This window comes from Streptomyces sp. E-08 (genome assembly GCF_049913095.1).
Lineage (GTDB): Bacteria > Actinomycetota > Actinomycetes > Streptomycetales > Streptomycetaceae > Streptomyces.
In genome coordinates this window covers 6,401,563-6,458,616 of record NZ_CP183971.1, presented here as the reverse complement: position 1 = coordinate 6,458,616, position 57,054 = coordinate 6,401,563, and the positions used below count along the sequence as shown (strand labels likewise).

44 protein-coding genes and 1 pseudogene (2 of these 45 cut by a window edge) are annotated in these 57,054 nt (G+C 74.6%); 15 read left to right on the top strand and 30 right to left on the bottom strand.

The features are described 5' to 3' along the window. Positions 1 to 700 carry the 3' portion of a PaaX family transcriptional regulator C-terminal domain-containing protein gene (locus ACN9MM_RS29710; protein ID WP_426366790.1) on the top strand. It extends 122 nt beyond the left edge of the window, so only the last 700 of its 822 coding nucleotides appear in the window; its start codon lies beyond the left edge, outside the window; it ends in the stop codon at positions 698 to 700. Here the strand turns inward: ACN9MM_RS29710 and ACN9MM_RS29705 are convergent. The 3 genes from ACN9MM_RS29705 to ACN9MM_RS29695 form a co-directional block, all read right to left on the bottom strand. Then, positions 697 to 1,188 (bottom strand): DUF1772 domain-containing protein, encoded by a 492-nt coding sequence (locus ACN9MM_RS29705; protein ID WP_426366789.1) that lies wholly within the window; start codon positions 1,186 to 1,188, stop codon positions 697 to 699. The genes ACN9MM_RS29710 and ACN9MM_RS29705 overlap by 4 nt on opposite strands. A 193-nt stretch (positions 1,189 to 1,381) precedes the next feature. Further along, positions 1,382 to 3,565, bottom strand: a complete 2,184-nt coding sequence (locus ACN9MM_RS29700) for a bifunctional salicylyl-CoA 5-hydroxylase/oxidoreductase (RefSeq protein ID WP_426368858.1) — start codon at positions 3,563 to 3,565, stop codon at positions 1,382 to 1,384. A 233-nt stretch (positions 3,566 to 3,798) separates the two neighbouring features. Then, the gene (locus ACN9MM_RS29695) at positions 3,799 to 4,626 is read right to left on the bottom strand and encodes an enoyl-CoA hydratase family protein (RefSeq protein WP_382863307.1); all 828 of its coding nucleotides are present in this window, start codon (positions 4,624 to 4,626) and stop codon (positions 3,799 to 3,801) included. A 246-nt stretch (positions 4,627 to 4,872) separates the two neighbouring features. On the opposite strand from ACN9MM_RS29695, the gene ACN9MM_RS29690 reads away from it, so the two are divergent. Next, positions 4,873 to 5,388 carry an ATP-binding protein gene (locus ACN9MM_RS29690; protein ID WP_426366788.1) on the top strand — a complete coding sequence of 172 codons (516 nt, stop codon included), beginning with the start codon at positions 4,873 to 4,875 and terminating at the stop codon, positions 5,386 to 5,388. A gap of 233 nt (positions 5,389 to 5,621) precedes the next feature. Here the strand turns inward: ACN9MM_RS29690 and argF are convergent, their stop codons facing one another. The 16 genes from argF to ACN9MM_RS29610 all read right to left on the bottom strand — a co-directional run bounded on the left by argF (position 5,622) and on the right by ACN9MM_RS29610 (position 34,482). Further along, positions 5,622 to 6,635 (bottom strand): ornithine carbamoyltransferase, encoded by a 1,014-nt coding sequence (gene argF, locus ACN9MM_RS29685; RefSeq protein WP_426366787.1) that lies wholly within the window; start codon positions 6,633 to 6,635, stop codon positions 5,622 to 5,624. 109 nt (positions 6,636 to 6,744) lie between these two features. Then, complete coding sequence (locus tag ACN9MM_RS29680) at positions 6,745 to 7,977, bottom strand: arginine deiminase (protein WP_426366786.1); 1,233 nt, start codon at positions 7,975 to 7,977, stop codon at positions 6,745 to 6,747. Between the two features lie 70 nt (positions 7,978 to 8,047). Then, positions 8,048 to 10,648, bottom strand: a complete 2,601-nt coding sequence (locus ACN9MM_RS29675; RefSeq protein WP_426366785.1) for a hypothetical protein — start codon at positions 10,646 to 10,648, stop codon at positions 8,048 to 8,050. Further along, positions 10,645 to 12,915, bottom strand: coding sequence for a hypothetical protein (locus ACN9MM_RS29670; protein ID WP_426366784.1), 2,271 nt, complete (start codon positions 12,913 to 12,915; stop codon positions 10,645 to 10,647). Before ACN9MM_RS29670 ends, ACN9MM_RS29675 begins: the two co-directional genes overlap by 4 nt. After that, entirely contained in the window at positions 12,912 to 15,488 is a 2,577-nt protein-coding gene (locus ACN9MM_RS29665; RefSeq protein ID WP_426366783.1) for a hypothetical protein, read from the bottom strand. Before ACN9MM_RS29665 ends, ACN9MM_RS29670 begins: the two co-directional genes overlap by 4 nt. Continuing rightward, positions 15,485 to 19,303 carry a tubulin-like doman-containing protein gene (locus tag ACN9MM_RS29660; RefSeq protein WP_426366782.1) on the bottom strand — a complete coding sequence of 1,273 codons (3,819 nt, stop codon included), beginning with the start codon at positions 19,301 to 19,303 and terminating at the stop codon, positions 15,485 to 15,487. The genes ACN9MM_RS29665 and ACN9MM_RS29660 overlap by 4 nt, the downstream gene beginning before the upstream one ends. A gap of 22 nt (positions 19,304 to 19,325) precedes the next feature. Continuing rightward, entirely contained in the window at positions 19,326 to 21,809 is a 2,484-nt protein-coding gene (locus ACN9MM_RS29655) for a VWA domain-containing protein (RefSeq protein ID WP_426366781.1), read from the bottom strand. An 8-nt stretch (positions 21,810 to 21,817) separates the two neighbouring features. Continuing rightward, positions 21,818 to 22,372 carry a Pycsar system effector family protein gene (locus ACN9MM_RS29650; protein WP_426366780.1) on the bottom strand — a complete coding sequence of 185 codons (555 nt, stop codon included), beginning with the start codon at positions 22,370 to 22,372 and terminating at the stop codon, positions 21,818 to 21,820. After that, complete coding sequence (locus tag ACN9MM_RS29645) at positions 22,369 to 24,090, bottom strand: hypothetical protein (protein WP_426366779.1); 1,722 nt, start codon at positions 24,088 to 24,090, stop codon at positions 22,369 to 22,371. The genes ACN9MM_RS29650 and ACN9MM_RS29645 overlap by 4 nt, the downstream gene beginning before the upstream one ends. Next, the gene (locus ACN9MM_RS29640; RefSeq protein ID WP_426366778.1) at positions 24,087 to 26,552 is read right to left on the bottom strand and encodes a hypothetical protein; all 2,466 of its coding nucleotides are present in this window, start codon (positions 26,550 to 26,552) and stop codon (positions 24,087 to 24,089) included. Before ACN9MM_RS29640 ends, ACN9MM_RS29645 begins: the two co-directional genes overlap by 4 nt. Continuing rightward, positions 26,539 to 27,372, bottom strand: coding sequence for a hypothetical protein (locus ACN9MM_RS29635; protein WP_426366777.1), 834 nt, complete (start codon positions 27,370 to 27,372; stop codon positions 26,539 to 26,541). Before ACN9MM_RS29635 ends, ACN9MM_RS29640 begins: the two co-directional genes overlap by 14 nt. Before the next feature lie 78 nt (positions 27,373 to 27,450). Further along, a complete protein-coding gene (locus tag ACN9MM_RS29630; RefSeq protein WP_426366776.1) occupies positions 27,451 to 28,179 on the bottom strand; it encodes a Crp/Fnr family transcriptional regulator in 729 nt (242 codons plus the stop codon). Between the two features lie 331 nt (positions 28,180 to 28,510). Continuing rightward, complete coding sequence (locus tag ACN9MM_RS29625) at positions 28,511 to 31,039, bottom strand: polynucleotide kinase-phosphatase (RefSeq protein ID WP_426366775.1); 2,529 nt, start codon at positions 31,037 to 31,039, stop codon at positions 28,511 to 28,513. Further along, complete coding sequence (locus ACN9MM_RS29620) at positions 31,036 to 32,550, bottom strand: 3' terminal RNA ribose 2'-O-methyltransferase Hen1 (protein ID WP_426366774.1); 1,515 nt, start codon at positions 32,548 to 32,550, stop codon at positions 31,036 to 31,038. Before ACN9MM_RS29620 ends, ACN9MM_RS29625 begins: the two co-directional genes overlap by 4 nt. 71 nt (positions 32,551 to 32,621) lie before the next feature. Continuing rightward, complete coding sequence (gene mmuM, locus ACN9MM_RS29615; protein ID WP_426366773.1) at positions 32,622 to 33,545, bottom strand: homocysteine S-methyltransferase; 924 nt, start codon at positions 33,543 to 33,545, stop codon at positions 32,622 to 32,624. Between the two features lie 13 nt (positions 33,546 to 33,558). Continuing rightward, on the bottom strand, positions 33,559 to 34,482 hold the full coding sequence (locus ACN9MM_RS29610; RefSeq protein ID WP_426366772.1) for an LLM class F420-dependent oxidoreductase: 924 nt from the start codon (positions 34,480 to 34,482) through the stop codon (positions 33,559 to 33,561). A 245-nt stretch (positions 34,483 to 34,727) separates the two neighbouring features. Here ACN9MM_RS29610 and ACN9MM_RS29605 point away from each other — a divergent pair, with 245 nt between their 5' ends. Continuing rightward, positions 34,728 to 35,096 (top strand): hypothetical protein, encoded by a 369-nt coding sequence (locus tag ACN9MM_RS29605; RefSeq protein ID WP_426366771.1) that lies wholly within the window; start codon positions 34,728 to 34,730, stop codon positions 35,094 to 35,096. Positions 35,097 to 35,143: 47 nt separating this feature from the next. Here ACN9MM_RS29605 and ACN9MM_RS29600 read toward each other — a convergent pair whose 3' ends face one another. From ACN9MM_RS29600 to ACN9MM_RS29575, 6 genes and pseudogenes are all read right to left on the bottom strand, one after another. Further along, positions 35,144 to 35,632, bottom strand: a complete 489-nt coding sequence (locus ACN9MM_RS29600) for a DUF6099 family protein (protein WP_426366770.1) — start codon at positions 35,630 to 35,632, stop codon at positions 35,144 to 35,146. Between the two features lie 285 nt (positions 35,633 to 35,917). After that, positions 35,918 to 36,238, bottom strand: a pseudogene (locus tag ACN9MM_RS29595) (nucleotide pyrophosphohydrolase); the annotation flags it as partial. Further along, entirely contained in the window at positions 36,235 to 37,635 is a 1,401-nt protein-coding gene (locus ACN9MM_RS29590; protein WP_426366769.1) for an ATP-binding protein, read from the bottom strand. The gene ACN9MM_RS29590 and the pseudogene ACN9MM_RS29595, both read right to left, overlap by 4 nt. A gap of 55 nt (positions 37,636 to 37,690) precedes the next feature. Further along, complete coding sequence (locus tag ACN9MM_RS29585; protein WP_426366768.1) at positions 37,691 to 38,122, bottom strand: cell division protein SepF; 432 nt, start codon at positions 38,120 to 38,122, stop codon at positions 37,691 to 37,693. Positions 38,123 to 38,206: 84 nt separating this feature from the next. Then, the gene (locus ACN9MM_RS29580; RefSeq protein WP_426366767.1) at positions 38,207 to 38,887 is read right to left on the bottom strand and encodes a hotdog domain-containing protein; all 681 of its coding nucleotides are present in this window, start codon (positions 38,885 to 38,887) and stop codon (positions 38,207 to 38,209) included. Then, complete coding sequence (locus ACN9MM_RS29575; RefSeq protein WP_426366766.1) at positions 38,884 to 40,113, bottom strand: PLP-dependent aminotransferase family protein; 1,230 nt, start codon at positions 40,111 to 40,113, stop codon at positions 38,884 to 38,886. Before ACN9MM_RS29575 ends, ACN9MM_RS29580 begins: the two co-directional genes overlap by 4 nt. Positions 40,114 to 40,578: 465 nt before the next feature. On the opposite strand from ACN9MM_RS29575, the gene ACN9MM_RS29570 reads away from it, so the two are divergent. The 8 genes from ACN9MM_RS29570 to ACN9MM_RS29535 all read left to right on the top strand — a co-directional run bounded on the left by ACN9MM_RS29570 (position 40,579) and on the right by ACN9MM_RS29535 (position 49,073). Next, the gene (locus ACN9MM_RS29570; RefSeq protein ID WP_426366765.1) at positions 40,579 to 41,298 is read left to right on the top strand and encodes a Phenylacetic acid catabolic protein; all 720 of its coding nucleotides are present in this window, start codon (positions 40,579 to 40,581) and stop codon (positions 41,296 to 41,298) included. Positions 41,299 to 41,541: 243 nt separating this feature from the next. Continuing rightward, complete coding sequence (locus ACN9MM_RS29565) at positions 41,542 to 42,654, top strand: radical SAM protein (protein ID WP_426366764.1); 1,113 nt, start codon at positions 41,542 to 41,544, stop codon at positions 42,652 to 42,654. Between the two features lie 49 nt (positions 42,655 to 42,703). After that, positions 42,704 to 42,958: an acyl carrier protein gene (locus ACN9MM_RS29560; protein ID WP_382863235.1), complete on the top strand. Its 255-nt coding sequence runs from the start codon at positions 42,704 to 42,706 to the stop codon at positions 42,956 to 42,958. Beyond that, complete coding sequence (locus ACN9MM_RS29555) at positions 42,951 to 44,225, top strand: beta-ketoacyl-[acyl-carrier-protein] synthase family protein (RefSeq protein WP_426366763.1); 1,275 nt, start codon at positions 42,951 to 42,953, stop codon at positions 44,223 to 44,225. Before ACN9MM_RS29560 ends, ACN9MM_RS29555 begins: the two co-directional genes overlap by 8 nt. Next, a complete protein-coding gene (gene fabI, locus ACN9MM_RS29550; protein ID WP_426366762.1) occupies positions 44,225 to 45,118 on the top strand; it encodes an enoyl-ACP reductase FabI in 894 nt (297 codons plus the stop codon). The genes ACN9MM_RS29555 and fabI overlap by 1 nt, the downstream gene beginning before the upstream one ends. Positions 45,119 to 45,214: 96 nt before the next feature. After that, positions 45,215 to 46,183: a beta-ketoacyl-ACP synthase III gene (locus ACN9MM_RS29545; RefSeq protein WP_426366761.1), complete on the top strand. Its 969-nt coding sequence runs from the start codon at positions 45,215 to 45,217 to the stop codon at positions 46,181 to 46,183. Then, on the top strand, positions 46,180 to 47,163 hold the full coding sequence (locus tag ACN9MM_RS29540; protein WP_426366760.1) for an alpha/beta fold hydrolase: 984 nt from the start codon (positions 46,180 to 46,182) through the stop codon (positions 47,161 to 47,163). The genes ACN9MM_RS29545 and ACN9MM_RS29540 overlap by 4 nt, the downstream gene beginning before the upstream one ends. Before the next feature lie 398 nt (positions 47,164 to 47,561). After that, positions 47,562 to 49,073 (top strand): long-chain-fatty-acid--CoA ligase, encoded by a 1,512-nt coding sequence (locus ACN9MM_RS29535; protein WP_426368857.1) that lies wholly within the window; start codon positions 47,562 to 47,564, stop codon positions 49,071 to 49,073. A 10-nt stretch (positions 49,074 to 49,083) separates the two neighbouring features. On the opposite strand, the gene ACN9MM_RS29530 is transcribed toward ACN9MM_RS29535, so the two are convergent. From ACN9MM_RS29530 to ACN9MM_RS29520, 3 genes are all read right to left on the bottom strand, one after another. Further along, positions 49,084 to 49,761 carry a GntR family transcriptional regulator gene (locus ACN9MM_RS29530; RefSeq protein ID WP_382863214.1) on the bottom strand — a complete coding sequence of 226 codons (678 nt, stop codon included), beginning with the start codon at positions 49,759 to 49,761 and terminating at the stop codon, positions 49,084 to 49,086. A gap of 74 nt (positions 49,762 to 49,835) precedes the next feature. Beyond that, the gene (locus tag ACN9MM_RS29525) at positions 49,836 to 50,840 is read right to left on the bottom strand and encodes a proline racemase family protein (RefSeq protein ID WP_426366759.1); all 1,005 of its coding nucleotides are present in this window, start codon (positions 50,838 to 50,840) and stop codon (positions 49,836 to 49,838) included. A 36-nt stretch (positions 50,841 to 50,876) separates the two neighbouring features. Then, entirely contained in the window at positions 50,877 to 51,800 is a 924-nt protein-coding gene (locus ACN9MM_RS29520) for a dihydrodipicolinate synthase family protein (RefSeq protein ID WP_426366758.1), read from the bottom strand. A 158-nt stretch (positions 51,801 to 51,958) separates the two neighbouring features. Here ACN9MM_RS29520 and ACN9MM_RS29515 point away from each other — a divergent pair, with 158 nt between their 5' ends. Next, positions 51,959 to 53,203, top strand: coding sequence for an SLC13 family permease (locus tag ACN9MM_RS29515; RefSeq protein ID WP_426366757.1), 1,245 nt, complete (start codon positions 51,959 to 51,961; stop codon positions 53,201 to 53,203). Between the two features lie 115 nt (positions 53,204 to 53,318). Further along, complete coding sequence (locus ACN9MM_RS29510) at positions 53,319 to 53,774, top strand: tellurite resistance TerB family protein (protein ID WP_426366756.1); 456 nt, start codon at positions 53,319 to 53,321, stop codon at positions 53,772 to 53,774. Positions 53,775 to 53,850: 76 nt separating this feature from the next. On the opposite strand, the gene ACN9MM_RS29505 is transcribed toward ACN9MM_RS29510, so the two are convergent. After that, positions 53,851 to 55,125, bottom strand: coding sequence for a cation:proton antiporter (locus ACN9MM_RS29505; protein ID WP_426366755.1), 1,275 nt, complete (start codon positions 55,123 to 55,125; stop codon positions 53,851 to 53,853). A gap of 6 nt (positions 55,126 to 55,131) precedes the next feature. Then, on the bottom strand, positions 55,132 to 55,602 hold the full coding sequence (locus tag ACN9MM_RS29500) for a cation:proton antiporter regulatory subunit (protein ID WP_382863196.1): 471 nt from the start codon (positions 55,600 to 55,602) through the stop codon (positions 55,132 to 55,134). Positions 55,603 to 55,813: 211 nt separating this feature from the next. Between ACN9MM_RS29500 and ACN9MM_RS29495 the strand changes: the two genes are divergently transcribed. Together ACN9MM_RS29495 and ACN9MM_RS29490 are read left to right on the top strand one after the other, a co-directional pair. Continuing rightward, on the top strand, positions 55,814 to 56,776 hold the full coding sequence (locus ACN9MM_RS29495; protein WP_426366754.1) for a HAMP domain-containing sensor histidine kinase: 963 nt from the start codon (positions 55,814 to 55,816) through the stop codon (positions 56,774 to 56,776). Beyond that, positions 56,773 to 57,054: the 5' portion of a response regulator gene (locus ACN9MM_RS29490; RefSeq protein WP_426366753.1), read on the top strand. It continues 384 nt past the right edge of the window; 282 of the gene's 666 nt are visible here — the first part of the coding sequence; its start codon is at positions 56,773 to 56,775; its stop codon lies beyond the right edge, outside the window. Before ACN9MM_RS29495 ends, ACN9MM_RS29490 begins: the two co-directional genes overlap by 4 nt.

The window sequence follows — 57,054 nt, the reverse complement described above, 5'->3', positions numbered from 1 at the left end:
GGACGCGCCCTCGGTGCGTTCCTCGGTGTCGCGGCTGAAGCGGCGCGGGCTGCTGCTGCCGGGCCGGTCCGCGGCCGGCGCCGCCGGGTACGCCCTCTCGGAGGACGCCCGCCGGCTCCTGGACGACGGCGACCGCCGGATCTACGCCCGTACGGAGCCGAAGCTGGCCGAGGGCTGGGTCCTGGCCGTGTTCTCGGTGCCCGAGGCCGAGCGGCACAAGCGGCACCTGCTGCGGTCCCGGCTCGCCCGGCTCGGCTTCGGCACGGCGGCGCCGGGCGTCTGGATCGCGCCCGCCCGGCTGTACGAGGAGACCCGGAACGCCCTGGAGCGCCTGGAGCTCTCCCCGTACGTGGACCTCTTCCGCGGCGACCACCTGGGCTACGCGGCGACGGCCGGGGCGGTGGCCCGCTGGTGGGACCTGCCGGCGATCGCCGGGCTCCACGAGGAGTTCCTCGCCGCCCACGAGCCGGTCCTGCGGGCCTGGCGGACGGCCCCGGCGGGCGCCGAGGACGCCTACCGGGACTATCTCCTCGCCCTGGACTCCTGGCGCCGGCTCCCCTACGCGGACCCGGTGCTCCCCGCGGAGCTCCTGCCGGACGACTGGCCGGGCCGCCGCTCCGCGGAGGTCTTCGCGGCCCTGCACGAGCTGCTGCGGGACCGGGGCGCGGAGTACGTCGCCCCGTTCCTCGCGGGCGACTAGTCCGCGGTCCGGTTCCGTACGGACAGGGCGCCGAGCAGGCAGACCAGGCCCGCCGTGCTCAGGACCGCGCGGACGATGTTCCACGCCACCCACGGGCCCTCGAACGCGGCCCGGGCGGCGGCGGGGTCCTTCGCCGCCGCGAGGGCGTCGTTGAGGGGGACGTTCACCGCCGAGGTGACCACGAGGACCGCCATGCCGAGGACGAACCCGGCGAGCGTCCAGAGCCGCGCCCGGCCGGCGCGGTGCTGCCAGGCGGCGACCGCGGTGAGGATCGGCACCCCGAAGAACGGGGTGAAGAACACCGGGTTCTGGATCACGTCGTTGATGTTCCGCATCACCTCGACGTAGACCCGGTCGTCGCTGCGCGCCAGCGCCGGCATCACCGAGCAGACGTACGCGAACCACACCCCCGCGAGCAGTCCCGTCGCCACCGTCGCCGCGCCGAGGACCAGCCCGGCACCCTTCTTTCCGCCCCTGTTTTCTGTCATGCCCTCATTCAAGAGCAGGAGGGGTGCGGGAGACATGGTTCCGCGTCGCATCCGCATACGCGAGCGTCCATGACCGTCGTACGTGCGCGTCCGGGACCGTCGTACGCCGGCGTCCGGACCGTCAGTCCCGCCGGCGTCCGGACCGTCAGTCCCGCCGGCGTCCGGACCGTCAGTCCCGCCGGCGTCCGGACCGTCAGTCCCGGCGGCCGGTGGGTGGGCGGCGGCTGCCCGCGCGGTACGGGGCGGGCCAGGGCGCGGCCGGTCCCGCGTACTCCTGCTCGGCCGCCGCGTGCAGGGTCCAGTGCGGGTCGTAGAGGTGCGGGCGGGCGAGGGCGCAGAGGTCGGCGCGGCCCGCGAGGAGCAGGGAGTTGACGTCGTCCCAGGAGGAGATCGCGCCGACGGCGATCACCGGGATCCCGAGCTCGTTGCGGATGCGGTCGGCGTAGGGGGTCTGGTACGAGCGGCCGTAGGCGGGCTGCTCGTCGGGGACGACCTGGCCGGTGGAGACGTCGATCGCGTCGGCGCCGTGGTCGGCGAAGGCGCGGGCGATCGCGACGGCGTCCCCGGCGGTCGTACCGCCCTCGGCCCAGTCGGTGGCGGAGACGCGGACGGTCATGGGCCGGTCGGCCGGCCAGGCCTCGCGGACCGCGTCGAAGACTTCGAGGGGGTAGCGCAGCCGGGCCGTGAGGTCGCCGCCGTAGGCGTCGGTGCGGTGGTTGGTGAGCGGGGAGAGGAAGCCGGAGAGGAGGTAGCCGTGGGCGCAGTGGAGTTCGAGCAGGTCGAAGCCGCTGCGGGCGGCGCGGCGGGCGGCGGCGGTGAACTGCTCGCGCACGGCGGCGAGTCCGGCCCGGTCGAGGGCGCCGGGTATCTGGTTGACGCCGGTCCGGTACGGCAGGGGCGAGGCGGCGACGAGCGGCCAGTTGCCCTCGGGGAGCGGCTGGTCGATGCCCTCCCACATGCGACGGGTGGAGCCCTTGCGGCCGGAGTGGCCGAGCTGGACGCCGAGCGCGGTGCCGGGGGCCGAGGTGTGGACGAAGTCGGCGATCCGGGTCCAGGCGGCGGCCTGCTCGTCGGTCCAGAGGCCGGTGCAGCCGGGGGTGATGCGGCCTTCGGGGCTCACGCAGACCATCTCGGTCATGACGAGTCCGGCGCCGCCGAGGGCGCGGGAGCCGAGGTGGACGAGGTGGAAGTCGCCGGGGACGCCGTCCTCGGCCACGTACAGGTCCATGGGTGAGACGACGACCCTGTTGCGGAGGGTCAGTCCGCGCAGCCGGAAGGGGGTGAACATCGGCGGGGTGCCGGGCGGGCAGCCGAAGTCCGCCTCGACTGCGGCGGTGAAGGCGGGGTCGCGCAGCCGCAGGTTGGCGTGGGTGACGCGGCGGCTGCGGGTGAGCAGGTCGAAGGCGAAGCGGCGGGGCGGCCGGTCGACGTGCCCGGCGAGCTCCTCGAACCAGCTCAGGCTGGCGCTCGCGGCGCGCTGGGTGGACTCGACGACGGGACGGCGCTCGGTCTCGTACGCGGTGAGGGCCTCGTCGAGGGTGGGGTGGGCGGCGACGGCGGCGGCGAGGGCGACGGCGTCCTCGACGGCGAGTTTGGTGCCGGAGCCGATGGAGAAGTGCGCGGTGTGGGCGGCGTCGCCGATGAGGACGGTGTTGCCGTGGGACCAGCGCGCGTTGGCGACGGTACGGAAGGCGGTCCAGGAGGAGTTGTTCGCGCGGAGCTCCCGGCCGCCGAGCGCCTCGGCGAAGATCTTGGCGCAGCGTGCGGTGGACTCGGCCTCGTCGAGCTCGTGGAAGCCGGCGGCCCGCCAGACCTCCTCGCGCATCTCGACGATGACCGTGGAGGAGTCCGCGGAGAAGGGGTAGGCGTGGAGCTGCATCACGCCGTGTTCGGTCTCGGCGATCTCGAAGCGGAAGGCCTCGAAGGGGAAGTCGGCGGCGAGCCAGATGTAGCGGCAGCGGTGGCTGCTGATCCGGGGGCGGAAGTGCGCGGCGTGGGTCTCGCGGGTGTGGCTGTGGACGCCGTCGGCGGCGACGACCAGGTCGTGGCCGGCGGCCAGGACGGCGGCGGGCGGGGCCTCGGTGCGGAAGCGGAGCCGTACGCCGAGCTCGGCGCAGCGGGCGTGCAGGATCTCCAGGAGCCGGCGGCGGCCGAGGGCGGCGAAGCCGTGGCCGGTGGAGGTGGTGCGGTGGCCGCGGTGGACGACGTCGATGTCGTCCCAGCGGACGAGCTCGCGGCGGAGCGCCTCGTACACGACGGGGTCGGCGTCCCGGATGCCGCCGAGGGTCTCGTCGGAGAGCACGACGCCGAAGCCGAAGGTGTCGGAGGGCGCGTTCCGCTCCCAGACGGTGATCTCGCGGGCCGGGTCCTGCCGCATCAGCAGCGCGGCGGCGTAGAGGCCACCGGGGCCGCCGCCGACGACGGCGACGCTCCGGGGGCCCGGGCCCGGGGCTTCCCGGACCTCGTGGCCCTGCCGGGCTTCCCGGACCTCGTGACCCAGCCGGACTTCCCGGACCTCGTGACCCTGCCGGACTTCCCGGACCTCGTGACCCTGCCGGACTTCCCGGACTTCCTGGGATTCCCGGGCGCGAGGCTCCGGGCCCGGGGTCATCAGCGGCCCTGCCACTTCGGGGCGCGTTTCTCGGTGAAGGCGGCGTGGAACTCGGCGTAGTCCTCGCCGTTCATGAGGAGCGCCTGGGTGGCCGCGTCGAGCTCCACGGCGGCGGCGAGGGGCATGTCGAGCTCGGCGGTGAGCAGCGCCTTGGTCTGGGCGAGGGCGAGGGCGGGCCCGTCGGCGAGGCGGCGGGCGAGGGCGGCGGCCCGCTCTCCCGCCGCGCCCTCCTCGGTGAGCTCGCTGAGGAGGCCGATGCGCTCGGCCTCGGCGGCGTGGACGGGCTCGCCGAGCATGAGCAGGCGGGTGGCGTGGCCGAGTCCGACGACCCGGGGCAGCAGATAGGCGGCTCCCATGTCGCCGCCGGAGAGGCCGACCCGGGTGAAGAGGAAGGAGAAGCGGGTGGTGGGGTCGGCGATCCGGAAGTCGGCGGCGAGCGCGAGGACGGCCCCGGCGCCGGCGGCGACCCCGTGGAGGGCGGCGACGACGGGGAAGGGGCATTCGCGCAGCGCGCGGACGACCTGGCCGGTCATCCGGTTGAAGTCGAGGAGCCGGGCGGTGTCGAGGGCGAGGGTGGCGCCGATGATCTCGTCGACGTCGCCGCCCGAGCAGAAGCCGCGTCCCTCGCCGCCGAGGACGAGGGCGCGGACGGCCCGCTCGCGGGAGAGCTCGGCGAGGAGGTCGCGCAGGTCGGCGTAGGCGCCGAAGGTGAGGGCGTTGAGTTTCGCGGGGCGGGCGAGGGTGACGGTGGCGACGCCCTGGTCGATCTCCAGGCGCAGGTGCTGCCAGCGTGACGTGCGGGGCGTGGAGCCGGTAAAGGGGCTCATCCGAGGGGCCTCCTTCCTCCGGATGGAGGGTATCACTCCCCTGTGACTGTCGTCACGAGTACGCGATAAGGGGATGCGTCCCGGCGCGCCCGGGGCCCTCGAGGCCCCGGACCTCCGGTGACTCGGGTCCCCTCCGCCAGGGCGGGGGTGCCCTGGGAAGTGGATTTTGCACCTCGTAAGGTTGAAACCAGGACATCTCGGGATGCCCCCACCCCACACGCCCCACGCGAAGGGAGTCCGACCCCCATGCCCGAAGACACCGGACCCGCGGCCGCCGGACCCGCGCTCTCCGGACCCCGGCCCGAAGCGACCGGACTCGCGGAGTCCTGGCGCGTCCGCCTGCCCCACACCACCGCCGCCGTACCTATCGCCCGCGCGCTGATCCGTACCGCGCTCACCGACCTCGACGCCGGGACCGTCGGCCTCCCCGACAGCGACACGGCGGAGCTCCTCACCGCGGAGCTCGTCGCCAACGCCGTCGAGCACACCGCCGGCGCGGGCCCCATAGAGCTGGTCGTCGAACTGCTCAAGGCGCCCGGGGGCTGCCAGATCGAGGTCCACGACTCCCAGCCCGCCGGCCCCGGCGAGCTCGCCTGCCCGGACCCGGGGGCCGAGGTCGACCCCTGGCAGGAGCACGGCCGCGGCCTCCTCCTGGTCCGCGCGCTCAGCGGCGACTGCGGTCACCGCCCCACCGCGCACGGCAAGGCGGTCTGGTTCACGCTCCCGGGGATACCGGCCCAGCGGCGCCGCCCGGCGCCCTGACGAGCCGCGAGCCGCGGCGCCCGTACGGCGGGCAGCAGGTCACCGACGACGAGGAAGACCGCGAACCGCACCCAGGTCCCAGCCCCCGCCCCAGATCAGGCGCAGGCAGAAGCATGCGGGGTTCCCCTCTCCGGTGGTGCATGCGCGAGGGGGTCCGGGCACGTACGCCCGGACCCCCTTGAATCGTGCGATCGGTGACCGCACTGCACATATTCGCCCCTTCAGGCGTAAAGCTATGCCTGCGCGCTTCCCGCCAAGGTGGCGACCAGGACCGCCTTGATGGTGTGCATCCGGTTCTCGGCCTCGTCGAAGACGACCGAGTGCGCCGACTCGAAGACCTCGTCCGAGACCTCCAGCTCGGTCAGGCCGTGCCGGGCGTGGATGTCGCGACCGACGGCCGTGCCGAGGTCGTGGAAGGCGGGCAGGCAGTGCAGGAACTTGACACCCGGGTTCCCGGTGGCGCGCAGCACGTCCATCGTCACGGAGTACGGGGCGAGGGCGGCGATCCGCTCGTCCCAGACCTCCTTGGGCTCCCCCATGGAGACCCAGACGTCGGTGACGACGAAGTCGGCACCGGCGACGCCCTCGGGCACGTCCTCGGTGAGGGTGATCGTGGCGCCGCTCGTCTCGGCGAGCGCGCGGGCCGCGGCGACGACGTCCTCGGCCGGCCAGTAGGCCTTCGGGGCGACGATCCGGACGTCCATGCCGAGCAGGGCGCCGGTGACCAGGTAGGAGTTGCCCATGTTGAAGCGGGCGTCGCCGAGGTAGGCGAAGGCGATCCCGTCCAGCGGCTTGTCCACGTGCTCGGTCATGGTGAGCACGTCGGCCAGCATCTGGGTGGGGTGCCAGTCGTCGGTGAGCCCGTTGAAGACGGGTACGCCCGCGAAGGCGGCGAGCTCCTCGACCGCGGCCTGGCTGTCGCCGCGGTACTCGATGCCGTCGAACATCCGGCCGAGGACACGGGCGGTGTCCTTGACCGACTCCTTGTGGCCGATCTGGGAGCCCGAGGGGTCCAGGTAGGTGGTGGAGGCGCCCTGGTCGGCGGCGGCGACCTCGAAGGCGCAGCGGGTGCGGGTCGAGGTCTTCTCGAAGATCAGGGCGATGTTCCGGCCGCGCAGGCGCTGCACCTCGGTGCCCGCCTTCTTGGCGGCCTTGAGCTCGGCGGCGAGCGCGATCAGGCCGCGGAACTCCTCGGCGGTGAAGTCCAGCTCCTTGAGGAAGTGGCGGCCGATGAGGTCTGTGGCCATGGGACGCGCTCCTGTGGGTACGGGTCGGGGGGACGACGGGGGCTCCGACGATCGAACTCTGGAAGTGTATACGCACTTCAACATTTCTATACAGCCCCCTTCTCGTCCGTCAGGCGGCGTCCCGCTCCACCGGACAGCTCATGCAGCGCGGGCCGCCCCTCCCCCGGCCCAGTTCGCTGCCGGGGATCTCGATCACCTCGATGCCCTGCTTCCGCAGATGCGTGTTCGTCGTGACGTTCCGCTCGTACGCCACGACCACCCCCGGCTCCACCGCCAGCACGTTGCACCCGTCGTCCCACTGCTCGCGCTCCGCCGCGTGCACGTCCTGGGTCGCCGTGAGCACCCGGATGTCCTGGAGCCCGAGGGCCGCCGCGATCGCGCTGTGCATCTGCTCCGGCGGATGGTCGGTCACCCGCAGGGACTGCCCCGCGTCACCCGGCTCGATCGTGTACGAGCGGAGCATGCCGAGCCCCGCGTACTGCGTGAACGTGTCCTGGTCGACCATCGTCATCACCGTGTCCAGGTGCATGAACGCGCGCCGCTTCGGCATGTCCAGAGCCACGATCGTGCGCGCCGAACCGGCCGCGAACATCCCCCGGGCCAGCATCTCCACCGCCTGCGGCGTCGTCCGCTCGCTCATCCCGATCAGCACGGCGCCGTTGCCGATGACGAGGACGTCGCCGCCCTCGATCGTCGACGGATAGTCCGCCTGCCCCTCCGACCAGTGGTGGAAGGGGCCCGCCTCCTCGCCCGTGAACAGCGGATGGTGCTTGTAGATCGCCTCGAAGTGCACCGTCTCCCGCTGCCGGGCCGGCCAGCGCATGGCGTTGATGGAGACGCCGTCGTAGATCCAGGCCGAGGTGTCCCGGGTGAAGAGGTGGTTCGGCAGCGGACCGAGGACGAAGTCGTCCAGGTCCAGGGCGTGGAAGCGGACCGAGGTCGGCTCCCGGTGCGCCGCCAGGAACTCCCGCTTCGTCATCCCGCCGACGAGCGCCTCGCCGAGCGCGGCGGCGTCCAGCGAGTCGAAGGCCGCGCGCAGGTGGTCGGTGGCGAGCGGCCCGTACTCCTTCTCGTCGAAGACCCGGCCGAGGACCAGCGCGCGGGCCGCCGGGACCTCCAGTGACTCGCGCAGCAGATCCCCGAACAGGTGCACCTCCACCCCCCGGTCGCGCAGCACGTCGGCGAAGCCGTCGTGCTCCTGCCGGGCCCGCCGCACCCACAGCACGTCGTCGAAGAGGAGGGCGTCCTTGTTGGACGGGGTGAGCCGCTTCAGCTCCAGATCGGGCCGGTGCAGGATGACGCGGCGCAGCCGCCCGGTCTCGGAATCGACATGGAATCCCATGCGCCCATCCTGACGGAGCCGGGCGGTCCTGGCCCGCCTTTCGACCGGGGTCCTCCGGCCCCCGTCGTGGTCAGGTGATCCGCTGGGCCACGGCGATCAGGACGATCAAGGCCACGAGACTCCCGATCAGCAGGGCGGCACGGCTCAGGAACCGGCGGGTGTACCCGTTGCCGGGGTCGTCCGGGTGCGACGGCGCCGGGCCCGGGGCCCCGGGGCGGTGCGCGGTGCGCGGCAGGCCGTACGCCTCCCTCAGGAGCGTGAGCCAGACCGCGTCCGGCAGCCCCGGACGCTCCCCCTCGACGATCAGCCAGAACGCCTCCCTGGCCGACGGCTCCGGGCTCGCCCGGAGCCGCGAGAGCAGTTCGGCGACCGTGCCGACCGGGGCATCGCCTCTGCCGAGCAGCGGGCGGACCGCCCAGCGGTGCAGCTCGGCGGCGTTCGCCGCGCGCTGCTCCTCGGCCGGCTCGGAGGGGTCGTCCCGCGCGGCCGGCGGGGCGACGGCCCACAGCTCCCGGCCGATGGCCACCTCGCAGAGCTCCCGGCGCAGCGGATGCTCCCAGGACGGCAGGCGGCGGGCGATCTCCCGCAGGAGGACGGTGACGACGGCGTACGCCTGGGGCCGGCGCAGCGCGTCGAGCAGCTCGCGGCTGCCGCCGCGCGTGACGAGCTCCCGGGCCTCCTCCACGCTGCGGACGGTCGGCAGCTTGTGCACGAGCGAGGTCTCCGCCTCCCGTTCCCGCCGCGCCCGCACCCGCCGCGAGCCCTTGGCGGGCCCGGTCCACTGCGGCCCGACGAGCGGCAGCACGGGCCGGGGGTAGGCACCCGCGACGGGCGGCTGCGGGGGTGGGGGCGGAGGCGGGGCCTCGGGAGTGGGCGGTACGGGCTCCGGGGCGGGGCCGGCGGCCGGATCGGAGGCGGGCCCGTGCGGGGTGACGGGCCGCTCGGGACCCCAGCGGTCCTCGGCCGCCGGGCCGGGCTGCTCCGTCGTGCCCGGCCCGTCGGCCCGGCCCGGCGCTCCCGGAGCCGGATCGGGCGCCGGCGCACCGGGCCACGGCCCCGGGGAACTCGGGTACGCCGCTCCCGACGGGTCGGACCGCGCACCACGCGACGACGACGCGGGATGCGGGCCGTCCTGGCCCGGGGCGTCTCGGTACCGGGGGTCCGGGTCGCCGTACCGGGGGTCCGGGGCGGGGGCCCCGGGGGCGGGGGCCCCGGGGGCGGGGGCCCCGGGGGCGGGGGTGTCGTACCCGGGTTCGGTGGCCTCGTACCCGGGGTCCGGGGCGTCGAGGCGGCCGGAGCCCGGGTCGCCCGGCTTCCGGGAACCCGGGCTGTCCCCGTACCGGGGATCCGGGTCGCCCTGACGGCCGTGGCCCGGAGTACCCGGCTTCCCGGAGGCCGGGCCCTCGTCGTACCAGGGGTCCGGGTCGTCCTGACGGCGGCCGGGGTCCTGAGGGGCTCGCCCCCGGTCGTCGCCCGAGGTGTCCTCGTACCAGGGATCCGGACCGTCCTGGTGCCGGATGCCCGGGGATTCCTCGTACCAGGGGTCCGAGTAGTCGTCCCGGTGCCGGGTGCCCGAGCTGTCCCCGTACCGAGGATCCCGGTGCCGAGGCACGGGGGGTCCCCCGTACCCGCGGTCCGGGTTCTCCCGGGGCTTCCTGTATCCCGAGTCCGGGGTGCCCCGGGGCGGACGGGAGTCGTGGGCCGGACGGGAGTCGTGGGTGGGCCGGGGCGGGCGGGGTGCCGGGGGCTCGTGGCGCGGTGGGGTGGACGGGCGGGGTGACGCGGACAGGGTGTCCACCGCCCGGGCCGCCGTCTCCAGGAGCGTGCCGCGGCGCGCGGACGCGGCGGCGTGGAGCGCGCTGCCGACCGCGTACTCGCCGCCCTCCGCCTCCGCGACCCCCCGCAGGTGGTGCCGGACGAGCCGGGCGGCGATGTCCTCCGCCCGGTCGCCGCACCGGTCGCGCGGGTCGACGCGGCGGCGCTCGGTGTTGCGGCTCGCCGCTCCGGACCAGCGGCCGACGAACGCGAAGCGGAGCGCGGGCAGTTCGACGGTGTCGTGGGTGGCGAAGGTCCAGCGCCGGTCGATGAGCGCCCCGAACATGCTGTGCAGCCCCCACAGCACGGGACAGGCGGTGTCGCCGCGTTCGTCCAGGACGGTGAACCGGTCGTCGGGGTGGCGCAGCAGTTCGGCGACGGTTCCGGTGAGTTCCTCCGTCACGTACGGGAGGGTCTCGTCGAGCTCCCCCTGTCCGCGGCCCGTCGCCGGGACGAGGAACTCCTCCGGCACCACGGGGAGGCGTCCGCGCGCCTCGGCGAGGTTCACGGCGTCGGCGCCCTCCCAGGTCCAGGCGTGGAGCCCGAGGCAGACGGCGGGGTCGAGGAGGGCGGGCGAGCCGACGAGGGCGTGGCAGAGCACGGACGTCCCGCCGCCGGCGTCCGTGAAGGGGAGGCGCCGGATCAGCATCACTCCGGCGCGCTGCTGGAGCCGTATCAGGGCCGGCCGGGTCTCGTCCCCGCTGGCCCGCAGGACGGGGCCGGAGACCCGGAAGAGGTTCTCGGCCTCGTCGCGGGGCCCGGACCAGGCGACGGGTCCGAAGCCGGTGTTCCCGGTGAGGTTCTCGCTGTCCCAGCGGAAGACGATCTGGTCGGCCTCGTTCTCCGTCCGCGTCATCGGACGATCCCCTCCGTAGGTTCCGCTCCGGGCAGCAGCCCGCACAGGGCGAAGAGCGACAGCAGCGGCGCGAGGACCCGGCGCGGCCGGGCCCCGTGCGGAAATCGGTCGCCGCGTGCCTGCCCGCCGGTCGCGGCGACGAAGTGCAGGGTGCAGTCGGCGCAGTCGTCGAAGGGCTTGAGCCAGGCGGCGCTGGCGTGTTGGGCGAGGAAGGCGTACGCGTCCCTGCTCTCGTCCCGGAGTGCGGCGGGGTCGTGGCGGCCGGGCAGCGCGCGGCCGAGCCAGCGGTCGACGACCGGCTCGAAGCGGACGAGGTCGCTCTTGTTGACGGCGAGCGCGGCGGGCGCGGCGACGAGTCCGCCGCGCTGCCGGGGGATCCGGTTGAGGACCGTGCTGAAGGCCTCGTCGCCGAGGTCGCGCCGTCGCAGTCCGCTCTGTTCGCGCACCGGGTCGAGGCCGGGCAGCCGCAGGGCGCGCAGCGGGTCCAGGACGAAGACGAAGGCGTCGACGCCCATGAGGAAGCGGCCGACCTCGCCGTCCTGCGCGAGGTCCTCGCCCGCCAGGTCGAAGAAGACGACGGGGCGGGGCTGGGCGGCGCCCGCCTGGACGAGCAGGCCGTCGGCGAACCGCGCGAAGGTCTGCTGTCCGGTACGGCCCAGCTGCCGCCCGTCCTTGAGGCTCTGGACCCTTTCCCGCAGATAGGCGCGGTGCGCTTCGGGGTTGAGCGGCCGGCATTTGAGTCCGTACGGTTCGAGGCCGCCGAGTTCGACCTCGCCGAGCATGGCGGCGAGGAGGTGGGTCTTGCCGACGGAGGAGCTGCCGACGAGGGCGACGGAGAGCGGTTCCCCGTTGGTGAGGTAGGGGACGGGCAGTTCGTGTTCCTCGTCGCCGTCCACGGTGTGCGGGCACAGGTGGTAGGCCTTGCGCAGGGCGTCCGCGACGTGGCCGGGGCGGCGTTCGGCGCTGAGGTCGAGCGGGATCCGGTTGCCCTTCGTGTCGATGGTGACGAGCAGCCGTTCGTCGTACTCGACGGGGAGCAGGCAGTGCGGGCACATCCGGCTCCGCGAGGGCGGGAGCGGCACCGGCTCGGGGGGCGCGGGCGCGACGGGCGCGACGGGGCCGAAGGGGTCGCCACCGCCGCCGAAGATCCGGTCGCGGAGGCTGGGGCGGGTCGGCCGCTGGGCGGGCGGGGGTGGTTCCTCCGCCTCCCGGTGGGGTGCGGCGCCGGGCGGGGCGCCGCCGGAGGCCGCGCGTTTCCTGGCGATCTGCTGGTCGTAGGCCGTGCGCCAGCGGTCGAGCGGGTCGGCCGCCCCGGCGCCGGTGGCGAGCGGGTCCGGGACGTGCAGGAGCCGCATGAGCTCGGCCGGGTGGGGCCGGTCCGCCGCGCGGGCGGCGAAGAGTCCGCTCTGCCCGAGGGCGGCGAGCCGGCGGTAGTCGGCCAGGTCGGCGGGGGGTCCCTCGCCCCGGTCGGGGCGGCCGGCGATCAGGTGGTAGGCGAGCTCGGCGACGGACCACAGGTCGTCGCGCGGGTCGGCCGCACCCTGGCCGGCGCGCTGTTCGGGCGAGGCCCAGGGGGCGCCGCCGAAGGGCTCGCGGGCCTCCCCGGCGCGCAGGACCGCGTACGGCTCGCAGAGCCGGACCCTGGCACCGTCCCACCGTACGGTGTCGGGTGCGATGGCCCGGTGCACGAGGCCGGCCTCGGCCAGGAGCCGCACGGCCATGGCGAGTTGGCCGGTGACGCGTTCCTGGTCCTCGGCGCCGAGTCGGCCCGCCCACTCGGACAGCGGGCGGCCCGTCGGCGGCCGGTACAGCACGAAGGGCTCGGCGGCGGTCAGGTCGAAGCCGACGATCCGGGCGAAGACCGCGCCGAACTTCGCTCCGCCGTAGCGCCGTTCGAGGGCGACGGCGGCCTCCACCTCCCGCTCCAGGAGGCCGTACGCGTGCGGGTCGCCCTGGGCGGACGTCACCAGCCGGTACTGGAGGACCTGCGAGCCCGTCCCCAGGATCGCCCGGCGCGCGAGCACGCCGGGGCGGCCCGGCGGCCGGTGGTCCTCGCCGTACCGGACGGCGAAACGGACCGGCACCTCCCGGTGCGTGAGGAACTCCAGCTCCTGGTAGTACGGATGGGACGGCGGGACCGGCTCGCGCAGGTGGTCGGGGTGGTCCGGTCCGATCGGTCGGTTCGGATCGCCCGGACGGTTCGGGTCGGCCGGGTCGGCCGGATCGCCCTGAGGGCTCGGGTCGGTCGGGTGGTTCGGGTCGGTCACGCTTCTCCCGCCTCCTCGGCGCGGACGGTGTGCACGACGTCCGCGCGCAGCGGTACGAGACGGAGGATGCCGGCGTGCCGGCCCGCGCCGGTCCACACCACGTCCTCGGCGGTGCCCCGCCAGATGTCGTCCCCGGCGGCCCCGCGCCGCATGGCCTCGGGCACGAACCGGACCTGCCGGGCGGCGAGCGGATCGTGGGAGAGCAGCCGCAGGTGTTCGGGGCCGCACAGGGCGACCGTCCGGCCGGGGTCGTCCTCCGCCAGGAGCAGCCGGGCGACCGCGTCGGCGGCGACCCCGGTGAGGCGGGCGGCGTCGGGCCGGACGGAGCGGTCGGTGAAGGCCGTGAGGGAGGTGAGCGCGTCGGGGTCGCCGAGGCCCTCGTAGCGGGGCGGCGGCGAGGCGGCCACGTCCCGCTCCAGCCGGAGCCGGGTCTCGTCGAGGAGCTCCGCGAGGCGCCGCTCGTGGCCGGCCCGGGCGAGGGCGCCGGGGTCGCGTTCGATGCCCGCCCAGCAGCGGTCGAGGATCAGGACGGTGCCGGCGACCAGGTCGCCGACGAGCGTGTCGACCAGGGCGGGGCCCCCGTCCCCGTACCGCCGCTCCAGCCAGCCGGGCGCGGGGAGGGACACGGGGGCGGACACGGGCGGCGGCCCGTCGGCGTACGACGGGGCCGGGGCCGGTTCCTGCGCGGCGGGCCCTGACGCCGGGGGGCTCCCGGCCGTGCCGGGCCAGGGGTCGTTCCCCGCGCCGTCCGCCCAGGCGTCCGCTTCTTCGCCCCAGGAGTCGGCACCGTCGCCCCAGTCGTCGGCGTCGTCCCTCCAGTCCTCCCAGCTCCAGGACGCCGCACCGGCGTCCGCGGCGGGTGGCGGCCCCGCCTCCGGCCGTTCGGCCTTACGCGCCGCCTGCGGCGTCCCGTGCGCGTCGGCGGTGTCCGCGAGGTCCCGGAGCAGCCCGGCCACGGCTCCCGCCCCGGCCGAGCAGTGGTGCCGCACCTCGGCGAAGAGCCAGTCGTGCACGGCGGTCGTGACCACCAGGTCCTGGATCTCCCCCAGGATCCGCCAGGCCTCCTCGGGGTCGGCGAGCGCCCACCAGTCGTCCACGGCCCGGCTCCAGTCGCGCAGCGCGAGCAGGACGATGCCCGCCACGGACACGGCCGCGGCCACCGCGCCCGCCCAGACGGGCAGGCCCAGGAACTGGCCGAGGCCCGCCCCGACGAGTCCGCCGAGCAGCCCGCCGAAGAGCCGGGGCGCGGCGCCCGTCGCCCCGCCGCCGTCGATGCGTCCGTCGGGCGAGCGGTTGGGCCTGCGGCGCAGCATCAGATGGGCGAGCCCGGCGGCGAGGACGCCGGCGGCCGGGCCGAGGGCCCAGCCGAGCAGCGGCCAGACGCCCGCGAGCAGCGCCAGGAGCCCGGTCACGGCGAAGGCCGCCGGACGGGAGCCGCCCGCGGTGAAGGGATACCGGGCGCCGAGCCTTCGCAGCCGCTCGGGCCCGCAGATCGCGTCGAGCCGGGCGAGCCGGGCCGCGCTGCCCACGGGCGCGGTGCGGGCGGACAGCGCGGACAGCCGCGCCGACACCGACCGCAGCGGCAGGCCCTTGCCTATCAGGTCGTGGGTCAGGTCGCGCAGCGCCGGGACGATCCCGGCCCGGGAGATCTCGCGCGGCAGCTCCGGCAGTTCGACCCCCCGGTCGCGCAGCATCCCCCGGTGCTCCGCGGTGGGCCGGGTGCCGCCCGCGGCGCCGAACGCGTCCGCGACGGCCGTACGGAACCGCTCCAGCTCCACCGTCACCCGCTCGATGTCCGCCGGCAGATCGACGTCCCGGCCCGCCCCGGTGAGCAGTCCGGACGGTCCCCGGACCCGGTGGTAGCCCTCGGCGGCCTCGCCGACCGCCTCGTCGCAGGCGGCGAGAGCGGCCCCCGCCCGGCCGTTCGGAGGCAGCCACCGGTGCCCGGACAGGGAGCGCGGGACCCTCTCGTCGAGGAGGAGCGCGAGCGCTCCCGGCACCTGGTCGGCGGAGACGTTCCCCGCCGGGACCTCGGGGCCCGCGAGGCCCTCCACGGCCTGCCGCCAGGCGCGCGCCCTGGCCTCGTCGGTGAGGTCGTGCTCCAGGACGCGTACGGCGGGCACGGCGACGCCGTGCACGACCTCTCCCAGCGCGCGCAGGACGGCGTCGAAGACCTCGGGTGTGGACAGGACGTCGACGAGCGGCCGCAGCACGGCCTCGCCCGGGACGCCGTCCTCCGTGGAGTCGAAGAGCCACAGGACGCCTGCGGCGGGCGGGCGGAGCGTGAGGGAGCGGCTCAGGGTCCGCCCGCCCCGGGCGCCGACCGCCAGGCAGACGACGTGCGCGGGCCCGTAGGAGGAGAGGCGCTCGTACAGCAGCTGGTGGGCCACGAGCCGGTCGGCCTCGTCGACGACGAGGAAGCGCCGCTCACCGCCGGGCTGCGGGACGTCCAGGGCGGCGCGGACGTCGGCGTCGAGGTCGTACGGCCCCTCGGCGGGCACGCGCAGGTCGATGCAGACGGCGTGGCCCGGCAGCGGCCGTTCGGGCAGGACGGGAAGGGCACGTGGGCTCACTCCGCCTCACCGGCCCGGTCGCGGCGGTGCGGTGCGTCCTCGTCGGGCCCGAAGTCCGGGCGGAGATCGGCTTCGTCGTCGGGCCCGTAGTCCGGCTCGGGCTCCAGCTCCCAGTCGCCCTCGTAGACGGAGTGCGCCGGGGAGGCGGGCCGGTTCGCGTACGCGGAACGCGGGTCGCGCGGGCCGCCGTCGTCCCGCCCGGGTCCGTCGTCGTACGGGGAGCGGGGCTCGTGGGCGGCGCCGTCGCCGCGCCGGGGGCGGGGCTCGTGGGCGACGTCCTCGTCGTGGCGCGGGCGGGGCCCGTACGCGACATCCTCGTCGTGGCGCGGGCGGGGCCCGGCACCGTTCTCGTATCTCGGGCGGGGCTCGTAGGGGGCACCGCCGTCGTACCGGGGCCGTGAGGCGTGCCCGGCGCCGTTCTCGTGCCGCGCACCGTCCTCGTACCGGCCACCGTCCTCGTACCGGCCGCCTTCACCGAACCGGCCGCCCTCGTCGTACCTGCCACGGTCCTCGTACCCGGCACCGTCCTCGTACCGGCCGCCGTCCTCGTACCGGCCACCGTCCCCGTACCGCGCGCCCTCCTCGTACCCGGTGCGCGGGCGGGGTTCCTGGCGGGGCCGGGGTACGGGGCCCGGTCCCTGGCCCCGGGGGCCTCCCGGCGCCCTGTCCACGCCGGGGCCCCGTTCCCGGCGCGGGGCGTGGCGGTCGTAGAGGGCGCGGAGGCTCGCGCGGGTCGCGCGGGCGGCGCTCGGGAAGCGCATGTCGAGGGCTCCCGGGTAGGTGACCTCCCAGAAGTGGCGGAGCGGCGCGAGCCATTCGCCGTCCGCCTCGCCGTACTCCGTGGCGATCTCGTCGATCAGGGCGAGCTGGCGCGGGGCGACGTCCTCGACGAAGCGGGTGAAGAGCTGCGAGGGCGGCGCCGGGACCTGGGCGAGGCCCTTGGGCAGCGCGCGCATGAGCCGTTCGCAGAACTGCTCGATGATCTGCCCCTCGTCGAGCAGCGCCCACCGTTCGTACGCGCGCAGCAGACCCGCCCAGCTGGAGAGCGAACCGTCGAAGCCCTCCAGGCGCAGCGACATCGTCGCGGACTCGCCCTCCTGGAGACGGATCCGGACGAGGTGCGGGGAGTCGGCCGGTCCCTCGGCGGCGATGTGGCCGTTCCACAGGGCGCAGAGCAGCCGGTGGAGGATGCGCTGCCGGTCGGCCTCGGTGGAGACGAGCCAGTCGTCCTGGTAGCCGAGCCGCTGGCGCCAGTGCAGGAAGTCGCCCTCGCCGCTGGAGTCGCGGGCCTCGGACCAGAGGCTGAGGACGTTGCGGACCTCGGAAATGTCGGTGAGGTTCATGCCGCTGCGGAAGAAGACGACGGTGATGGAGTCGGTGTCGACGGCCCGGCACTCGGGGACCACCCGCGAGGGCAGGTTGAGCTCCTGGGCGAGGAAGCCGGCGGCCCGGCCGTCGGACTCGCTCGCCGGGTGCACGATGAGGATCTTGAGCGGGCCGCTGCCGTCCGGGATGAAGCCCACCGGGAGGAGTCCGGCGAGCCGGGAGCGGAACTGGTCGAGCCAGCGTGGGTCGACCTTCGCCTCGGCGGTCTCGTCGCCCGCGGCGGCCCGCAGGAGCAGCTCCATGGAGGGCAGCAGGGGGCGGGCGAAGACGTCCTCGTTGGCCTCGCCGAAGAGCCGCTTGACCCGCCGCTCGACGACCTGCTTGATCTCCTTCACGGCCGCCCCGGAGGAGCGGCGGACGGCGTCGAGGGCGCGCCGCCAGTCGTCGGGCCCGACCAGCCGGTCGAGGAGCGTCGCGGCGTCGGTGGTCTCGGGGAGGCCCTCGCTCTGGGCGAGGCGGTCGACGACGTCGTCGTAGAAGGCGCGCAGGGTGTTCTGCGGGGGCAGGAGGTAGGCGATGCCCGCGCGGTCGTCCCGGTACAGCTCGCGGCGGCTGTCCGCGAAGGACTTCGCCTCGTCCTGCTCGTGGGCGCGGAGCACCTTGGCGAGTTCGGCGACCTCGGCGGTGACGCGGTTGAGGGAGCGCCGCCACTGGTTCTCGCCCGCCTGCCAGCCGCGGTGCCAGAGGACCCGGGCCCGCCACTGGTACCAGGCCTGCTGGGCGGCGAGCGTGTCCTGGACGTCGGGGTCGGTCCACCGGGCGGGCACGACTCCGCCGACGCTGCGCTTGATGTGGGGGATGTTCGGGGCGTTGGTCTGGACGTTCGGGGGCCGTTCGGGGTCGTTGCGCCGGTTGTCGAGCATGCCGGTGAAGCCTTCCCTGGCCACCCGGTCGGGGTGTCCCGGAAGGCCGCCGAGGACGGTCTCCAGCTGGAACGGGCCGATGAGGCCGAGGAGTTCGCGGACGCCCGAGCCCGGCTTGAAGTCCTCGGTGAGGCGCGGGATCTCGCGGGCGAGGTGGACGTCGAGCCGCTGGAGGGACTCCTCCATGTCGTTGAGTCGCTGCCGCAGTTCCTGGGTGATGTCCCGGCTCCCCCGGGGCAGTTGCTCGGGCAGCGGCACGTCCGGTGCCTCACGGCTCCACAGGCGGCCGATGCCGGAGCGGGTGAACAGGTCCCGGACCATGTCCTGGCCGTCCCGGGCGGGCCGCCGGGCGCGTTCGGACATGCCGCGGACGGCCTGGGCGAGGAGCCGGGCGGCGACGATCTCGGCGAGGTCGTCGATGGGCACGGTGAGGGAGGCGGCGAGGCTGGTGGACATGCCGCGGTAGCCGATGCCGGTACGGGCCGGGGTCGAGCGCTCCACGGCCTTGTTGATGAAGCTGGCGGCGAAGGACTGGTAGTCGTCCTCCGCGCGGTTCACCGAGTTGCTGTCCTCGCCGAGTTCGGTGCCGATCAGCGACATCACCATGGCGGTGATGGAGCGGCGGAGGTCCTCGGCGCCGATGACGGCCGGCTTGGAGAAGAGGAAGGCGGTCTGCATGGTGGCGGGGCGCAGCGCGACGACCCCGGCCCCGGGGTAGGTGACGCTGAGCCGGCCACGTTCCTCGACGTCGCCGACGGTGTCGAGGGCGTCGGGCACGTTCTGGTCGTCGACAAGCCGGGAGAGGTCCACGAGGGCGCGGGCGGCGTTGAGTTCGGCCTCGCGTCCGCCGCCCCCCTCGGGCGGGAAGGCGGAGGGCATGACGACGAGGGGGTAGATCTTCACGCCGGGCACGTTGGCGTTGCGGAACTCGTGCCCGATGAGGTGGATGAAGTCGTAGAAGATGCCGGCGCCGGTGCCGCCGGCGACGGAGAAGGCGACGAAGACGTCGCAGCCCCGGATGCGCCCGCCGCCGACCCGTTTGAGGTCGCCGGCCGCCTGGCCGATGGCGCCGATCGCCTCGCGGAGCTGCCGGAGGACGGGGTCGAGGCCGGAGCGCACGGTCGCGAAGAGCGCGGAGCGTCCGACGGTCGGCAGCTGCCCGGCGCCGCTGTTGAGGGGGGCGACGCGCGGCTGGCGGGCCTGCGGCGGCAGCCAGGACCGGGTCTCCTCGTGGAGGGAGACCCGCAGCATGCGGGCCACCTCGGGCGAGGAGTCGAAGTCGGTGGGCAGCAGGTCGCGGACGATGCGGGAGGTGCGGCCGAAGGCGGCGCCCTCGGCGCCCTTGGCCCGGAACTGGGGGTAGCCGAGCAGTTCGCCCTCGCTGAAGTCGGCGTACACGAACTGGAGGCAGTCGGGAAGCTGGAAGGGCAGCCGGCGGCCGCCGTCGACGAGGTCGGTACCGTCGGGTCCGCACAGCTCCCGGCGCAGCTGCCGTTCGAGTTCGCTGCCGATCTTTCCGCCGGTGCCACCGAGTCCGACGAAGAGCATGGGCTGGTAGATCTTCATTGCGTCTCTCCTCGGTGCCCGTTCAGAAGTTGCCGTCGTAGGTGTCGGCCCCGCCGGTCGTCCCGGTGGCGGTCCCGGTGCCGGTTCCCGTGCCGGGGGCCGTGCCGGTGCCGGTTCCGGTGTCCCTGCCCCGGCCGGTGCCCCACCCGGTGCCCCGGCGGACGCGACCGGTGCCGGTGGCCGTGGCGGCCCCGGTGGCCGTGCCGGTACCGGTGCCCGTGCCGGGCCGTCGGGGGGTGCCGGAGCGGCGGGACCACGGGAGCCCGCGGTTCCCCGTGGAGGACGTGCGTCCGCCGCGTACGACGAGTTCGTGTTCGCCCAGACCGATCGGTTCGCCCACCCTCACCGGCACCTGGCTGCCGCCCCGGGGCCGCAGCGACAGGTCCCCGGAGCCGGTGCGGCGCAGCACGTGGGCGGTGGTGGAGGCGGAGCCGCGGACGCTGCGGAGCATCGGCGTCCCGCCGTACGGCTCGTCGACGGTGAAGGCGAAGGTCCCGCCCTCGCTCTGCCCCTTGCGGACGGTCAGCGAGTACAGGGACCGTCCGTCGTCGCGCAGTTCGAGCGTGATGCCGGTGAGGTCGCGGCGGCGGCGCCGGGCGAGGAGCCGGATCCCGGTGAGGACGGCGAGGACGAGGACGGCGGCGGCGCCGCCGGTGACGACCTTCCACCAGCGGTCCCACCACGTGGGCGGCGCCACCACGAGGACGTCGAGGAACGCGGTGTCGAGGACCGTGTCACCGTCGCCGCTGTCCACGACCGCGATCTTGCCGCCCAGTTCGCCCAGGGGCGTGCCGGCCGCGAGGGTCACCGTGAAGGGGATGCTGGCCTTGCCGCCCGCGGGCGCGGTGACCGGTGTCGGGGCGACGGTGAGCTCCGTGCCGGGCGCCTGGTCCTGGAGGGCGAACCGCAGGGTGTGCGGCGCGGAGTCGTTGTTGGTGACGTCGAGGGTGCCGCGGACGGTGCCGCCCGGGTGCACGGTGACGCGGTCGACGGCGAGCCCCGCGGTCAGCACCGGCACGTCCGGGCCGCTCCGGGCGTGCACCGGGCGCCGGTCGGAGGTGATGCCGGGCGCGGCCATGCGCGTGACGAGCTCCAGGTCGCCGGTGGCCCCGGCGGGCAGGGTGAACGTGCCGGTGAACCGGACGTCCCCGGCCTTCGCGTCGGGTGCCCGCCCGTCGTCGGCGAGCTTGAACGTGAAGGGCCGGAAGCCCGCGCCGGAGACCTCGGCCGAGGCCGAGAGACCGGCCAGCTGCAGCGGATCGGTGATGACGACCCCGCGCCGGGTCTGCATCCGCACCTGCACGGTGACCTTCTCCCCGGCGCGCGGGGACGCCGGGTCGAGGGTGACGTCGGAGCGGAGGCGGCCCTGCCAGATGGCCCGGACGGCGACCTCGCGGTCGCCGTGGCCCTCCGGCGCCTCGATGTGCACGCGCCAGCGCCCGGGCAGCGGGTCCTTCACGCGCAGCGCCTCGACCGGCCCGTCCTGGCCGCTCACCTCGAAGGTCGAGCCGTCGAACTCGCCCCGCACGGGCACCTTGCGGCCCGCCGGGTCGTAGTAGGTGACCCGCACCTTCGGGTCGTGCTTGGCGACGGTGAGGGAGCCGTCGGTGGCGATGGGCGGGATGGTCACGTTCAGGTCGGCGGGCGGCTTCCCGACGGTGCCCTGGGCGATCCGGGCGCAGCGGGCGGCGGCGAAGGTCTCCTGGAGCGCCTTGTCGATCTCGGCGGAGGTGCCGACGACCCGCATGCGGGGGACGGAGCCGGGGATGTCGGAGCAGGAGCCCCGGTAGCCTCCCTCGGCCATCGCGGTGAGCGCGGAGCGGTCGATCTCGCTGCCGAAGCCGAGCGGCCAGATCTGGACGCCGGCCGCCCGGGCGCGGGCGAGCTCCTCGGTGAGGCGCCGCGCGCCGTTGGCCTGACGGATGTCCCGGTCGGTGCCGTACTCGGGGCTGTCGGCGACGTCCAGCCTGCCGTCGGTGAGCAGGAAGACGACCTTGGGGACGGCCGGCGTCTTCTTGTCCGTCGCGGCTCGCTCCGTCAGGCGGGTCACGGCCTGTCGTACGGCGGCGGGGAAGTCGGTGCCGGGTCCCATGCGGGCCGCGTCGCGGCGGCCCAGCTGCTGGACGCACTCGCTGAGCCGCTCGCGGCCCGCCGCGTCGGCGACGGTGGGCGGGCAGACCTCGCGCACGGGCGACTGGCCGGGCTTCTCGGAGCTGCCGAAGCCGATGATCGTGGCGCGTGAGCGCTCGGATATCTCGCCCTGGCTGAGCAGCGCGGCGGCCTCGGTCTCCCGCGCCAGGTCCTTCTCGGCGAGGCTCGCCGACTGGTCGACGACGACGGCGAAGTCGAGCGGGTCGGGACCCTCGGCGGGTTCGGCGGCGGTACGGGACAGGCCCGGCGCCCCGGCCGCGGGCACGCCCGCGGCGGCGGGCGTCCCGAGGGGGCCGGAGAGCCCGAGGAGCACTCCGGCGAGGAGCAGGGCGCTCCCCTTGTCGGTCCACTTCATGTTCTCTCTCACCACAGTTCGCTGAAGAGGGCCAGGAGGGCGCCGAGCACGAGCGCGAACACGCCCAGGCGCAGCCACCGGTACTTCGCCGCGAGCACGAGCCCGTGCACGCCGGCCTGTTCGAGGAGCCAGTCGGTGGCGTCCGTGCCGGACGCGCCCAGCCGTTCCCGCAGCGCGGACGCGGACGGGCCGGCCGTCAGCTCGCGCAGGAGGGTGCGGTCCGCGCCGATCCGGGTGCGCGGCAGGACCACCGAGACGAGCATCAGGACCCCGGCCGTCCACAGCACGCCCGCCGCGAGGAGGAACGCGAGCCCGCTGCCAGCCGTGGGCACCGGGACGCGGTCCCCGGAGAACACGACCGCGAGGAAGGCGAGGGCGCCGGAGAGCAGGATCGCGGCCTTGGTGTCGGCCCGGCCGATGTCCTCACGGACGGTGGCCAGGAGCCGCTCGGCCATGAACCTCAGCTCCTCGGACGGTACGGGGGCGGGCGCGGGTGCCGGCGCCGGCGTCCGGTCGGGCAGGGGTGCGCGCAGGGGAACGGGGGACGGATCCGGGGTGCTCATTCGTCGTCCCAGTCGTCGAAGTCGGAGCTGGGCCGGGCGGGTCGGGAGGGCCCGGAGGGCCGGCGGGGCCGCTCGCGGCCCGTGCGGTCGTAGGGGTCGTCGCGGTCGTACCGGTCGTTCCGCTCGTACGCGTCCGGCTCGTACCGGTCGCGGCCGTCGTCGAACCCGTCGTCACGACGGCCCCGTGACCGCCCCCGTTCGCGCTCGCGTTCCCTGTCGCGCTCCCGCTCCCTCTCGGAGCCGGACTCGACGCGGGTCGGTTCGTAGACCCGGGAGTCGTGGGGTGCCTCGCCGTGCTCCTCGTCCCAGGGCTCGCCGCGGGAGTCGCGGGTGTCTCGGGCGTCCCTCGCGTCGCGGGTGTCCCTGGCATCGCGGGCGTCCCGGGCATCGCGGGCGTCCCTGGCGTCCCGGCCGCCCCGGCTGTCCTCATGGTCCTCGTGGTCCTCGTCCCAGTCCGGGTCGCTCGGCTCCGGGGACCCCTCCTCCAGGGCACGGCGCCGCCGCGGGGTCTCGCCCGAGGGGTTGAGGACCCGGTCGGTGATGCCGCCGAGGACGCTGCCGGTCTGGGACCGCAGGTACATGAGCACCTGGTACATCTGCTCGCCGATGTCGTGCCGCTCCAGGACGCCGGTGTCGAGGAGCCGGCTGAAGACGCGCAGGTAGTCGTCCTGGCCCTCGCGCCGTTCCTGCTGGAGCTGGGTGCGGATCTCCCACTGCTTGTCGGGGTGCATCGCCATGTGGTGGGCGATCTGGGCGAGGTCGCCGCGCCGGAAGAGGGTCTCCAGTTCGCGGGCCCGCTCGGCGACCAGGGCGCGGTCCGCCGCCTCCCTGGCCCTGCGCGCCTGGGCGACGCGGTCGTCGGCCTCCATCGTGACGCTGACGATGTCCCGCCGGGAGACCTCGGCCTTGACGGAGTCGTCGAGGTCGATGAAGACGAGGACCCGGGTCCGGAGGCCGATGTCCCGGCCGAAGCTGAGGCGTCCGGCGGCGAGTTCCTCGCGCACGGCCTCGTCGGCGCGGTGCGCGTCGGTGATCCGGTAGCGCCGGGAGAGCCTGCGCAGGCCGTCGAGGAGTTCGTCGTGGAGCAGCTCCGCGACGTCCTCGACCTGTTCCTGGACGACGAGGTGCGGGTCGGTCACCACCCACTGCACCTTGGCGACGGCGTCGAAGAAGACGCCGTCCCCGGCGGCGGGCAGCTGGAGCCGGAACTCGGTGACGTTGCGGCCCAGCTGCACCTCGAAGACGGTGTACGGCGTGCCGAACATGGGCTTGTTGACGTCCTCGGTGCGGTCCGGCCAGACCACCCGGTGGCCGCCGTTGCGGTAGAGGAGCACGGCGGCGACCTTGCCGCTCCGGCGGCGGTACGGAGGCGCGTACTCGGCGATGAGGGGGCCGCGCGGGCGTCCGGAGGCCGCGGAGCCGCCGGTGGCCGCCGCGTGCGGCCGCCCCCGGCCGCGCGCCTGCTCCAGCTCCTCGTCCGCCGCGCGGTCGAGGTCGGGGTCGAGGTCCTCGTCCGCGTCGCGGGCACCGGGGTGCTGTCCGCCGTTCTGCCGCTCGTACGGCCGGCGTTCGTACCGGTCCTCGTACCGCTGACGCTCGCGCCCGTCCGGGCCCTGGTACCGCTGCCGCTCCCGGTCGCCCGGGCCCTCGTACCGCCGGCGGTCGTCCCGGTCCCGCTCGTCCGGCCGCGCGTTCCTGTCCTGCTCGGGCCCGGTCATCGGTTCGCTCCTTCCGTCACGGCGTCCCACATGCGGCGCGCCGCGCTCCTGTCCAGGGGCCGGTCACGGTCCCGGACCAGTTCGTTCAGCAGTCCCCTGAGCCGGTCGCGGTCGCGGCGGTCCACCGCGAGGCGCGGCAGGAAGGCGCGGACGTGTCCGAGTGCCTCGGGGTCCTTCGCGGCGCGCCGGAGCATGCCGCCGAGGGCTTCCAGGGCCGCCTCTCCGGAGCGGGCCGTGGCGAGCGTGTGCCGCAGCAGCCGCGCGAGTTCGGGGGCGAGGGCGGGCCGGGTGGCGAGCAGGGCGACGAGCAGGGGTCGGGCCGCGTGCTCGTCGAGTTCGGGCACCTCGCGCAGTCCCCACAGGTGGGTGGTCCGGGTGCTCAGGGCGCGGATGACGGCGAGGTGGACCAGGTTGGCGAGGTTGAGCCTGCCGTCGTCGAGCCACTGGTGGAGCCGGCGCAGGACGGGCTCCGGTTCGCCGGAGGCGAGCAGCCGGGCCACGCTGAAGGAGGCGGGCACGAGGACGTCGACGTCGGTCGCCTCGCGGGTCCTGACCACCCGGGCCAGGGCGTCGAGCGAGCCGGGGACGCTTCCGGCGGCCAGGACGTAGCCGTGGGCGAGCAGCGCCGTCCGGACGAGCGTGTCCTCGCCGGATCCGGCCCAGTCCTTGAGCACGGCGGCGACCGCGGGCCGGACGCGCGGGTCGCGGGCGGCCTCGGCGAGCGCGGTGGCGGCGGCCATCCGGGCCCGGGGCTCGTCCGTCACGGCCAGCGGCACGACCAGCTCGCGGAAGCCGTGGATCCAGTCCCAGGAGCAGAGCACCCCGGCGGCGACGGAGGCGCGCACCCACACCTCGGGGCGCGCGTCGTCGCACAGGGCGCGCAGCCACCGGGCCACCGGGCCGCGGACGTTGTGGTAGCCGTGCCAGATCTCGCCGAGGACGGCGCCGGCCAGCGCCTCGCCCTGGAAACGGACGGCCCGCACCGGCACCTTGGCGGGCCCGAGGTCCAGCTCGCCGTCCTCCAGGACGGCCCGGGCCTGCACGGGCCGGTGCTCGGCGTGGGTGCCGAACAGGCGTCGCCCGGGGGCGTGGTCGGGGTCGAGCGTGACGGCGAGTTCCCAGGCGAGGAGCTCGGCGGCCTCGGCGGCGAGGCTGTACGCGGAGCCGTCGAAGACGGCGACGGCGATGCGGAACGCGCCGGCGTTCAGGACGGGCAGCGCCTCCGGGAGCGCGCCGGGGCGGTCGGCTCCGGCGAACCACTCGCGGGCCTGGGAGCGGACGAAGCTGGCGCATTCGGCGAGGAGTTCCTCGTCGGTCATCTCGCCGCGCCAGTGCCGGGCCAGGTGGTCGGCGAGCCGGGCGGCCTCGCGGGGCCGCAGTTCCTCCAGGCCGAGGGCGCGGACGACGTCCGGGCGCCGGGCACGCGCGCGTGCGGCGCCGAGGGCCTCGTCGGGCTCGGCGCGCAGCCGGTGCCAGAGGTGGCGGTGGAGGACCTCGTCGGCGGGCGGGGGCGGGCAGTACATCCCGTACCGGCCGCGCAGCAGCCGGTCGGCGAGCTCCCCGTTCTCGACGAGGACGACCCCGTACGCCTCCCGGCCGCGCAGGAGTTCGCCGAAGCGGTCGAGGTGCAGCTCGGAGAGGCGGGTGGCGGGACGGCGGGCGCCGGAGGGGTGCTCGCCCCGGCCGGGGCGGGAGGGGCGCGGCTCGCTCTCGGTGCGGACGTCCTCGGTGAGCAGCTCCAGGAGGTGGCCGCCGCTCTCCTGGAGGACGTCCTCGGTGATCTCGTCGACGCCGTGGCGGGGGTCGAGGCGGAAGACCTTGCCGCCGGTGAGCTCGTCGAGGAGGGCGAGCGCGGTGGCCTTGCGTCCGCTGCCGGGTTCGCCGCACAGGACGAGGACCCGGTGGTCGCGGAGCCGCTCCCGCATCCGGGCGTACCCGGCGGTCGCGCAGTACACCCGGCCGAGGTGGTCGAGCGTCTCGGGCGGGACGGGCCCCTGGACGAAGAGGGAGCGGTCGGAGCCGTAGAGGGCGAAGATCTGGTTGCCCTCGAAGACGGTGCCGTCGCCGTGGATCGTGGTCAGGCGGTCGGCCGCGCCGCCCGCCCAGGTGCGGACGGCCCGGAGTGCGGTGGCGGCGCCGCCGGTGTCGCTCTCGCCGCCGAGGGGTCCCCGGTCGGCGGAGGCGAAGACACTCGGCTCGCGGGGCTGGTCGCTGGCACCGTCGGCCCGGTCGCCGTCACGGTCGGAGCGGTTTCCCCGGTCGCCCCGGTCGCCCCGGTCACCGCGATCGCCCCGGTCGCCCCGGTCCCCGCGATCGCCCCGGTCACCACTGCGGTCGTGCGCCTCCCCCGCTCGCCGCCCCGGCCGCCGTCGCCCCGGTCGGCCCGGTCGTCGCGGTCGTGGCCGGAGTCCGGTGTGTCGTTCCCCGCCGCCGGCTCGTCCTGGTCGCTCACCGCGGTTCACCCGCCCCCGTGCCGGGGCCCTTGCGTATGCCGGTGAAGTCCCCGTGGATCGTGTTGCCGTGGACGTCGAGCAGGTCTCCCCCGACGTGGTACGTACGGTTCCCGCCCCCGGTCCGGGGCGTTGGGCCGTCCCCCCGCGACGGCCCAACGCCGGTCCGTGAACCCCCCGTCGGCGCCCGCTCCCCCTCGGGCGCCGGCTGCTCCCCCTCCGCCCCGGTCAGCGGCGGGGCGGTGCTGCGCGGCACGTGGAACCACGCGGTCTCATCGGTCTCCTTCGACCGGATGCGGGCCGGGCGGTAGTGGGCCGGCTCGACGTACCGCCCGCCCTCGGCGACCACGTTCCCGTACAGCCAGTCGGAGACCACGACCAGCAGGTCGACCTCGGGGCTCTCCGCCATGATCCGTCTGGCGGGCGCGCTGTCGCAGAGCCGGGCGGCGAGGTCCACCGCACGTCCGACGAGCCCGTGCGCGTCCTGGGCGACGAGCCCCGCGTTCATGCCGATCCGCAGCCGCAGGCGGCGGCTCCGGCCCGTGTTGTGGGCGCGCAGGCTCTCGTAGAGGGTGTCGATCCACCGTCCGACCATGAGGGTCGGCGGCACGTCGGGGCGCAGGGCGGCGAGGATGCCGTCCCCCCGGTCCTCCTGGTGGAAGGTGCCGGGCTCGACGCCGACGGAGCCGTACGCCTCGTCGAACGCGGCGTACATCCCGGACCGGTGCAGTTCCTTCTCGGCCATGTCCAGGGTTCCGGAGCCGCAGATGTCGCCGAAGACGACGAACCGGTGGATCCCGCCCGCTACCCCGTTCACTCCCGCACTGCTCACTCTCGGACTCCCTGTGTGTGGTGCCGTGGTGGTGCGCGTTCCAGACTGGCCGCGTCGCGCGGCCGGCGATGTAGCCGTTTACACACCCGGCGGAGATTCGTCCGCCGGGTTTCCGCCGGGGCGCGCGCGCCCCCGTGCGAGCAGCACCAGGACCGGCATGTCGAGGACGACGACGGTGCGGTTCGCGGTGCGGACGACGTCCTGCTCCCGAAGCAGGCGCAGCGCCTTGGCCACGGCCTCCCGCGTGGCTCCGATGGCCGCCGCCAGGTCGTGCTGGGGCAGCGGGAGGTCCAGTACGGTCCCGCCGTCGGCCCCCCGCCGTCCGGCGCGCTCGGCCAGCTCGACGAGCCGGGCGGCGAGGCGCTGGAGGACGGTCTCGGAGGCGAGCGCGCGGCGTTCGACGTCGGCGCTGCGCAGCCGGGTGGCGAGCTGGCGCATGATCAGCGCGGTGGCGTGCGGCCGGGCGGCGAGGAAGCGCCGGAACCGGTCGCCGGAGACGGCGACGGCCTCGACGGTGCCGAGGGCGGTGACGCTGGCGCTGCGCGGGCCCCGGTCGACGGCGGCGAGGTCGCCGACGACCTCGCCCGCGCCGCGCAGGGCGAGGATGAGCCGGGATCCGCGCTCGGTGCCGACGGAGACGACGGACCAGCCGGAGAGGAGCGCGAGGACGTAGGCGCTGGTGTCGCGTTCGCGGATCATCACCTCCCCGGGTTCGTAGACGCGCCGAGCGCCTTCGGCGAGCAGCGACCGCCGGTCGGCCGCGGGCAGGGCGTGGAGGAAGGAGCGGTCCTGGCCGAAGAGACTCATCGCCGCTCACCCCCGTACCGTTCCGCGGGCCCTCCGGGGAAGACCGTCCGCCGGTGGCCTACCGGCGAATTCGCGTGTGTGTTCCCACCTCATGTGGCGTGCTGCGCCACACTATTGACGCTGTGTCACGTCATGGGGTGAAGAACGCTAGAGGGTGCGGAAGAAACGCGTCAACGAGCACGGGGGGCGCAGGAAAGCACCGCCTCCGGCACCCCTGCGCCCCCCGTGGGAGCGACCCGGCGGTGTTCGCGAAGGCTTCGTGAAGCCTTCGCGAACACCCACCGGAATCCATGCTTCTGCCCGGTCGCCGGAATCCCGGCGCCCTCCGGCCTCAGAGTCGCGGGTCGACCGGTTCCGACTCCAGGGCCAGCACCGCGAAGACGGCCTCGTGGACCCGCCAGAGCGGTTCACCCCCCGCGAGCCGGTCGAGCGCCTCCAGACCCAGCGCGTACTCGCGCAGCGCGAGCGACCGCTTGTGGCCGAGGAACCGCTGCCGCAGCCGCTCCAGGTTCTCCGGGCGGGTGTACTCGGGGCCGTAGATGATCCTCAGGTACTCCCGGCCGCGCACCTTCACGCCCGGCTGCCCGAGCCGACCCCCGGCGTCGCGGACGAGCGCCGCCAGCGGCTTGACGACCATGCCCTCGCCGCCCGCCCCGGTCAGCTCCAGCCACCAGTCGATGCCCGCGCGGACCGAGGCCTCGTCGCCGGTGTCGACGACGAGCCTGCGGGTGACCTGGAGCAGCCCGGCCGGGTCGTGCTCGACGAGCCGGTCGAGCCAGGCCAGCTGCGCGTCGTGCGGCACGTCCGCGAGCGAGCGGCCGCGCGCCGCGAGCAGCTGGAAGGGCGCGAACCGCACGCCCTCCAGGCCCTCGGTCGGCCAGCAGTACCTGCGGTACGCCTCGGTGAACGCCTCGGCGTCCACGGCCCGCTCCCGCTGCCGGGCGAGCAGTCCGTCGATCCCCTCGACCCCGCGGCCGACCGCCCGCTCCAGGGCGTCGATCGCCCCGGGCAGGACGGCACCGGAGGCCGCGCCGACCGCCGCGTACTGCGCGCGGAGCAGACCGGCCGACTTGAGCGACCACGGCATCAGCTCGCCGTCGAGCAGCAGCCAGTCCGTGTCGAGTTCGTCCCAGAGCCCCGCGGCGCCGATCGCGGTCCGCAGCCGGCCGAGGACCTCCTCGGTGACCTGGTGATCGTCGAAGAAGGGACGTCCGGTACGGGTGTGCAGCGCGCCCGTCACCCCGGTGACGCCGAAGCGCTCGCGGGCCACGTCCTCGTCGCGGCAGACGAGGGCCACGGCGCGGGAGCCCATGTGCTTCTCCTCGCACACGACCCGCTCGACGCCGTCCGCCCGGTACTGGGCGAAGGCCTCGGCCGGGTGCTCCAGGTAGCCCTCCTCCTTCGAGGTGGCCGTGGGCGCCATGGTGGGCGGCAGGTAGGCGAGCAGCCGCGGGTCGACGGCGAACCGGCTCATGACCTCCAGGGCCGCCGCGGCGTTCTCCTCGCGCACGGCGACGTTCCCGAGGTGGCGGGTCTCCACCGTCCGCCGTCCGTGCACGTCGGCCAGGTCCAGGGGGCGTCCCTGGTGCCCGCCGGGCGCATCGGTGGCGAGCGGCCTCGCCGGCTCGTACCAGACCCGCTCCGCCGGTACGTCGACGAGCTCACGTTCCGGCCAGCGCAGCGCGGTCATCTTCCCGCCGAAGACGGCCCCGGTGTCGAGGCAGAGGGTGTTGTTGATCCAGGAGGTGTTCGGCACGGGGGTGTGGCCGTACACGACGGTGGCACGGCCCCGGTACTCCTCGGCCCACGGGTAGCGCACCGGAAGCCCGAACTCGTCGGTCTCCCCCGTGGTGTCCCCGTACAGCGCGTGCGAACGCACCCGCCCGGAGGTCCGGCCGTGGTACTTCTCCGGCAGACCGGCGTGGCAGACGACGAGGTTCCCGCCGTCGAGCACGTAGTGGCTGACGAGCCCTTCGATGAACCGTCCGACCTCCGCCCGGAACTCCTCGCTCTCGCGCCCCAGCTGCTCGATGGTCTCGGCGAGGCCGTGCGTCTCCTGCACCTTCCGTCCCTTGAGCCAACGGCCGAGCTTGTTCTCGTGGTTGCCGGGGACGCACAGGGCGTCGCCCGCGGCGACCATCGCCATGACGCGGCGCAGGACGCCCGGCGAGTCCGGTCCCCGGTCGACGAGGTCGCCGACGAAGACGGCCGTCCTCCCCTCGGGGTGGCGCCCGTCGACGTAGCCGAGCTTCGCGAGCAGGGTCTCCAGCTCGGAACGGCAGCCGTGGATGTCGCCGATGATGTCGAACGGTCCTGTGAGGTGCCGCAGGTCGTTGAAACGCCGCTCCAGGACGACCTCGGCGTCCTCGACCTCCTCCACCGAGCGCAGCACGTGCACCTTGCGGAAGCCCTCGCGCTCCAGACCGCGCAGCGAACGGCGCAGCTCGCGCCGGTGGCGCTGGATGACGTGCGCGGGCATGTCCGCCCGGTCGGGCCGTGCCGCGTTGCGGGTGCGGCAGACCTCCTCGGGCAGGTCGAGGACGATCGCGATCGGCAGCACGTCGTGGGTCCTGGCCAGCTGGACGAGCTGGCGCCGGGCCTCCTGCTGCACGTTCGTCGCGTCGACGACGGTCAGCCGACCGGCCGCGAGGCGCTTGCCCGCGATGTAGTGGAGGACGTCGAAGGCGTCCCGGCTCGCGGACTGGTCGTTCTCGTCGTCGGCGACGAGCCCCCGGCAGAAGTCGGAGGACACGATCTCGGTCGGCTTGAAGTGGCGCCGGGCGAAGGTCGACTTGCCGGAACCGGTGGCGCCGACGAGCACCACGAGGGACAGATCGGTGACGGGCAGGGTGCGGGTCATGCTGCGACCTCCTTCGAGGTCTCGTCGGTACGGTTGTCGGTACGGCCTTCGGTACGACCCTCCGCACTGTTTTCGGTACGGGTGAAGACGGCCATCTGGGTGGGCGGTCCGACCTCCGGGTCGTCCGGTCCCACGGGGGCGAACCCGACCTCGTACCCGTACTGCCCGGCGACCCCCGCCGCCCAGGCCCGGAACTCCTCGCGGGTCCATTCGAAGCGGTGGTCGCCGTGCCGGACGTGCCCAGCCGGGAGCGACTCCCAGCGCACGTTGTACTCGACGTTCGGCGTGGTCACGAGGACCGTACGGGGCCGGGCCGAGCCGAACACCGCGAACTCCAGCGCCGGCAGCCTCGGCAGGTCCAGGTGCTCGATCACCTCGCTGAGCACGGCCGCGTCGTACCCGGCCAGCCGCTTGTCGGTGTACGCCAGGGAGCCCTGCGTCAGCTTCACCCGCGCGGCCTGCCGCTCCCCCATCCGGTCGAGCCGCAGCCGGCGCGCGGCGATGCCCAGGGCCCGCGCGGACACGTCGACGCCGACGATCTCGGTGAAGCGCGGGTCCTTGAGCAGGGCCTGCACCAACTGGCCCTGTCCGCAGCCCAGGTCGAGCACACGGGTCGCGCCGACCGCTGTGAGGACGCCGAGGATCGCCTCGCGCCGCTGCTCGGCGAGCGGCACCGGACGCTCCTCCGTGTCGGTCGTCTCGTCGACCGCGTTGTCGACGTCCTCCACGTCCAGGCCCTCGGCCTCGGCGAGCCGGACCAGTTCGAGCCGCTCCGTCGCCTCACGGGCCAGGCCCCAGCGACGCGAGAGGTAGCGGGCGGTGATCAGCTTCCGCTCGGGGTGACCGGCCAGCCAGCCGTCACCGGCGCGCAGCAGCTTGTCGACCTCGTCGGGCGCGACCCAGTAGTGCTTGGCGTCGTCGAGGACGGGCAGCAGGACGTACAGGTGGTTGAGGGCGTCCGCGAGCCGCAGCTCGCCCTCCAGGACCAGTCGCACGTACCGCGAGTCGCCCCACGCGGGGAACTCCCGGTCGAGCGCCACCGGTTCGGCGTCCACCGTGTCCCAGCCCAGCGGTCCGAACAGCGCCCGCACCAGATCCGCGCCGCCCCGGGCGGGGAGCGCGGGGACCTCGACGCGCAGCGGCAGCGGCGCGGCGGCCCGCTCGGGCATCGCCTTGCACTCGCCGTGCAGCGCGGTCTTGAAGACCTTGGCGAGCGCGACCGCGAGCAGCGAGGACGCCGCGTAGGGACGGTCGTTGACGTACTGCGCGAGCGCCGAGTCCGGGGCGCCGCCCCGGCCCTTGCCCTTGCCGCGGCGCACCAGCGCCACGGGGTCCACCTCCAGGAGGAGTGCCGCGGTGCACCGCTCGGCGCTCGCCTCGGGATAGAGGACGTGCGCCGTGCCGTGCGAGGTCGAGAACGTCTGCGCCCGCTCGGGATGCTTGTGCAGCAGGAAGCCGAGATCGGTCGCGGGTCGCTCCGGGTTGCCGGTCGTACTGATCGTCAGGAACACACCTTCGAGTATGGTTCGCTCCTCCCCTCCCCACCAGGCAATTTCCGCGCGGCAGGACCGGGGGCGCGGCCTCAACCGGTGCCGTCCCCCCGCTCCGCCGCCAGGGTGCCGGCGAGCGCGCCGATGGTCTCCGGACCGACACGGCAGCAGCCGCCGACCAGCCGGGCCCCCGCTCCGGCCCAGCCGAGGGCCCGCGCCGGGTCGAAGGCCATGTCCCCGCTCCAGCCCCGCGCACGGGCGTCCCACCGCTCCCCGCTGTTGGGGTAGACCACGGCCGGCTTCCCGGTCACGGCCACGGCGAGCTCCACGGCGTCCCCCGCTTCGGCGGGGTCGCAGCAGTTCACCCCGACGGCCACGACCTGCTCGTTCCCGGCGGCGACCGCGAAGGCCTCCGCCAGGTCCTGCCCGGCCCGGGTCCGCCCGCCCTCGACGGTGTACGAGAGCCACACCGGCACCCCGCACCCCTCTACCGCCCGCAGCAGCGCCTCGGCCTCCTCGGCGTCCGGCACCGTCTCCAGGGCCAGGACGTCCGGCTCCGCCTCCGCGAGCACCTCGATCCTGGGCCGGTGGAACCGCTCCAGGGCCCCCACGGTCAGCCCGTACCGTCCCCGGTACTCGCTGCCGTCCGCGAGCATCGCCCCGTACGGCCCGACGGACGCGGCGACCCACACCTCCTCTCCCACGGCCTCCCCCGCCGTCCTCGCCAGCTCCACGCTCCGGGCGAGCAGCCGCGCGGCCTCCTCCCGGCCCGCACCCCGCCGGGCGAAGCCCTCGAACGTGGCCTGGTAGCTGGAGGTGATCAGCACCCGCGCCCCGGCCCGCACGTACGCCGTGTGGGCCGCCTCGATCTGCTCGGGCCCGTCGGCGAGGAGCCGCGCGGACCAGAGCGCGTCCGAGAGGTCGCAGCCCTGTGCCTCCAGCTGGTTGGACAGCCCTCCGTCGAGGACGAGCACCCCCGCCCCGAGGGCCTCGGCGAGCGTTCGTTCCGGTCTCATCGCGTCACCCCGCTCATGCCAGCTGCGACTGGACCCGAGCGGAGATCAGCTCCAGGTGGTCGAGGTCCTCCAGGTCCAGGACCTGGAGGTAGACCCGGGAGGACCCGATCGCCGCGTACCGCCCGATCTTGTCGACGACCTCGGCGGGCGAGCCCGCGAGCCCGTTCGCCTTGAGCTCGTCCACGTCCCGGCCGATGGCGGCGGCCCGCCGGGCGACCTCGGCGTCGTCCTTGCCGACGCAGACCACCAGCGCGTTGGAGTACACCAGGTCACCGGCGGGCCGCCCGGCCGCCTCGGCGGCGGCCCGGACCCGGCCGAACTGCCGCTCACTGTCCTCGACGGAGGCGAACGGGATGTTGAACTCGTCCGCGTACCGCGCGGCGAGGCGAGGCGTCCGGCTCGCGCCGTGCCCGCCGATCAACACCGGGACCCTGGACTGGGCCGGCTTGGGCAGCGCGGGCGAGTCGGCGAGCCGGTAGTACTCCCCGTCGAAGCTGAAGGTCTTCCCGACCTCCGTCTCCCACAGACCGGTGACGATCGCCAGCTGCTCTTCCAGACGGCCGAACCTCTCCTTCGGGAAGGGGATGCCGTAGGCCTTGTGCTCCTCCTCGAACCAGCCGGCACCCAGCCCCAGTTCGACCCGCCCGCCGGACATCCGGTCCACCTGGGCGACCTGGATGGCGAGGACACCGGGGAGCCGGAAGGTCCCCGCGGTCATCAGCGTGCCGAGCCGGATCCGCTTGGTCTCCCGCGCCAGGCCGGCCAGGGTGATCCAGGCGTCCGTCGGTCCGGGCAGGCCGTCGGCCGACCCCATGCTCAGGTAGTGGTCGGAGCGGAAGAAGGCGTCGAATCCGAGCTCCTCGGTGGCCCGGGCGACGGTGAGGAGGGTGTCGTAGTCGGCCCCCTGCTGGGGTTCCGTGAAGATGCGAAGATCCATACCTCCATCCTGCACCGTCGGGTGCCTGTCAACCTCGTCGTCAGCTCCCCGCCCGCACCGGCTCGGTCGGGTGAATATCCGGCCCCCTGGCGGGCCGCGTCCGCCCTGGCCAGTGACCGGGGCCCGGGACCCGTCGTTGGCTCGGGCGGAGCCGGACCGCCCGGCCCGCGTGCCGGCGGCCGCTGCCGGTGCGTCTCCCTCACGGCCCCGTCTTCGGCGGCGGGGCCCGGGCCGAGGAGGCCGCCATGTCCCAGGAAGCCGCGCCGGAGCGGGCCGTGCCCGAACAGCCGGTGTCGCAGTCCGTGCCCGAGCAGAAGGGCCCCGGCGCCCCCAAGGGCCTGCTCCAGCAGATGGAGGAGCTGATGGCGGCGCTCTCCGCCGACCTCTCCCAGCTGGACGCCGACCTCCAGTCCACCTCGGACCGCCAGTCCACCTCGGACCGCCACGCCCCGGCGCCCCGGCGCGACCCGGGCACGGACCCCTGGCGGCACTCGGCCCCGGAGCCCCGGCAGGACCCCGAGCCCCGGCGGGACCCGGCGCCGGGACAGGAGCAGGGCCCACAGCACGAGCACTCCCCGCACCACGACACCGGCCCCGGCCCCGGCCGATACTGATCCGCACTCCGGGACCCCGGACCCCCTCGCCCCGGACACCGCTGCCCCTACCACGACGGGCTCCGTCCCGGGCCCGCTCGGCCTCGGGCGGGGTCGGGCGGGCGGGCGCGCTCCCCATCGCGCACGGCGAGCCGCCGCAGCATCCCGCGCACCCGGTCGCTCGACTCGTCGGCGGAGTCGATGGCCTCGATGCACTGCCAGTAGAGCGCCTCCTCGTCGGTGGCGCACGCCACCCCCACGAGCGCGATCCCCACCTCCCCCAGAAGCTCCCCGAGTGCGGTCAACGACCCCCACGGGTCCGCCACTTCTGTCAGCTGGGCCGCACGCGGCCCGCCGGATCCCCAGGTCGGGTACTCCCCGATCTCACTCAGCCCCCGCGCCTCGCCGCGCAGCTCCATGGGTCCGCAGAGCGCGAGGTGACTCCCTATCGCCTGGGCGAGCGCCTGGGCCTGCCAGGCCTCCGCCACGATGTCCTGTGCCGTCCCGCTCCCCGCCAGCGCCTGCCGGCCGAGCGTGATGAGTCGCTCCGCTTCCATCAACGCCGCCCCCGTTCGTACGACTTACTGCCCACTCATTCCATTACCCAGAGTGAAGCCGCCTGAGCCTCGACACCAGAGGAATTCGGAAATCTGTGGACAGGAAGCGGGAGGGGGAAAAGTCGATCACTCCGAAGAGTGACGATCTCCCTCCGCGCCCCCGCCTGTGGCCCCGTCCGCGCCCCCGTCCGCGCCCCCGTCCGTGGCTCCGTCGGTGACTCCGTCGGTGACTCCGTCCGTCGCCCCGTCCGTGACCCCGACCGCACCCCCTCCGCCCCGCCTCCGGGCCGGGAAGCGGAGCTCGTTCCGGTCGATCTTGGCGGCGAGGGCCGCGAGCGGATCGACCCCGAGCACCTGGCAGAACTGGAGGAGGTAGGCGAGCACGTCCGCCACCTCGTCGGCGACCCGGTGCGCCGACTCCGGGTCCTCCATCACCCGCCCCGCCTGCTCCGGCGTCAACCACTGGAAGATCTCCAGGAGTTCCGCCGCCTCCACGCTGAGGGCCGCCGCCAGGTTCTTGGGCGTGTGGAAGGGCTGCCAGTCGCGGGCCGCCGCGAACTCGGCCAGCCTGCGCTGCAACCCCGCCACATCGTTGTTCTCCGTCACCCGCCCAGGTCTACCACCGTCACCCCGGGCGTCCTGCGCGCCTCCCCCGCCGACCGCTCGCCGACCGTGCCCGCCACCCGGACGTGTCCGTCGGCGGCGATGTCCGTCGCGAGTCGCAGCAGTTCGCCCAGCTGACGCCCGTCGAGCCCCCGGTCCAGGCCGTCGGCGAGCAGCGTCAGGCTCTGCATGGCGTCCGGCACCTCGGCGATCCGGTCCATCTCCAGGACGCCGGGGCCCGTGAGCAGGGTGAGCGCAAGCGCCAGATAGCGGAGTTCGCCGTCGCCGAGGCGGCCGAGCGGGGTGGCGGGGCGGCCGCCGCGCTCCAGGACCGCGCGGACGGTGCCCTCCGGGAGTTCCTGCACGCCGAGACCGGTGACGGGTCCCGAGCAGCCCGCTCCGGCGACGGCCGCGAGGCGGTGGTGCCGGCGCGGGCAGTCCGTGTGGGTGCGGTGCAGGACCTCGGCGAGGTTCCCGCAGCCGCGCCGCAGCCGGCCCTCGCCCGGCGGCACGGGGGCCCGCATCCGCTCGGGCCGGGGGTCGCAGGCGAAGGCGGAGCGCAGCCCGACGACCACCTGCTCGGCCGCGGCCAGGACCTCCAGCTGTCCCCGGGTCTTGCCCGCGACCCGCAGCGGCAGCAGGGCCGTACCGAGCAGGTCGTCGGGGAGCGGGGCCCGCGTGACGGGGGTGGCGCCCGCCGTGTGCCACTCGGCCTGGACGGCGGGCCGGCCGGGGTCGCGGAGGGCCGTGGCGAGCAGGGTGCGGCCGTCCCGGCCGGTGAGCCGCTCGCCGACGATCCGGAGCCGGGGCTCGGCCTGGACGGCGACGTCGAGGTGGACGGGGCCCTCGGGTCCGTCGACCGTGCACCCGATCCGGAAGCCGCGCCTGCCCTGGGCGTCGGGCCGGGCGCGTTCGGGGACGCAGTCGGCGGCGTCGGGGAACACCTCGTCGAGCGTGTCGCCCGCACCGAGCCGGGCCAGGGCCTCGTACGCCCGCAGGGTGGTGGATTTGCCGCTGCCGCTGGGCCCGGCGAAGAGGGTGACCGGTCCGAGCGCGTGCACGGCGGAACGGTGACCGGCGAACGCGGAGAGCCGCAGCTCGGTGACGGCGGGCCGGGCGGCACGCGGCGCGACCCGGTCCGCGGCCGCGACCCGGCCCTCCGCGGCGACCGGGCCCCGCGCCTCGGGGACGGAGGCACGGGACCCGGATCCCCGAAGCCCGGAAGGCCCGGAAGGCCCGGAAGCGCGGGCAGCGGAAGCGGGCGCGACGGCGGAAGACCCGTCGGCGGAAGAGCCGTCAGCGGAGGAGTGAGCTGACGAAGAGCGAACTGAGGAAGGAACGACGTCGGAAGAGGGGGTGTCTGACGTGCGGGCGAGCGTGGAGCCGCCGGTGAGGTCCATGCCCGGACCGTACGCAGATCATTCCCTGGCGAACCGTTACGGCGAGATGACCTTCCTACGATCGGGGGACGCCGGCGCTCCGGCCGCCCACCATGCCTTCCTCGTCCGCGCCCTCCGCGCCCTCGACCTCCGTGCCGGCCGGGGCCAGCAGAAAGACGTTCCGGTCGACGCGGTGCATCCCGCTGCCGAGGCCGAAGACGACGCCGCTGCTGAAGTCGAGGATGCGCTTGGCGACCTCGGTGTCGGCGCTCGTCAGATCGAGGAGCACCGGGATCTGCGCGATCAGGTACTCGGCGACCTCGCGGGCGTCGGCGAAGACCTGCACGCGGAGCACGATCATGCGGCGCTGCTCGGCGGTTTCGTACTGCTCGGGGATCGTGCGGTGATCGACCCTGGACGGCCATTCGTCACGGCCGCGCAGGGGCAGGACCTGCGCGAGACCCTCCCACTGCTCGTCGGTGACGTCGTACCTCTCGTACCTACTCATGGACCCATCCTCCCGCTCCTCACCCGTTCGGCCCAACAACGACACGAGGTGATGACCTGGAGGGGGTCGGCGCGCGGCCCGTGGTCAGCCGGTCCCCGGGCCCGCGCCCGCGGGTGGGACGGAGTACGTCACGGTGGCGGAGGCCGCCAGATCGCCCGCCTCGTCGCTGAGTTCGGCGAGGACGACGCAGAGGCGCCGGCCGAACTTGGCCATGCGCGCGTGGGTGCGGAGCAGTCCGGGCCGGGGGCGGTTGAGGTAGCTGATCTGGAGCGAGGTGGTCAGCGCCATCGGAGTGGGGCGCCCGAGCCTGGCGTTGATCAGGAGGAACGCGGCGAGGTCGACGAGCCCGGCCTGTTCGGGGCCGGAGATCGTGCCGCCGGGCCGGGTGCGGAGCCGGGCCCCGTCCGCCTCCATGACGAGGTGCGTCCCGCTCGCGTCGGTGACCCGGCAGGCCGCGTAGTCCGGGAACTGCCGCTGGACGAGAGCGTTGAGCTCGTCGGCCGACAGGGTGGCGACCGCCCCAGCGGAAGCCGCGTCCGGAACGGCCGCCCGAGCGGAAGCCGCGTCCGGAACGGCCGCCCGAGCGGAAGCCGCGTCCGGAACGGCCGCCCGAGCGGAAGCCGCGTCCGGAACGGCCGCCCGAGCGGAAGCCGCGTCCGGAACGGCCGCCGAAGCGACGACCGCGTCCGGAACGGCCGCCGAAGCGACGACCGCGTCCGGACGACCGGCGTCCGCCTGCCGTATCGCGCTCCCCGCGTCCCTCATCGGACGAAGCTCTTCGCCAGGCGGCGGAGCCCCTCCCTGATCTCGTCGGCCGAGTGCGTCGTGAACGACAGCCGCATCGCGCCGGGGTCCGGTTCGCCGCAGAAGAACGGAGCCCCCGGCACGTACGCCACCTCGTGCCCGACGGCGGTCTTCAGGAGGGCCGTCGCGTCGTGGCCGGCGGGAAGGGTCGCCCAGATGAACATGCCGCCCTCCGGCCTGTTCCACCGGGAGCCCTCGGGCAGCGCGGCCGGCAGGCCTTCGAGCATCGCGTCCCGGCGCTCCTGGTAGGCGGCGCGCATCACCGCGACGTGCGCGTCGAGGTCGCTGTCGCGCAGGTAGCGCGCGGCGGCGGCCTGGTCGATGGTCGAGGTGTGCAGGTCCGCGGCCTGCTTGGCGATGACGCAGGCGCGGCGCAGTCCGGCGGGCGCGCGCAGGTAGCCGAGCCGGAGGCCGGGGGCCATCACCTTGGAGAAGGAGCCGAGCAGGACGGTGCGGTCGGCCGCCACGGGGTCGGCGGCGATGGAGGGGACGCGCTCGCCGTCGTAGCGCAGTTCGCCGTACGGGTCGTCCTCGATGATCCAGAACCCGTGCCGCGCGGCGGCCTCGGCGACGGCGTGGCGGCGCTCGGCGGGGAGGGTGCGGCCCGTGGGGTTCTGGAAGGTGGGGACGATGTAGAGCAGCGTGGCCTTCTCGCGGACCGCGATCTCCTCCAGGGCCTCCGGGAGGATGCCCTGGTCGTCGGTGGGCACGGGGACGACCCGGGCGCCCGCGAAGCCGAAGGTCTGCAGGGCGGCGAGGTAGCAGGGGTCCTCGACGAGGACCACGCTGCCGGGGTCGACGAGGGCGGTGGTGAGGAGCGTGAGCGCCTGCTGCGAGCCCGTGGTGACGAGCAGGTCGTCGGCGTCCGTGGGCAGTTCGCGCGCGGTGAGCCGGGCGGCGACGGCGGTCCGCAGCTCGGGGTCGCCCTCGGTGGTCGAGTACTGGAGGGCGTGCTGGGGGTTCTCCGCCAGGACGCGGTCGTACGCCGCCCGGATCCCGTCGATGTCGAACAGCTCGGGGGCGGGCAGGCCTCCGGCGAACGAGATCACCTCGGGCCGTGCCGTGAGCGCCAGGATCTCCCGTACCGGTGAGGAACCGACGTCGGCCAGTCGGGAGGCGGTGGCCGGCGCGGGCACGGAGGGGGTGGAGGGGGTGGCGTTCGTGGGCGCGGAGGCGGCAGAAAGCATGGCGCCAGCATATAGAGATTGGAGGCGGTGTCCAGGTCGTTCGATTCCCGCCGGGCGTGGCCGAGTTGACGCTCTTCGGACCCCCCGGAGAGGGGCGTTCCGGACCTCGCCGGGGATTCGACCAGTTCCGATCCGGCCACTCTGCGGGCCGTGGGAATCCGGCCGCCGGAAGGGAATTCGGAGGAATGTGTTCCCCCTTCCATTCCCGCTGGTCGACCCCGGGGAGGGAGAACGGAGTGATCTTCCCTCGTCGTGTCCGACGCGCCGCGATCGCTTCTCGGCGCGGTTCTCCGTAGGTCGCGGACGACTCGGGGAAATCGGCCATTCCGGTCCTTGGGCTCATTGATGGACGCGCTGCGCCGTGGATAGCGTTCGACCACGCCAACACCGCGATGGACGCGGTCTCCGCCGCATGGCCGGCGGTCTTTCGGGTCGAAGTCGAACGAGCGAGGCGAGTGGATCACCATGGCATCTTCCGTTCCCGTCGACGAGGTCGTCGTCGTCCGCACTCCCGAGGAATTCCTCGCCATGCCCGAGGACTACCGGGAGATCGCCGTCCGGGGAATGATCGTCAACACCGAGGGCGAACTGTCCGGCGCCGACGACTACATCCAGGTGTTCCTGCCGCTCGCGCCGAACGCCGAGGAACGCCAGGTGTGCGCCGAACGCGCCGTCGAGGAGTACGACCACTACAAGATCGGCAAAAGAATCCTGGCCGACATCGGCGTCGACACCGGCTACATGGAACAGCAGCGGCTCGCCGACCGTGATCTCTTCGCCGGTCACGAGTTCCACACCTGCACCACCTGGGCCGAGCGCGGCATCTTCTCGTACATCGGCGAGGAGACCGCGATGGTGATGATCTCGGAATTCGCGCAGAGCAGTTACAAGCCGTGGGCCGAGGCGGTGCGCACGATCATTCTCGACGAGAAGGTGCACATCGCGCACGGCGCGCGGGTCTGCCGGAATCTCGCCCGCACCGAGGAGGGCCGCGAGGAACTCCAGCGGGGTCTGGACCGGTTGTGGCCCGGATTCAACCGGATCTTCGGGAGCGCGCGTTCGGAGAGGTCGAAGCTCGCGGTCCGTTTCGGGCTGCGGCAGACCACGAACGGCGAGGCGCGCGACATCTGGCGGGCCAAGGTCACCCCGCGGATCGAGAACCTCGGCCTGAAGGTGCCCGAGTAGACCGAGCAGACCGAGCGGCCCGGCAGGGCCCGGCACGGCCCGGCACGGCAGGCCACGGCACAACGGGTACGGCGCAGCAGGCACGGCACAACATGTACGGCACACCAGGCCCGGCACAACAAGTACGGCACACCAGGTACGGCGCACCATGCACGGCACCACGGGTACGGCACGACAGCCACGGCGCACCCGCACGAGAGAGACACCGAGCAGCAGCAGTCCGACCGAGGAGTCCGCACCCCCATGGCCACCCCCCTCACCATCACCCCGCGCCCGCTCGGCCGCCGCGAGGCCAAGGAGCGGACCGCCGCGCTCCTCGCGGAACGCCCCGATCTCGCCGAGCGCCTGCACCGGCTGCGCCGTCTCGGCCGGGAGGTGCGCTCCTGCGAGGTCCATCTCACCAACACCTGCAACATCCGCTGCAAGGGCTGCTGGTACTTCGAGGGCGGCTTCGACACCGCCGTGCGCGAGCTCTCGGACCTCGACAGGATCCGGTCCTTCGCCCGCCGGCTGCGGGACGAGGGCGTCAACCAGGCCACCCTGATCGGCGGTGAGCCGACCCTGGTGCTGCGCCGGGTGGAGGCGTTCGTCGAGGAGCTGCCGTACATCACCATCTCGACCAACGGTCTGCGCCCGATGCCCGTGCAGGGATTCGAGCACATCGCGGTGGCGGTCAGCATCTTCGGCGGCGGGCCGCTCGACGACGACCTGCGGGCCATCCGGGTCAACGGCTCGAAGTTCACGGGCCTGTTCGACACGGCGCTCTCGCACTACCGGGACGATCCGCGGGTCCTGTTCATCTTCGCGCTCTCCGAGGACGGGCTGCCGTACCTGGAACCGACCGTGCGCAAGATCGCCGAGAACGGCAACATCGTCACCTTCAACTTCTACAGCGAGCACGGCTCGGACAACCCGATCCGGATCGCGAACGAGCGACGCGTCCTCGAGGAGGCCCTGCGGGTCAGGGAGGCGTACCCGGAGGCCGTGGTCAGCCACCCGTACTTCATCCGCAGCCTCATCACCGGCACCTCGCACTGGGGGGCGCGCTTCGGGTACGACGTCTGCCCGAGCCTCAGCGTCGACCATCCGGACCACGAGGAGCGGGTGGCCAACGGCAACCCGGTGATTCCGGGCTTCGCCGCCTGGGGCGCCGACTACGAGTCGCTGCAGTTCTGCTGCACGTCCGGGGAGTGCGGCGGCTGCCGCGACAGCCAGGCCGTGTACAGCTGGCTGGTGGTGAGCGCCTCCCGCTTCCTGGACAGCGCCGCGCGCCTGGAGGAGTGGGTGGACATCGCGGAGAGCTACTGGCGCCAGTGGCACTGGTCGCCGTACCACGCCTCGAAACTCACCCCCTGACCGAGCCCCGCCCTTTCATCCGGCCGTCCGCACACCGCACGGGAGAGTCATGTCCGAGACCCTGGACCGCGCCACCATAGAGCGGTTCATCACCGACGCCCTCGTCGAGCTCGGCGTCGACGCCGCCGACGTCCTGCCCGGGGCCGCGCTCGACGACCTGGAGATCGACTCGCTCGACATGGTCGAGCTCGCGCAGTCCGTCAAGCGGGACCTCGGCGTGCCGGTCCGCACGAAGGACTTCGACGGCATCGACACCGTCGGCCAGATCCTCGAACTGTGCTACGAGAAGGCCGGAGTTGAGTGATCCGCGGCGGGGCCGGGAGGTCGTCGTCACCGGTTTCGGCGCGGTCACCCCGCTCGGCGTCGGCGCCGGCGTGCTCCACGAGCGCGCCGTCGCCGGGGACGCGGCGGTGGCGGGCTCGCCTCCGGCCCATCCGGCCGTCCGGCACGCGGACTTCACCGCCGCCGACCACCTGCCGCGGCACCTGGTGCGCCGCACCGACCGGTTCACACAGCTGGCGCTGGTGGCGGCCGAGGAGGCCCTGACGCAGGCCGGGAAGCGGGACGGCGCGCCGTCGCCGTGGGCGCCCGAGCGCGTCGCCTGCGTCATCGGCTGCGGCCTCGGCGGCACCGGCTCCTTCGAGACGCAGCGGGAGGTGTACGGCAGGGAGGGCGCCGGGTTCGTGTCGCCGCTGATGATCCCGCAGATGATGGCCAACGCGGCCGCCGCCCACCTCTCCATGCGGCACGGTTTCCGCGGCGAGAGCCTCTGCGTCGCGTCCGCGTGCAGCAGCGGCGCGCAGGCCGTCGGTACGGGGATGCGGCTGCTGGCGGCCGGGGCGGCCGACGCCGTCGTCGTGGGCGGCGCGGAGGCCGCCTCGTCGGACCTGGTGGCGGCCGCCTTCGCCAACGCCGGCGCCCTCTCCCCGACCGGTTCCTCCCGCCCCTTCGACCGGGACCGCGACGGCTTCGTCATCGGCGAGGGCGCCGGGATCCTCGTCCTGGAGACGGCGGAGGGCGCCGCCCGGCGCGGTGCCGAGGTCCTCGGAGCCGTACGGGGGTACGGGGCGACCTCCGACGCCCATCACGTGACGGCGCCCGACCCCACGGGCGGGCCGGCGGGCCGGGCGGTCGCCCTGGCCCTGCGGGAGGCCTCGGTGGCGCCGGGAGAGCTGGCGTACGTGAACGCCCACGGGACCGGCACCGCCCTCAACGACCGCCTGGAGTGCGAGGCGTTGCGCCAGGCCCTCGGGGCCGACGTCCTCGCGGAGCTGCCCCTCTCCTCCGGCAAGGGCGCCCTCGGGCACCTTTTCGGGGCGGCGGGCGCGGTCGAGGCCGTCGCCACCCTCCAGGCGCTGCGGCACGGCGTCGCGCCCCCGACGGCGGGGCTGCGCCGCCCGGACCCGGCGCTCGGCCCGCTCGACCTCGTCCGTACGGCGCGGAAGCTGTCCCCTCGTGCGCGTACGGGCGCGGTGCGTGCGCGTACGGGCGCGTTGTTCGGGCTCTCCACCTCCTTCGGTTTCGGCGGACACAACGCGGCCCTCGTCCTGGCCGTGGAAGGGCGATCCTGATGCGCGCGTCCCGCGACCCCCACGGAGTCCCCGATCTGCTCGGCTTCTCGGGGCGCCGCTATCTGGTGACCGGAGTCCTCAACGACGACTCGATCGCCTGGCACACGGCACGGGCGCTCCAGGAGGCGGGCGCGGAGGTGCTGTTGACGGGCTTCGGGCGGACCCGGCGCATCACGGAGGCGGCGGCCTCCGGCCTCCCGTACCCGGCCGACGTCCTGGAACTCGACGTGACGCGCCCCGAGGACCTCGACGCGCTGACGAAGGAGCTGGAGCGCCGCTGGGGTGCCGTCGACGGCGTCCTGCACGCGATCGCCGCCGCCCCGCAGTCCGCGCTCAGCGGCAACTTCCTCACCACGCCCGTCGAGAGCGCGGCCCTCGCGCTGCGCACGGCGGCGTTCTCGCTGCACTCGCTGACCACCGCGCTCGCCCCGCTGCTGCGCGAGGGCGGCGGCGCGGGCGCGGCCAGGGGCAGCGTCGTCGGGCTCGACTTCGACTCGTCCGGGGCGTGGCCGGGATACGACTGGATGGGCGTGGGCAAGGCCACGCTGGGCGCGGTCTGCCGCTATCTCGCGCTCTACCTGGGGCGCTCCGGGATCCGCGTCAACCTGGTCGCCGCGGGCCCGGTCGAGACCGTGGCCGGGCGGGCCATCAGCACCTTCGACCGGATCGCCGACCGCTGGGAGCAGGAGGCGCCGCTCGGCTGGAGCCGCGCCGACCCGGCCCGGCTCGTCGGCCCGGTCCTGTTCCTGCTCTCGGACCTGGCTGCCACGGTCACCGGGGAGATCGTCCACGCGGACGGCGGGATGCACGCGGTCCGCATGGGGGCCGGCGCGGTCGGCGAGCCCCCGGGCATCGGCGCCCCGCCCCGCGCCGGCAAGGAGGACCGCTCATGACCGCGGCCGCCGCCGGGCTCCGTTCCACGCCGAAGGAGGACGTCTCGTGACCGCGACCCTCTCCGGAGTCCGCTCCACCCCGCAGGAGGACCGCTCATGACCGCGGTGATCGTCGGCATCGGTTCCGCGCTGCCCGAACGGGTCGTGCCCAACAGTCACTTCGCCGCCATCGGCTCCTCCGACGAGTGGATCGTGAAGCGGACCGGCATCCGGCAGCGCCACTTCCTGCCGGAGGACGGCCACCTCGCCGATCTCGCCCTGGCCGCCTCCCGGACGGCGCTGGCACAGTCGGGGCGCACCGCGCGCGAGGTGGGGCACGTCGTCGTGGCGACCACGACCCCCGACCGGACCACTCCGGGGCTCGCCGTGGAGGTGGCCGCCCGGCTGGGGGCGGACCGGGCCGCCGCGTTCGACCTGCACGCGGCCTGCGCCGGTTTCGTGTACGCCCTGGACCATGCCGTGGCACTGATCGAATCGGGCCGGGCCCGCACGGTGCTGGTCTGCGGCGCCGAGGCGCTGACCCGGATCACGGACCACGAGGACCGGTCGACGGCGGTGCTGCTCGGCGACGGCGCCGGGGCGGTGGTCGTGGCGGACGTGGAGCCGGGTCCGTCCGTCGAGCCGGCGTTCCGTCTCGGGTCGGACGGGGACCTGATCCCGCTCCTCTACGCCGACCGGTACGACCGGAAGCTCCGCATGGACGGCCCGGAGATCTTCGTGCAGGCCGTGGAGCGGATGGGCGAGGCCGCCCGGGACGTCCTCGCGCGGCGGGAGCTGACCGCCGACGACGTCGACCTGTTCGTCGCCCACCAGGCCAACGCGCGCATCGTGCGGGCGGTGGGCAAGGAGCTCGGGGTCCCGCCGGAGCGGCTCTACCTGAACGTCGACCGGGTCGCCAACACCTCCTCCGCGTCCATCCCCCTCGCCCTCCACCAGGCCTGGCGCGAGGGGCGCCTCGGCCCGACGGGCCTGCTCGGGGTGGCCGGGTTCGGCGCGGGCGTCACCTGGGGCGCGGGAGTGATCGGCTGGCGGCTGGCGGACGGGGACATGGGGACGGGACCATGAGGACCTCCCCGTTTCCCGTACTCGCCGAGCTGACCGCCCCGGACGGCGCCGCGCTCGTGGTCCGCGTCCACGCCCGTCCCGAGCCCGCCGCCCCGGTCGTGGTCGTCCTCCCCGCGATGGGCACCGCCGCCCGCCACTACACGCCGCTGGTGCGGGCGCTGCACCGGCGGGGCGCGACCGTGGTGACGACGGACCTGCGGGGCCACGGCGAGAGCGGCCCGGTCCCCGCGCGCGGGGTGCGCTTCGGCTACCGCGAGCTCGTCGAGCACGACATCGGCGCGGTCCTCGGCGCCGTCGAGCGGGCGTTCCCGGACGCGCCCCGGCTGCTGCTCGGGCACAGCCTCGGCGGCCAGCTCGGTCTGGTGCACTGCGGGCTGTTCCGGCCGCGTCTGGCGGGGGTCGTCCTGGTGGCGAGCGGTTCGGCGTGGTGGCGGACGCTGGGCACGGGGGCGGATCCCCGGCCGGGCGCGAGGTGGCTGGTCCGGAGCCTGCTGTGCGTGGCGGGTGCGGAGCTGCTGGGGTACTGGCCGGGGCACCGGTTCGGCTTCGGCGGGCGGGAGTCCGTCGGTGTCATGAGGGACTGGGCGCGCCAGATGAGGACCGGGCGGTACGGGGCCAGGGGCGCCGTCGCCGACTACGAGGAGGCGCTGCGGGGCGTCGACCTGCCCGTGCTCGCCGTCGACGTCGAGGGGGACGCGCTCGCTCCGGCGAGGGCCGTGGACCACCTGTGCGCGAAGCTGCCCCGGGCCGGCGTCCGGCGCTGGAGCTACCGGGTGTCGGACGCGGGGGGCCGGCGGCTCGACCACTTCCGCTGGATCCGGCACAACGCCGGCCTGGTCGAGCGGATCGCGGCATGGGCGGGGTTCCCCGCCACGCCGGAGCTCCCCGCGACGCCGGAGTTCCCCGCGACTGCGGAGCTCCCCGCGACGGACGGCGTGGGCGGGCGGCAGGGCAGCGCGCCGTCGGGTGTCCGGGCGTGAGGGCCAGGGGCGAACGGGCGGTTCCGCTCGGCGCGCTGCCGCCCGACGGGGTGCACTGGGCGGAAGGGACCGGAGAGCCCTACGTCCGCTGCCGCTACCCCGAGGAGGAGGCGCTGACGGCGCGTGCCGTGTCCGGCAGGCGCCGCGAGTCCGCACGCGCGCGTACGGGGCGTTTCCGGGCCGCCGGCCGGTTACGGGCACGACTCCTGGTCGACCCGCTCCCTGTCGATCCGCGGCGGCCCGCACCGGCCGCACCGGCCGCACCGGCGGGGCCGTACCCCTTCCCCCGTGTACGGCCCGGGCGGTGGCTCGCCCGGGAGGGCCTGCCGCTGACCGCCGTCGCCGTCCCCCCGCCCCGTACCGCCTCCGCACCGCACGGCCCCGAAGGAGCACTCCGGATGAGCGTCGACGACGGCACCGTTCCCGCGCTGCTCGCCCGCAGCGCGGCCGCCCATCCCGACCGGACCGCGCTGCGGCTCGGTACCGACGCGCTGACGTACGGCGCGCTCGACGAGCTCGCCGACCGGGCCGCCGCGCTGCTCCACGCGCGCGGGGTCGGGCCGGGCGACCGGGTCGCGCTCGCGCTCCCGAACAGCACGGTGTTCGCGGTGCTCTACTACGGCGTGCTGCGGGCGGGCGCGATCGTCGTCCCGCTCAACCCGCTGCTGCGCGCCGGGGAGGTCCGGCACTGTCTGGCGGACGCGGAGGCGGCGCTGCTCCTCGCCTGGCACCGGGACGGCGAGGAGGCCGCCGAGGGCGCCCGGCTCGCGGGCACCCCGCACCTCGCGGTCGGGCCGGACACCTTCGCGGAGTCGGCGGACCACGCGCGCGTACCGGCGGCGCACCGCTCCCCCGAGGACACGGCGGTCGTGCTCTACACGTCCGGCACCACGGGCTCGCCGAAAGGCGCCGAGCTCACCCACCGCAACATCCGGCGCAACGTCGACGAAGGGGTGCGGGTCCTGGGGCTCGGCCCCGCCGACGTGGTCTTCGGCGGGCTGCCGCTCTTCCACTCCTTCGGGCAGGTGATGGGCCTCAACTGCGCGGTGTCCGTCGGCGCCTGCCTGACCCTCATGGCCCGCTTCGACCCGGAGGGCGCGCTGGCGCTCGTCGCCCGGGACCGGGTCACCGTCCTCCTCGGTGTGCCCACCATGTACGGGCTGCTGCTGCGGCATCCGGAGCGCGCGCTGCACGACGTCTCCTCGCTGCGGGTCTGCCTGTGCGGCGGTTCGCCCCTGCCGGTGGCGGTGCTGACCGGTTTCGAGTCCGTCTTCGGCTGTGCGGTCCTGGAGGGGTACGGCCTGTCCGAGTCGTCCCCGCTGGCCTGTGTGAACCGGACCGACCGGCCGCGCTTCCCGGGCACGATCGGCATCCCCGTCGAGGGCGTGGAGATGCGCGTGGTGGACCGGGACGGCAAGGAAGTCCCGGACGGGGAGGTCGGCGAGCTCGTGATCCGGGGCCACAACGTCATGAAGGGGTACTGGCGCCGCCCCGAGGCCACCGCCGAGACGGTACGGGACGGCTGGCTGCACACCGGCGACCTCGGCACCCGGGACGCGTCCGGCGACTTCCGCGTGGTCGACCGCGTCAAGGACGTCGTGATCCGGGGCGGGTTCAACGTGTATCCGAGGGAGGTGGAGGAGGTCCTCCACCTGCACCCGGACGTGGCGGAGGCCGCAGTCCTCGGCGTACCGCACCCGGTGCACGGGCAGGAGGTGGCCGCCGCGGTCGTCGTGCGGCCCGGCGGCCGGGTCTCCCCCGCCGAGCTGCGCGCGCACGTGCGGGAGCGGCTCGCCCCGTACAAGTACCCGCGCCGGATCTGGCTCACGGACGCCCTGCCGAAGGGGCCGACGGGAAAGGTCCTGAAGCGGGCGATCGTCCCCCCGGAAGGGGGCGGGGATGGCGTCTGACCGGGCCTGATCAGGCCTGGTCCGACTCCGCGTCGGCCCACAGGGAGCGGACGTGGCCGAGGTGGCGGCGCATGCACGCCTCGGCGCCCGCCGCGTCCCCGGCGATCATCAGGTCGAGGAGCTCGACGTGCTCCTCGGCGGAGGAGACGAGCTTGCCGGCCTCGTCGAGGCCGGTGAGACCGTAGAGCCGGGAGCGCTTGCGCAGGTCTCCGACGGTCTCGACGAGCCGCTCGTTGCCGGAGAGGGCCAGCAGCGCGAGGTGGAAGCGGCGGTCCGCCTCCAGATAGCCGATGAGGTCGTGCTCGCGGGCGCGGGCGACGATCTCCTCGGCGACCGGGCGCAGCTCCTCCAGCTGTTCCCGGGTGGCCCGGCGGGCGACCCGGGCGATGGTGGGGACCTCGATGAGCGTGCGGAGCTCGGTGTACTGGTCGAGGTCCCGCTCGCTGACCTCGGTGATGCGGAAGCCCTTGTTGCGGACGGGCTCGACCAGGCCCTCCCGGGCCAGGTCGAGCATGGCCTCGCGGACCGGGGTCGCGGAGACGCCGAGGTCGCTCGCGAGCCCGGGGGCCGAGTAGACCTGTCCGGGGCGCAGCTCCCCGGCGATCAGGGCGGCGCGAAGGGCGTGGCCGACCTGGTCGCGCAGGCGTTCCTGCGCTCTGACGAGGCCGTACTGCTTCAGGTCACCCATCGTGCGTCCTCCGAGAAGTCACGGGGGAGCATCGTACAATGTCACGTTTCCCCAGCGGTCGGCCCCGCGTGGGCTCAGAGCAGGAATCCCGCGGGGAACGGGTCCTCGGGGTCGAGGAAGTACTGGGCGGTGCCGGTGATCCAGGCGCGGCCGGTGACGGTCGGGACGACGGCGGGCCGTCCGCCCACGGTCGTCTCGCCGACGATCCTTCCGGTGAACTCGGTGCCGATGAAGGACTCGTTGACGAAGTCGGTGTGCGGGGCGAGCAGTCCGCGCGCGTGCAGCTGGGCCAGGCGGGCGCTGGTGCCCGTGCCGCACGGGGAGCGGTCGAACCAGCCGGGGTGGATGGCCATGGCGTGGCGGGAGCGGGTCGCGTCGGAGCCGGGGGCGGCCAGATAGACGTGCTTGACCCCGGCGAAGGCCGGGTTCTCGGGGTGGACGGGCCGGTCGGGACCGGCGTTGACGGCGTCCATGACGGCGAGCCCCGCGGCGAGGAGCTCGTCCTTGTGGGCGCGGTCGAACGGCAGGCCCAGGGAGTCGAGGTCGACGAAGGCGTAGAAGTTGCCGCCGTACGCGAGGTCGTAGGTGACGGTGCCGTACCCGGGCACGTCCACCTTGAGGTCGAGCCCGACCGAGAAGGCGGGCACATTGGTGAGGGTGACGGAGCGGGCCCGGCCGTCCTCGACCCGGACGTCGACGCTGACGAGCCCGGCGGGGGTGTCGAGACGGACGGTGGTGACCGGCTCGACGACCGTCACCATGCCCGTCTCGACCAGGACGGTGGCGACGCCGATCGTGCCGTGGCCGCACATCGGCAGCAGGCCGGACACCTCGATGTAGAGGACGCCGTAGTCGGCGTCGGGGCGGGTGGGCGGCTGGAGGATGGCGCCGCTCATCGCCGCGTGGCCGCGCGGCTCGTACATGAGGAGGGTGCGGACGTGGTCGAGGTGCTCGGCGAAGTGGAGCCGCCGCTCGGCCATGGTGGCGCCGGGGATGATCCCGAAGCCGCCGGTGATGACGCGGGTGGGCATGCCTTCGGTGTGGGAGTCCACCGCGTGGTAGACGTGGCGGGTGCGCATGGGGGCCCCTTCTGAGGAGTGAGTGGGTGACGGGCTCTACGCGAGGCCCTCGGCGAGGACCTTCTCCGTGGCGGCGCGCACGACGGCCTCCTGCTCGGGCGTCAGCGGGAGGCGGGGCTGCCGGGTGGCGCCCCCGGTGTGACCGGCGAGGTCCATGGAGAGCTTGATCGCCTGGACGAACTCGATCCTGGAGTCCCAGCGGAAGAGCGGGTGCAGCGAGCGGTAGAGCGGCAGCGCGACGGCGAGGTCGCCTGCGACGGCGGCCCGGTAGAGGGTGGCGCACGCGCGCGGGAGGGCGTTCGGGAAGCCGGCGATCCAGCCGACCGCGCCTGCGACGGCGAGTTCGAGGAGGACGTCGTCGGCGCCGACGAGCAGGTCGAGGCCGGGGGCGAGCTCGGCGAGCTCGTAGGAGCGGCGGACGTCGCCGCTGAACTCCTTGACGGCGACGATGCTGCCGTCGGCGTACAGCCGGGCGAGGAGGCCGGGGGTGAGGTCGACCTTGGTGTCGAAGGGGTTGTTGTAGGCGACGACGGGCAGCCCTGCCCGGGCGACCTCGGCATAGTGGGCGCGCACGGACCGCTCGTCGGCCCGGTAGGCGTTGGGCGGCAGCAGCAGGACCGATCCCGCGCCCGCCTCGGCGGCCTGCTCGGCCCAGCGGCGGGCCTCGGCGCTGCCGTACGCGGAGACGCCCGGCATGACCCTGGCCCCGTCCCCGGCCGCTTCGACGGCGGTGCGGACGACCTGGGCGCGCTCGGCGTCGGTGAGGGTCTGGTACTCGCCGAGGGAGCCGTTCGGGACGACGCCGTCGCAGCCGTCGGTGATCAGCCGGGCCACGTGCCGCGCGTAGGCGTCGTGGTCGACGGTGCCGTCCTCGCGGAAGGGGAGGGCGGTGGCGACCATGATCCCGTGCCAGGGGTGGGCGCGGGGCGCGGGGAGCGCGGGGATGTGCGCGTGGACCATGAAGGACTCCCTTGTGTGATGTGTGACATTTTATTGATGGGGGCGAGGTTCACAAGAGTCCCGCACGCGCTCAGTTCTGACGCCCGGTCAGCCCGCCCGTACGGGCACGGCCCGACCCCGGGGAAGATCGGCCCCCACCGTCCCGGATGATCGAACGCATGCTCGCCCCCTCCGTCTCCCTGCTCGCCCTGGTCGTGGTCCTCGCAGGCGCCGTCGCCCGCCCGTTCCGCCTGCCCGAGGCGGCCTTCGCCGTCCCCGCCGCCGGCGCCGTCCTGGCGGTGGGCGCGGTCACGCCCCAGGCGGTGCGCGAGGAGGCCGAGCGCCTCGGACCGGTGATCGGCTTCCTCGCCGCGGTCCTCGTCCTCGCCAAGCTCTGCGACGACGAGGGGCTCTTCCACGCCTGCGGCACCTGGATGGCCCGGTGGGCCCGCCGCCGTCCCACGCGGCTGCTCGGCGCCGTCTTCGGACTGGCCTCGCTGATCACCGCCGTCCTGAGCCTGGACGCGACGGTCGTCCTGCTGACCCCGGTCGTCTTCGCGACCGCCGCCCGGATGGGAGCCCGGCCCGCACCGCACGCGTACGCGAGCGCGCACCTGTCCAACACGGCCTCGCTGCTCCTGCCCGTCTCGAACCTCACCAACCTGCTCGCGTTCACCGCCACCGGGCTCGGTTTCACCCGGTTCGCGCTCCTGATGCTGCTCCCCTGGCTCGTCGCCGTCGCGGTGGAGTACGGGGTCTTCCGCCGCTTCTTCGCCCGCGACCTCGCCGCCCCGGCCGACCCCGTCGAGCCGCCGGAACCCGTCGACCTCCCGCTGTTCGCCCTGTGCACGGTGGCCGCGACGCTCGTCGGCTTCGGCCTCGCCTCGGCGACCGGCCTCGACCCGGCCTGGGCGGCCGCCGCGGGCGCGACGGCCCTCGCCGTGCGCGCCCTGGCCCGCCGCCGCACCGCTCCGCGCGCGCTCGTCCGCTCGGCGGCGCTGCCGTTCCTCGCGTTCGTCCTGGCCCTGGGCGTGGTCGTGCGCGCCGTCGTCGACCAGGGGCTCGGCGGGGCGCTCGCCCACGTCCTCCCCGACGGCACCTCGCTCCCGGCACTGCTCGGCACCGCAGCGCTCGCCGCCGTCCTGGCCAACCTGATCAACAACCTGCCCGCGACCCTGGCGCTGCTGCCGCCGGCGTCGGCCTCGGGACCGGGCGCGGTGCTCGCGGTGCTGCTCGGGGTGAACATCGGCCCCAACCTCACGTACGCCGGCTCGCTCGCCACCCTGCTCTGGCGCCGCATCGCGCGCGACCACGACCACCCCGTCGCCCTCGGCGAGTTCACCCGTCTCGGGCTGCTCACGGTCCCGGCCGCGCTCGTGGCCTCGACGGTGGCGCTGTGGGCCTCGCTCCAGCTGCTGGGGTGACCCGAAGCGACATCTCCCGTACACCGGGAACCCCTGGCGCCACTGCTACGTTCTACAAGTCCGTAGAAGTATCCGCCCGGGCAGCCGGTCGGAACGAGCGACGTCTGGAGCACTCATGGCCCTGTGGGACCGCATCAAGGAATCCGCATCGACGATGCAGACCCAGCTGGTGGCGAAGAAGAACGACCTGAAGAGCGGTGCCTTCCGCGACGCCAGCATGGCCATGTGCGCGCTGGTCGCCGCCGCCGACGGCACGATCGACCCCGCCGAGCGCCGCCGGGTCGCCCAGCTCATCGCGACCAACGAGGTGCTGCAGAACTTCGACGCGGTCGACCTCCAGCGCCGCTTCGACGCCAACCTGGACAAGCTCACCGCCGACTTCGACTTCGGCAAGGTGAGCGTGTTCCAGGAGATCGCCAAGGCGAAGAAGAAGCCGGCCGAGGCGCGCGCCGTCATCCAGATCGGCATCGTCATCGGCGGCGCCGACGGCGACTTCGACAAGACCGAGCAGGCCGTGGTCCGCGAGGCGTGCTTCACCCTCGACCTGCCGCCCCACGAGTTCGACCTCTAGCCGGTACGCGGACCCCGTCGGTACGGGCGCCCGGACGGACCCTGGCCGGTACGGGCGCCCGGACGGACCCTGGCCCCTAGTCGGTACGCGACCGCTCGCCCCGGGAGGCCAGATCGTCGTACTGAGCTGGCGGGGCGGACGGCGCGGGCCGTACGGCCGGAGGAGCCTCCGCGCCGCCCCGCTCCCCTCCCCCGCGCCGCCGGCGGGTCACCGCCGCGGCGACCGGTTCGGTGAATCGGGCCGTGAGGGGACCGACGACGACGAGGATGAGCACGTACGCGGTGGCGAAGGGGCCCATCTGGGGCTGCACCCCGGCGGTCACGGCGAGCCCGGCGATGACGATGGAGAACTCGCCGCGCGCCACCAGCGTGCCGCCCGCCCGCCACCGCCCCTTGACGCCGATCCCGGCGCGGCGCGCCGCCCAGTACCCGGTGGCGATCTTGGTCAGCGCGGTGACGACGGCCAGGGCGAGCGCCGGAAGGATGACCGGCGGAATGCTGGCCGGGTCGGTGTGCAGCCCGAAGAAGACGAAGAAGACCGCGGCGAACAGGTCGCGGAGCGGGCTCAGCAGCGCGTGGGCGCCCTCCGCGACCTCGCCGGAGAGCGCGATGCCGACGAGGAACGCCCCGACGGCCGCGGACACCTGGAGCTGCTGGGCGACACCCGCGACCAGCAGGGTCAGGCCGAGGACCACGAGGAGCAGCTTCTCCGGGTCGTCGCTGGAGACGAAGCGGGAGATGAGTCGGCCGTAGCGGACGGCGACGAACAGCACCGCACCGGCCACGCCCAGCGCGATCGCGAGCGTCGCGCTGCCCGCGGCGAGGCCCACACCGGCCAGGAGGGCCGTGATGATGGGCAGGTAGACGGCCATGGCCAGGTCTTCGAGGACCAGGATGCTCAGGATGACCGGGGTCTCCCGGTTGCCCAGCCGGCCGAGGTCGCCGAGGACCTTGGCGATGACGCCGGACGAGGAGATCCAGGTGACGCCGGCCAGGACGACGGCGGCGACCGGCCCCCAGCCGAGCAGCAGCGCGGCGGCCGCCCCGGGCAGGGCGTTGAGCGCGAAGTCGACGAGCCCGGCGGGGTACTGGGTCTTGAGGTTGGAGACGAGATCGCTCGCGGTGTACTCCAGGCCGAGCATGAGCAGCAGGAGTATCACCCCGATCTCGGCGCCGATGGCGACGAACTCCTCGCTCGCGCCGAGCGGCAGCAGGCCGCCCTTGCCGAAGGCGAGCCCGGCGAGGAGGTAGAGCGGGATCGGGGAGAACCGGAAGCGGCCGGCGAACCGCCCGAGCAGACCGAGACCGAGGATGATGGCGCCGAATTCGATCAGGAAGACCGCGGAGTGCACGCCCCCTCACTCCTGACCGAGGATCGCGGCGGCCGCGTCGACGCCCTCGCGGGTGCCGATGACGATGAGCGTGTCACCGCCGGCCAGCCGGAAGGCGGGCGTCGGGGACGGTATCGCCCCGGAGCGGCGCAGTACGGCGACGACGGACGCACCGGCCTCGGTGCGCATCCGCGTCTCGCCGAGCACGCGGCCGTTCCAGTACGAGTGGGCGGAGAGTTCGATGCGCTCGGCGACCAGGCCCAGGTCCGTGGTGTGCAGGACGTTCGGGCTGTGGTGGGCGGGCATCAGCGCGTCGATCAGCGAGGCGGTCTCCGTCTCGGTGAGGTGCAGGGACTGGGCGCAGGCGTCGGGGTCGTCGGCCCGGTAGACGTTCACGGTGCGGGTCCCGTCGCGGTGGGCGATGACCGAGAGGTGACGGTGCTCCCGCGTGGTGAAGTCGTACTGGACGCCGATGCCGGGCAGGGGTGTCGTTCTCATCCGCGGAGCAGGCACAGCCCGTCCCTCCCTGAGTGTCGTGGTGGGTGGTTTCGGGGCATCGTGTCATCCGTCCGGAGCCTCGGAACATGGGTGTCGGCACGGATGGACAGGACCCTGGCACACTGGTCAGGATGGGGCGGGGACATGGGTCCCGCCGCAGGTCAGAGGGCATGTGCCGGGTGACGGAAGAGAGCTGGAGGAGAGGAGCATCGTGTCGCTGTACCGACGTCTCTTCCTGCTCAACGCCTCGGTCCTGGTGGTCGCCGTGCTGCTGCTGTTCGGGCCCGTCACGGTCTCCACGCCCGTACTCCTCGGCGAGGCGGTCGTCCTCCTGGCCGGCCTGCTCGTCCTGCTCGTCGCCAACGCCGTCCTCCTCCGCGTCGGCCTGGGCCCGCTCCAGCGCCTGACCCGCGCGATGCGTACGGCGGACCTGCTGCGGCCGGGCCGGCGCGCGGCGGTGACGGGACACGGCGAGATCGCCGACCTGACCCGTACGTTCAACACGATGCTGGACCGTCTGGAGGCCGAGCGGACCACGAGCACCGCGCGCGTGCTGTCCGCGCAGGAGGCGGAGCGGCGGCGGATCGCGCAGGAGCTGCACGACGAGGTCGGCCAGACGCTCACCGCCGTACTCCTCCAGCTGAAGCACGCCGCCGACCACGCCCCCGCCGCACTGCGGCCGGAGCTCCGCCAGGCGCAGGAGACCACCCGGGCCGGCCTGGACGAGATCCGCCGCATCGCACGCCGGCTGCGGCCGGGCGTCCTGGAGGAGCTGGGCCTGCACAGCGCGCTCAGGTCCCTGGCCTCCGAGTTCTCGACGGGCGGGCTGACCGTGCGGCCCCGCATCGACGCGGGCCTGCCGAAGCTCGCCCCCGAGACGGAACTCGTGCTCTACCGGGTCGCCCAGGAGGGCCTGACGAACACGGCCCGCCACGCGGACGCGACCCGGGTCGAGCTGCGGCTGCGGGCCCTGCCGGACGGCGGGGTGGGCCTGCTCGTACGGGACGACGGCCGCGGCATCGGCACGGCACCCGAGGGCGCGGGCCTCACGGGGATGCGGGAGCGCGCGCTGCTGATCGGCGCGGAACTGACCGTCGGCGACGGCGCGGACGGCGGGACCGAGGTCCGCCTCGACACCACGGGCGGCGGCCCGAGCACGAGGACTTCGGCATGACGGCCCCGGATCCTGCCCCGACGCGCATCCTGCTGGCCGACGACCACGCGCTGGTGCGCGGCGGGGTGCGCCTCATCCTCGACGCGGAACCGGATCTCACCGTGGTCGCCGAGGCGGCGGACGGGGCGGAGGCCGTGGCCCTCGCCCGCTCCATGGACATCGACCTGGCCGTCCTCGACATCTCCATGCCGCTGCGCACCGGCCTCCAGGCGGCCCGCGAACTCAGCCGCCTGCGGCCCGGGCTGAGGATCCTGATCCTCACGATGTACGACAACGAG

Coding starts and splice junctions, on each gene's coding strand:
- ACN9MM_RS29705 (WP_426366789.1), bottom strand. CDS start 1,188: ATGACAGAAAACAGGGGCGGAAAGAAGGGTGCCGGGCTGGTCCTCGGC.
- ACN9MM_RS29700 (WP_426368858.1), bottom strand. CDS start 3,565: ATGCGGCAGGACCCGGCCCGCGAGATCACCGTCTGGGAGCGGAACGCG.
- ACN9MM_RS29695 (WP_382863307.1), bottom strand. CDS start 4,626: ATGAGCCCCTTTACCGGCTCCACGCCCCGCACGTCACGCTGGCAGCAC.
- ACN9MM_RS29690 (WP_426366788.1), top strand. CDS start 4,873: ATGCCCGAAGACACCGGACCCGCGGCCGCCGGACCCGCGCTCTCCGGA.
- argF (WP_426366787.1), bottom strand. CDS start 6,635: ATGGCCACAGACCTCATCGGCCGCCACTTCCTCAAGGAGCTGGACTTC.
- ACN9MM_RS29680 (WP_426366786.1), bottom strand. CDS start 7,977: ATGGGATTCCATGTCGATTCCGAGACCGGGCGGCTGCGCCGCGTCATC.
- ACN9MM_RS29675 (WP_426366785.1), bottom strand. CDS start 10,648: ATGACGCGGACGGAGAACGAGGCCGACCAGATCGTCTTCCGCTGGGAC.
- ACN9MM_RS29660 (WP_426366782.1), bottom strand. CDS start 19,303: ATGAAGATCTACCAGCCCATGCTCTTCGTCGGACTCGGTGGCACCGGC.
- ACN9MM_RS29655 (WP_426366781.1), bottom strand. CDS start 21,809: ATGAAGTGGACCGACAAGGGGAGCGCCCTGCTCCTCGCCGGAGTGCTC.
- ACN9MM_RS29650 (WP_426366780.1), bottom strand. CDS start 22,372: ATGAGCACCCCGGATCCGTCCCCCGTTCCCCTGCGCGCACCCCTGCCC.
- ACN9MM_RS29645 (WP_426366779.1), bottom strand. CDS start 24,090: ATGACCGGGCCCGAGCAGGACAGGAACGCGCGGCCGGACGAGCGGGAC.
- ACN9MM_RS29630 (WP_426366776.1), bottom strand. CDS start 28,179: ATGAGTCTCTTCGGCCAGGACCGCTCCTTCCTCCACGCCCTGCCCGCG.
- ACN9MM_RS29625 (WP_426366775.1), bottom strand. CDS start 31,039: ATGACCCGCACCCTGCCCGTCACCGATCTGTCCCTCGTGGTGCTCGTC.
- mmuM (WP_426366773.1), bottom strand. CDS start 33,545: ATGAGACCGGAACGAACGCTCGCCGAGGCCCTCGGGGCGGGGGTGCTC.
- ACN9MM_RS29610 (WP_426366772.1), bottom strand. CDS start 34,482: ATGGATCTTCGCATCTTCACGGAACCCCAGCAGGGGGCCGACTACGAC.
- ACN9MM_RS29605 (WP_426366771.1), top strand. CDS start 34,728: ATGTCCCAGGAAGCCGCGCCGGAGCGGGCCGTGCCCGAACAGCCGGTG.
- ACN9MM_RS29600 (WP_426366770.1), bottom strand. CDS start 35,632: ATGGAAGCGGAGCGACTCATCACGCTCGGCCGGCAGGCGCTGGCGGGG.
- ACN9MM_RS29590 (WP_426366769.1), bottom strand. CDS start 37,635: ATGGACCTCACCGGCGGCTCCACGCTCGCCCGCACGTCAGACACCCCC.
- ACN9MM_RS29585 (WP_426366768.1), bottom strand. CDS start 38,122: ATGAGTAGGTACGAGAGGTACGACGTCACCGACGAGCAGTGGGAGGGT.
- ACN9MM_RS29580 (WP_426366767.1), bottom strand. CDS start 38,887: ATGAGGGACGCGGGGAGCGCGATACGGCAGGCGGACGCCGGTCGTCCG.
- ACN9MM_RS29575 (WP_426366766.1), bottom strand. CDS start 40,113: ATGCTTTCTGCCGCCTCCGCGCCCACGAACGCCACCCCCTCCACCCCC.
- ACN9MM_RS29570 (WP_426366765.1), top strand. CDS start 40,579: ATGGCATCTTCCGTTCCCGTCGACGAGGTCGTCGTCGTCCGCACTCCC.
- ACN9MM_RS29565 (WP_426366764.1), top strand. CDS start 41,542: ATGGCCACCCCCCTCACCATCACCCCGCGCCCGCTCGGCCGCCGCGAG.
- ACN9MM_RS29560 (WP_382863235.1), top strand. CDS start 42,704: ATGTCCGAGACCCTGGACCGCGCCACCATAGAGCGGTTCATCACCGAC.
- fabI (WP_426366762.1), top strand. CDS start 44,225: ATGCGCGCGTCCCGCGACCCCCACGGAGTCCCCGATCTGCTCGGCTTC.
- ACN9MM_RS29545 (WP_426366761.1), top strand. CDS start 45,215: ATGACCGCGGTGATCGTCGGCATCGGTTCCGCGCTGCCCGAACGGGTC.
- ACN9MM_RS29540 (WP_426366760.1), top strand. CDS start 46,180: ATGAGGACCTCCCCGTTTCCCGTACTCGCCGAGCTGACCGCCCCGGAC.
- ACN9MM_RS29535 (WP_426368857.1), top strand. CDS start 47,562: ATGAGCGTCGACGACGGCACCGTTCCCGCGCTGCTCGCCCGCAGCGCG.
- ACN9MM_RS29530 (WP_382863214.1), bottom strand. CDS start 49,761: ATGGGTGACCTGAAGCAGTACGGCCTCGTCAGAGCGCAGGAACGCCTG.
- ACN9MM_RS29525 (WP_426366759.1), bottom strand. CDS start 50,840: ATGCGCACCCGCCACGTCTACCACGCGGTGGACTCCCACACCGAAGGC.
- ACN9MM_RS29520 (WP_426366758.1), bottom strand. CDS start 51,800: ATGGTCCACGCGCACATCCCCGCGCTCCCCGCGCCCCGCGCCCACCCC.
- ACN9MM_RS29515 (WP_426366757.1), top strand. CDS start 51,959: ATGCTCGCCCCCTCCGTCTCCCTGCTCGCCCTGGTCGTGGTCCTCGCA.
- ACN9MM_RS29510 (WP_426366756.1), top strand. CDS start 53,319: ATGGCCCTGTGGGACCGCATCAAGGAATCCGCATCGACGATGCAGACC.
- ACN9MM_RS29500 (WP_382863196.1), bottom strand. CDS start 55,602: ATGAGAACGACACCCCTGCCCGGCATCGGCGTCCAGTACGACTTCACC.